This is a genomic window from Microbacterium sp. BR1, assembly GCF_002812725.1.
In the GTDB taxonomy this organism is placed as follows: Bacteria; Actinomycetota; Actinomycetes; order Actinomycetales; family Microbacteriaceae; genus Microbacterium.
Genome location: NZ_NMUN01000001.1, coordinates 57,113 through 113,352, shown reverse-complemented (window position 1 = coordinate 113,352; position 56,240 = coordinate 57,113). Strand labels below are relative to the sequence as shown.

The window sequence follows — 56,240 nt, the reverse complement described above, 5'->3', positions numbered from 1 at the left end:
CAGCAGGCGCGATTGGGCATCGAAGATGGGCGTCGAGATGTTGGCCAGCCGCTTCGATGCGTCAGGCTGCTCATCGACGAGGTACTCCTGCTGGGTCAGGTTGGCGAGGATGGTGGCCATGCTCACCTCCTCGATGTTCCCGGCTGCGCCAACCCGATCCGAGCTGTAGAGCTCGCCCATGTCCGAGATCGCGCTCACCATGTAGGTCACGATGTACCCGCGCGCCTGCGCCATCCGAAGCACCTTGCGGAACTTCGCCTTCCGGTTGTTCTCGTCATCGGGCAGCCGCGCCAGCCACTCCTCCATCTGCTCCTCACCCGCCCAGGCCATGAAGGCGCTCCCCATCGGCGGAATCATGGGGAGACGCTGACCGGCCTCGACCGCCAGGCCGAACGGCTGTGGCACACCGGCGTGGAACACGATGAGCGCCTGGTCGTCGGAGGCAACCGAAGCGATGCACTCGGCCCCCAGAGACGTCGCGAGGTTCTCGATCTCCTGCTGAAGGAGTTGTGCGGCGGGGAACTCGCGCTCGGCCGCCCTGCCCAGTGGGATGAAGGCGGGGCCGAGGGAGAACTTTCCGTCGGTGCTCGTGACGTAGCCGCCGTATTGCAGACGCTTCATGATGATGTGCCCGGTCGCCTTGTTCAGTCCCAGTTGCCTACTCAGTTCGGACAGGGTGTACGACTGCCCCACATGGGTCGCTAGGAAATTCAGAACCGTAAACACACGATCAATTGCAGACGCCATACCTCAACCTAATCATCAATTTTCTGACCGACTGACTACGAGTTTGACACGTCCCCGTGCACAATTGGCGCATCCGTGTAAAACCCCCACGGAACACCGATCGATTGCGCCGGATCGGAAACGATCGCCGTCTCTGATCGATGGAGCCACGGGATACCGCAGCGCTCGAGTGTTCGGGCGACGCGATCGAGGTCATCGACGAGGAATCCGATCGAGTAGTACGAGTCGAGCGGATCCCTTCGGGCGAGGTCTGCGGCGAGGTGCGACGTTTCGTCCAGTGGCACGGCCAACTCGTGAGTGTCATCACCGATCCGGACGAATGTGCTCTCCGAGCCCCAGACCGGATTGTGCCGCACGTCCACGATCTCACCACCAAGGATGCCGACGAGAAGACGGAGCGCGCGCACCGGATCCCTCGTGGCGACGGTGTGGTGCGAGGTCCTCACGATGGCCAGCGGGTCGTGCCGGCTCACCGGCGGCAAGGACCAACCCGGCGCGGACCGGTGGTCGTAGGGTCCGATACTCGATGCGGGGTAGAACTCGTACCGCAGTCCCGTGTCCTCCTGAAGCGTCCAGAACAGGGGCGCGGACTTGAAGGATGCGGAGGGGATCACCGGCGAATCGACGACCTGATTCCATTGGTCGGTCAACCGGATCCCACCGGCCCGGCACCTGTCCCAGATCTCCTGAATTCCCTCCCCGACCCCCCACCCATAGCCGTCGAGGTGCGGACTCTCGATCGACGGGTATCGCTGCACGCCGCCCCAGACGTAGCGCGCCGGGTCGAGCGAATCGAAGAACAGATCCGCGATCGGCGTGAAAGTACAGTAGTCCGCGGGGAATTCCGGGGGCTGCTGGACGAGTCCCGCCATGATCAGGCTGTGCCGGGGGAGGCTGTGGCGGCCGAAGACCGTACGGAAGAACCGCTCCACTTCTCCGAGGTCGGTAACCCGGTGGCTGGGGTGGTAGATGCGATCCAGGAGTATCGTCATGGCTTCCTGCCCCGGTTGCCGCGCACGGACGCAAAGCGATCGTAATCCTCCGGAAGCGCCTCGTGGCGGTGGCCAAGCGCCGCCGAGACGTCCCGCCGGCCGATGAGCCACTCCCCGTCGATCCGCTCCAAACGATCGAGGTAGGTGCCCGTCGTGCCGTACATCACCCCGTCGGTCGTCTGTGCCACGCTGTAGAGGTACGAGATGGCGGTCGCGCGGTCGTTCGTTTCGAAGGCGATCTGCGTGCTCAAGACCAGGTGCCGCCGCTCTCCGAGCGCTGCGACCAGCGATCCGATGGATGCCGCGATCGCGGCGCGTCCGTTCGACTCACCGAGGAGGTTGTTCAGCACGCCATTCGGCGCGAAGAGTCGTGCCACGGCGTCGATGTCTCCGGCGTCGTAGAAGTAGGCGTAAGAGTCGAGGACGAGCCGGATCGCTTCGCGGGACTCTATTCGCTCGACCCTCGCCGCGAGCGCCGTGGGGCGTCGGCGCGCCTGGGCGAGGACCTCTCCGGCCGCCGCGTAGAAAGTGCTCGCGTCCCTCATGCTCCCGAGGCCCCTCCGTCGACAGAGATCGTGCTGCCTGTGACGAATGACGCGAGGTCACTCGCGGCGAACAGGGCCGCTCGCGCGACCTCGTCCGGCGATCCGGCCCGGCCCATGGGAATACCGGCGATCGCGCGATCCATCATCTGGGTCCACAGCCCGCGGTCGGTCGAGGAGTCCTCGCCGCTCCCATCGGCCAGTGCGGTGGCGGTCACCGACGGGGCTATTCCCACCACGCGCACGCCCGCGCTGCCGAGTTCGGTGCTGAGCGCACGGACGAGGCCGTTCACCCCGTGCTTGGCTGCGACGTAGTGACTGCGCCCGACCCTGCCACGGAAGGCGCTGAGCGAGGTGATGAGGATGATGACCCCGCGAGACCGGTCGGACATGACGCGCGCGGCTTCGCGCGCGCAGTAGAAGCTGCCGTCGAGGTCGACCTTCATCACCGTGTCCCAATCGTCATCGCTCATCTCGAGCACACCGACGGTGCTGACCACTGCAGCGCAATTGACCCAGATCTCGAGCGGATCCCGAAACGATCCGGCGGCTCCGGCCAGTCGCCGCACCGACCCGGAGTCGGCCACGTCCACCTGCGCCGCAGCCGCCGTGTGTCCCCGACGGGTGATGGACTCCGCGACCCGCTCAGCACGGCTGAGATCGAGGTCAGCGACGACGACCGCGGCACCCGCCTCGGCGAGACGAGACGCCACTGCTTCACCGATACCTTGACCGGCCCCGGTGACGATCGCGGTGCGGCCATGCAGGCTCAGCAGATCGGCCAGGGCGGGCTGCCCGGTGCTCAAGAAGGTGCCGGTCACGTGGTCTCCTCTCCATGGTGGGTTCCCGAGCGAACGATGTCTCGTTCTGGGAGGGTGATGTCTCGCACGAAGCGGCCGATCGCGTCGAGAGCGCGCTCGGTCTGCGGATGTTCGCCGAACAGACTCACGAAGCCATGGATCATTCCCGGGCAGTCGACGATCTCGGAGCGCACACCCGATCGCGCGAGGCGCTCCGCGAATTCCACACCTTCGTCGTGCAGGGGGTCGAGCTCGGCCACGATCGTGAGAGTCGGTGGAAGGCCCGACAGCTCCTCGGCATCATTCGGGGAGAGTCCGGCGGGCGAGGGCGCATCTGCCGGCACGGCCCCGGCATACTGCTCCCAGAACCACTCCAACTGCGCGGCCGTCGTGAGAAAGCCCGTGCCATGGCGCCGGTAGGAGCGGGATCGGCGAGAACGATCGAGCACGGGGTAGATCAGGACCTGATACGCGGGTAGTGAACCGAGGCCGTCGCGGCCCAGAAGCGCCGCTGCTGCGGCGAGGTTGCCACCCGCGCTCACCCCGATGAGGCCGACATCTCCGGAGATGCCCAGACTCTCCCGGCTGCGCACCGCCCAATCGATCATGGCGGATGTCTCGCGAAGGGCCGCGGGATACGGCGACTCGGGGGCAAGGGCATAGTCCACGCTGAGGACGGCCGTGCCGGTGAGTTCTACCAGTCGGACGCAGAGTTCGTCATAGTGCTCCGGCCGGCCTGCCACCCAACCACCGCCGTGCAGGAACACCGAGATCCCGTTCTCCCCCGCGTATCGCGCCCGATACAACCGCGCCGGCCTCTCGGCAGGGCCGCCGGGGGGTGCGATGGACTCGATGGTCACGGTGTCAGCCGTGCCGAGGGAACGCACCGGGAATCCGTCCCGCAGCCGCATCAGGTACGCGGCGGGGCGATCCCGATCGTCGTCCGAGAATTCCCTCCCACGGTGGGCGAGGACATAGCGCGCGACGACTGGATCGAGGGACCCCTGATGCTCCCCGTCCGGGCTCATGACGCCACCGCGCGCTGGATGCTCGCAACGATCGCCTCCGAGGTCACGGTTCCCGTATGGGTGTGCATCTCTTCGGCGATCCGGCCGTCGTGGAAGACCAACACCCGGTCGCTGGCCTCGACGAGTTCCTCCAGCTCGCCCGAGGCGATGAGGACGGCGACCCCTTCTGCGGCGAGCCGCTTGAGGATCTGCATGATCTCGTCCTTCGCGCCGATGTCGATCCCCTTCGTCGGCTCGTTCGCGAGAAGCACACGGACCGGGTGGTGCATCCAGCGCGCGACGAGGAGCTTCTGCTGGGTACCCCCGGAGAGCTTGCCGGCCGCGACCCCCCAGCGGTGATCCGGGACGCGGAGACCCTGGGCCGCCTTCCTGCCGTATCGCTCCTCGCGTCCGCGGGGCAATAGGCCTGCCGTGGAACAGGCCCAGAGGTCGGTGAGCACCACGTTGGATGCGGAGGTGAGCTCGGGCACGACACCGGTACGGCGGCGATCATCCGAGATGTATCCGATTCCTCGGGTCTTCGCCCGCCGCGGCGTCCGCGGCAGCGGAATCGAGCGTCCGTCGATTGTCAGTCGTCCCGTGGCCCGTTTGACATCCCCGGCGAGCGCTCGCAGCACGTCATGATGTCCAGCGCCGACGATGCCCGTGATCCCGACGATCTCGCCGGGTTTCAGATCGAGGTCGATGCCGTCGACGAGGTGCGGAATGCGCAACTCGCGCAGGCGCAGAACTGCCTCGCGCCCTGGTTCGAGTACGGGACGTGCGACCGGAGTCGCCGATACCGACTCGGTGTGACTCGAGCCGCGGATTGCGGTCCCCAGCTCACGAGCGGTCCAGTCTGCCGTGCCGCGGTCGTCGACGAGTCGGCCGTCGCGGAACACGGTGATTCGATCGGCGATGGCCAGCACCTCGGGAAGGTCGTGGCTCACCAGAATCTGCGTGACGCCCTGTTCGCGCAGTCGAAACATGACGCCCGCGAGCGCCCGCCGCTCCCGGAAAGTGAGGGAGGCCGTGGGCTCGTCGTAGATCACGAGCCGGGGATCCCCCAGCTGCGCACGGAGGATCTCGAGGATCTGCTGATCGGCGATGGGGAGCGTGGACACGGCGACATCCGGTGTGATTCGCACCCCGAGTCGCTGGCCCAGCTCGCGAAGCGTCTGCCGCATCTCCTTCTCGGAGAGGAAGCCCGCCCTGTTCCGCCACTGACCGAGGAAGAGGTTGGCCTGTGTGCTCAGCGTCGGTACGAGAGTGAGCTCTTGATAGATCATCGCAACACCCTCGGACTTGAGCGCCTTCGGATTCCCGACGGGCGAGGGCTTGCCGAAGAGCGTCACCGATCCCGCCGTCGGCGTCACCTTCCCGGACAGAATGCCCGCCATCGTCGATGTGCCCGCCCCGTTCTCACCCACGAAGGCGTGAATGAGGCCTGCCGGAATTCCGAGATCGATATCGGTGAGCGCGTGCGTTCCGCCGTACACCTTGGAGACTCCCGCGAACCGCACGGCCTCCGTCACTTCTGTTTGCAGCATCCTCACCCTTTCCGACTAGGAGGTGCGCCGAGGGAGAACCTGTCTCCCTCGGCGCATCCGATCAGTACTCGGCTTTCCTGAAATCGGCGATGTTGTCCTTCGTCACCCACACCGGATCGGTGGTGTCGCCGACCGCGGGGCGGCCGTCGTTGAGGATGATGCGAGGAACGCTCTCCCCCTGCGAAGCGAGGATCAGCGAGGACATCGCGACGTACGCCGATGTGTAGGGGAAGTAGGGCTGAGTTGCCCGGACGGTGCCGGCGTCGACAGCGTCGAGAATCGCCTGGTTGGCACCGTAGTCATAGATCACGAGGTCGTCTCGACCCAGGCTCTTCGCGGCCTCGAGCGCACCCTCGGTGGTCTCGGAGAAGTCGGCGATCACGACGTTGACGTCGGGGTTTGCGGTGAGCAACGCCTCCGCCGCGGTGAGGCCGTACTGATAGGAGCCCTGCTCGTCTCGGGCAACCGCGACGATCTCCAGGTCGGACCCCGCGGATTGCTTCTGAAGCTCGCCCACCATCATGTCTGAGGCCGGCTGCCCGATGGGACCGGCGATGACGATCGCCTTCGACGGAGACTTCGTATCGGCGATCACGCGCTCCGCGAAGGTCCGGTATGCCGCAGCCGTTGCCGAGCCGAACACCCCGTTCATGTATCCGTCGGCCAGCATCTGGTCGTTCGGGAGGTTCGAGCCGTTGCAGTCGGAGACGTTGACGAGGGTCGTCACGATGCCGGCGGCGGCAGCCTCCTTGCCGAGGCACGAGCTGACGTTCATCATCTGCACCATCAGCAGCGGGTAATCCCCGCTGTTGATGATGGTCTCGATCTGATCGCGTTGCTTGCTGGCGTCGAAACCCGCGTCGAAGACGGTGAGGTCGTAGCCGTAGAAATCCGCTGCATCTTGCGCAGCCTTGACCGAAGTGGCGGTGAACGAGTTGCCCTGGCCCATGCTGGCAAAGGCCACCTTGGGTTTCGTTGCGGTGTCGATCTCGACGACCTGACCGCCGACGACCTCGATGGACACGGTGTCACCGTCTTTGGTGACCGGCACCATGCCGCCGACCGACGGCGCGGCGAATACGTCCCATGTGGGCTCACCGGCCGGGGAACCGGAGTTGCCGTCCCCCTGTTGTCCTCCCGAGGAGGGTGCGCACGCTGAGAACGCGAGCGCGGAAACCATGAGCATGGCGACCGCTGTGCCCTTCGCTACACGTCGTGTGCGGGGCGAGACCGATACGGAAAAAACCACGGTGACTCCAATCTTCGTTGATCTTCTTGTGGTGCAGGGTGTCGTGCGGGAGGAGGACGCTGGGAGGGGGTTCCGAGGTCAGGAGAATCGACGGGACCGCGCGTAGGAGTCGGCGGCAACGGCGAAGATCAGGACGAGCGCCTTGATGATGTCGGAGAAGGCCGAGGGCACCGCCAGCGAGTTGAAGATGTTGGAGAGTGTGGCGAAGACTGCCAGGCCGACGGCCGTGCGCCAGATCGCACCCTCACCCCCGAAGAGCGAGGTGCCGCCGATGACGACGATGGCGATCGCGTCGAGCGTCAGGCGCGCCTCGGTCTGGATCATCGTCGGGGTCACGGAGCCGACATTGGCGGCGAGGAAGACACCCGCCAGGCCGGCCAGACCGGCCGATACGAGGAAGGCAGTGATCCGCAGGCCGTTCACGCGGATCCCGGCGAGCCGAGAGGCCTCAAGATTTCCGCCGACGCTCAGGAGCGACCGACCGTACACCGTCGATCCGAGCACGATCTGCCCCAGAACGAATGCGAGGATCAGGACGAGCACCATGATCGAAGGTCCGAGAATGGAGGGCTCCGCCCAGAACCGTGCCTCGGAAACCACCCGCAGGTTCAGCGAGCCGAGAGCGAGCAGCACGATACCGCCGACCAATCCGGCTGTGGCGAGGGTCGCGATGAACGAACTCACCTTGACGTTCGCTACCAGAACCCCGTTGAGGAGTCCCACCGTGAGCGCCGCCAGGATCGCCGCAACGAGCGCGATCGGCCAGCCCATCGTGCTCGCCAGCGACGCGTAGATCGCAGCGCTCAGCACGTAGACGCTCACGACCGACAGGTCGAAGTTCCCGGTCACGATCACGAAGGTGGCCCCGATCGCGATCAACCCCAGGCCCGTGTTCTGACGGAGCATCAGCATCAGATTCTCGATGCTGAAGAAGTTCGGGTAGACGGCCACCGCGATGACCACGACGACCAACAGCACCAGCACCATCACGTACTTGAGCAGAAGTCCGAATCCATCGCGCCGCCTCGTGGAGTCGGCGAGCGATAGTTCGCCGCTCTCCGCCTGGACCTTGAGATCGGTCACGTCGTGCTCCTCGCCTCATGCGGTCACCTGAGGTGAGTAACCGCGCTGTTCGGCTAATCGAAGCGTACGTTCAGGATTTTGTCAATGTATGACCCATTATCGAAACGATTGGCGCCTTCTGTTCAGTAAACAAAGCAGGCTGGGCGTCGTCGCCCAGCCTGCATTCGCGAAGATTCATGCTCAGCGTCGAGTGACGCGGTAGCTCCTCACTCCCTTCGCCCGGAGGTTGGGCGAGTCCGCGATAGCAGCCTGACCCTCCGGCGAGGCCATGCCGCTGGTCGCACTTCCCTCGTCGTCGAAGGTCATGCGTACGACCATGAAGGTGTCGTCCTCATTCTCCGTCAGGCCCCAGACGAACTCCCGAAGTCCGGGAATCTTGCGACAGAGCACCGCGTGAACGCTTTCGTAGTGGTCTGTGAAGTGCTCGGGATCGTCCGGGCGATTGTAGAGAGCGTAGATGTCGAGCACAGCGGCCCCTCTCGGGAGGTGATTTGCGGTACGAAAACACGACAGGTCGATCCGTGAACAACACCCGGGTAGCGCCGCGCCTTCGCGTTCGATTACGCACTAATTTATAACAGTTGTATAGGTTTTTGACCAGTTTTGCGTTGACTCTGCTCCATCGCGTGGATACTCTCAACCCATGATCGCGAATGGACGACTCACTGATCGCGTTGCACTCGTGACGGGCGGCGGTGGCGGAATCGGTCGTGCCACGGCTCTCCGCCTGGCCGCGGAAGGCGCACACGTCGTCGTGGCCGATATCGATGCCGAGGGAGCGGCGGAGACGGCAAGCATGATCGGCACGCACGGCCACGCCGTGGGCGCCGATCTCGCCGACGTGGCGGAGGTGCAGCGTGTCATCCGATTCGTCGACGAGAATCTGGGACAGCTCAATGTTCTGTTCTGCAATGCCGGCGTGTCAGGCGCCGCGGGGCTCGATGTCGATCTCGCCGCCTTCGACGCCGTCGTCGATGTGAACCTCAAGGGCGCCTTCTTCCTCACCTCAGCCGCCATGCCCCTGCTCAAGCGCGCGGCACCCAAGGCTTCGATCATCTATACGAGTTCCGCCTCGGGCCTCATCGGCTCGCCGAGCGGTGTCCTGTACTCGATGAGCAAGGGCGGCGTGCAGCTGATGATGCGCAGCGTCGCCAAGATGTACGGACCCGACGGCGTCCGCGCAAACGCCGTGAACCCCGGCACGATCGTCACAAGAATGGCGCAGGTGACGGCCGACCCGAATCGGGTGGGTGTGAGCGACGAAGCGTTTCGTGCTCACGCGGAACGGACGGCGCAGAACACGCCGCTGCGGCGGGTGGGCACCCCTGAGGACGTCGCGGACGTGGTTCTCTTTCTGGCCTCGGACGAATCGAGCTTCGTGACCGGGGTCGGCATCCCGGTCGACGGGGGTGCGCTCGCGTAATGGGTCCTGACTCACGGGTAGGAGCGCCGGCGCGCTTCGGCCCCGAGAACGTCCTCCGGGGGCTCAAGGCCGCGCTCACCGGTGAAGTGATCTCTCTCGACCTGGAACTCGACGATCCACACCCTCCATTCGGCCGACCGAGATTCGAGCGATCCGTCCGGCTGCACAACGACATTCGCGACCTCGGAGACGGCCGGTACGCGGTCATCAACGACGACCAGGTCACGATCGCCCTGCAGGGCGGCTCGCAGTGGGATGCATTCGCGCATTTCGGGATGATCGATGACGGTCCCGCCTCGGTTTACCTCGACGGGCATGGTCTCGAGGAGACGTACCGGCGGCCGTCGCCCTCGCATCTGGGTATTCAGGCACTCGGACCCGCGATCATCACCCGCGGGGTGCTGCTCGATCTCGTCGCGGTCCTGGCGCCGGACGGAGTGTTCCTGCCGGGTGAGACCCGCGTCGACCGCCTTGCCGTCGAGGCGGCGATCGATGCCCAGAACGTCTCGATCCACCCGGGCGACGCAGTCCTGCTGTACACGGGCTACCAGAACCGACGCGACGCACTCGGCGGGAAGCATCCGTCCGATTCAGCGGGTGCCGATGCGAGCACAGTGGCTCTGTGGGAGTTGCTCGACCCGCTCGCGCTGATCGCCGACAACCCGGCCTTCGAGGCGGTCCCCATCGACTACGCCGTACACGACGCAGCCCTCCGACGTCTCGGGATCCCCCTCGGCGAGCTCTGGGCGTTGCGGGAACTGGCTCTCGCCTGCCGCGCCGACGGGCGATACGACTTCCTCCTCGCGAGCGTCCCGCTGCGAATCCACGGAGCATTCGGGTCCACTGCGAACGCGGTAGCTGTGCGTTGATGCGCGCGTCCATCAGGGAAGAGACCAACTCGGCCGACGTATCGCCGGCCCGATGACACGTCTGCCGGCCACGGCGGCCGGCATCACAGACAGGAGTAACTCATGAGCTCGTACACAGGTCCACGCCTCCGCTTCGGGACCTTCCTCTCCCCGTACCACCGCGTCGGCACGAACCCGACGCTCGCGTTCGAGCGCAACCTGCAGCTGATCACATACCTCGAGGAGTTCGGCTACGACGAAGCGTGGATCGGCGAACACCACTCCGGCGGACTGAGCTTGAACGCCTCACCGGAGGTCTTCATCGCGGCCGCGGCCGAACGCACGTCGCGCATCCGACTCGGCACGGGTGTCGCTTCGCTTCCTTATCACAACCCGTTCCACACGGCAGCGCGCATCCGCCAGCTCGATCACATGACCCGAGGCAGGACGATGCTCGGTGTCGGGCCCGGACAGTTGGTGAAGGATGCCGAGATGATCGGCATCGACTCATCCCTCCTGCGCGTACGCATGGAAGAGGCCCTGAACGTCATCCTGCCGCTCTTGCGCGGAGAGACCGTGACCGCGAAGACCGACTGGTTCGAGTTGCGAGACGCCGTACTGCAGCTTCCCGCATATTCCGATGTCGAGGTGGCCGTGACCGCGGTGGTATCCCCGGCGGGTCCGCGCCTGGCGGGCCGGAACGGCATCAGCCTCCTCTCCGTCGCCGCTACCAATCCGCAGGGCATCGAGAAGCTCGCCGAGCACTGGGAGATCGTTCAGGCCGAAGCGGCCACCTTCGGGCAGAACGTTTCGAAGGCGACCTGGCGACTGATGGGTCCTATGCACGTCGCCGACAGCGTGGAGCAGGCCGCGAAGGACATGGAATACGGCCTGCACGCCATCTTCAGCTACTTCAACAAGGTCACCCCTGGTCAGCCCGCGTTCGACACCACCCGCGAATTCGTCGATTTCATCAACGATTCGGGATACGGCGTCATCGGCACCCCCGAGATGGCCCGACAGCAGTTGCTGCGGCTGACCGAGAAGTCCGGCGGCTTCGGCACGTACCTCTTCATGGGCGCCGACTTCGCCGATCCGGTGGCGACGCGGCGGAGCTACCAGATCTTCGCCGAGGAGGTGATGCCCGAATTCCAGGGCCAGAGCCAAGCCTCCGAACGTTCGTGGGCAGAGCTGGTCGGCTCCGATTTTCGGACCGCCAAGGCCACGGGTGCGGCACAGGCGGCAGCCGCCGAGCGGTATCGGAATGAACGCGCGTCCCGGGAGGCCGCCGCGTCAGCGCCGGTCTGAGACGACAAGACGCCCGCGTCGCGGCCTGGAAGCCGGTTCGCGGGCGTCTCTTCCGTGTCTCGGAACTCAAATGCTCGAGTGGCTCACGGCCACCCGGCACCGGGAACATCCACCTCTGTGACCTCGATCAGGCCGCCGCTGGATTTTCCGGCAAGCATCTCTTCTTTCGTCGTGTCTGCGGTCGCCAGGTACAGCGTCGTGCCAGCGGCACCGCCGAGCATGGGCGCCATCGCGAACTTCCCGACCGGAAGCCGCTCGACGATCTCTCCGCCTTCTCGGACGCGCAAGAACTCGTTGGTGTAGACGGAACCGGTCCAGATCATCCCCTCAGCGTCGAGGCAGATTCCGTCGGGTGTGGTGCCGGGCAGACTTGCCCAGATACGCGCCCCGGAAAGCGTGCCGTCGGCCGCGAGGTCGTAGGCGGTGATCTTCTCGCCATCGAGCTCCGCGGCAATGAGGGTCGAGCGATCCGGGGTGATCACCATGCCGTTTACGTACGCCAGTCCGTCGGCCACGAGTTGCGCGTCCCCGCCTGGCTCAACCAGCACGATCCCCGTGCTGTCCTGGTTCGGGCCTACCCCGTAGACGCCGATGTAGGCGCGACCATCAGGATCCACGACCATGTCATTGAGCATGAAACCGCCGAAGTTCGCCGCACTCCCCGCGGCGAGCGCGCTGAGGTCAGCCACCGTCTCGGGGCCCTCGGTCGTGTTTCGAATGAGCACGCCGTCCCGCATCGACGCGATCAGCGCTCTGCCCTGTGGATCGAAACCGAGTCCGGAGGGCAATCCCTCGACGTGCAACACCTCGGTGAGGTGCCCGTCGTCGCGGCACGTGAACAGCGTCTTGCCGTAGATGTCCGAGAACCACAGCATGCCGTCGTGCCAGCGGGGGCTCTCCGGGAAGTTGAGACCGCGGACGATGGTCCTTATTGTTCGCATGACTATTCCTTCGTGATCGTATTCGACGGCTTCTGGGGGACGACGCGGTCGTGGTCGCGATGCCGCGGGAGGGCGACTCCGGTCAGAGCCTCATGGCCGCTGTCGACGAACACCGTCTGGCCTGTTAGCGAGCGGTTGTCCGGTCCGACCAGCCAGGCCAGGAGGCTGCCGACCGTGCCGGGCAGACCGAACCCGGCCGGGTGCGGGATCCGCGCCAGTGCGTTCGATCGCGACTCCTCGCTGGTCAGCGTGTGCGCGGCCCCGGGCGTCATGACGATCCCCGGCGCGACGGCGTTCAGCATGATGCCCGCGCCGGCCCATTCAGACGTCACCGCCGTCGCGCGCACCCAGCGACTGAGCGCCCGTTTGGTGCCCTCGTAGGCGTAGATCAGGGCCGACGAAGCCTCCGCGATCGCGACGGCACGATCGCGGTCGCCGGCCAGCAGGGCTTCCACGAGCGCATCGTCATCCGCGATACGAAGCATCGCGATCGAGGAGACCACCGCGACGCCTGGCGTCCGGCTGCTCTTCAGCAGCGGGTAGAGGAGGTCGACGACGTCCCGCGTGCCGAAGTAGTTGACACCGATGATGAGCGCATCCGGGTTCACATCTCCGGCCACGCCAGCCGAAGTCACGAGCCCGTCGATCCGGTCCGTCAGCTCCCGCACACGCTCTGCCATCTCTTGGCACCCCGCGCGCGTCGACAGATCCGCGACCACGTCGGCATCCGCTCGGTCCACCGTGATGACGCGGTCTCCACGCGCCGCCGCCGCCTCGGCAGCAGCACGCCCGATCCCGGACGCCCCGCCTGTCACGACCGTGACGCGGGCCTGCTCCAAGGAGTCGTTCTTCTCGGAACCCATCGTCGCTCCTCAGAAGTCGCGGATGGCGGGAAGGACTTCGCGCGCGAGCAGCTTCATGCTGTGGTCGACCAGGTCGTACGGGATACCACCCCAGGTCAGTGTGAACTGCATGTCGAACGTGTCCTTGCCGAGCACCTCGACCCGCTCCTTGATCTTCGCGATCACCTGTTCGGGCGTTCCCGTCGCCTGAATGGCGTTGTAGCCGCGAACGTAGTCTTCGAGGCTCGTCTCACGCACGTACTTCGCCGACTCGGCATAGCTCTCATACCCCTTCGTCTTGCCGAAGTGATCGCCGTCGTAGGAGTAGTGATTGCGGAAGGACGAATACTGCTTGGTCTGATGCCGTTCGAGCACCTCCGCGGCGAACTCCGCGTCTTCGTGGCAGAAGCTGATGTCGCTGAAGATCGCCGGCGGCGCCTTGCGACCGTGCTTGTCTTCGAAGCTCTCTCGGTACGCGGCGATCGTCTTCGCCTCCTCTTCGAGGGGTTTCGAGGGGAAAAGCAGGATCGGCAGGCCCACCTCGGCCGCGGCCCGCGCGGAGTCCGGCGACATGGCGACCATGAACATGCGGTCCGTGAACGAGCGGGACGGGCGGGGTCGCAGTTCGGTCGCCGGTTGTGGGTAGTACTTGCCGTCGCCCTCCATGATGCCGGTATCCAGTGCCCGCATGATCATCGCGAGGCTCTCGTCGAAGCGCTCGCGCGATTCGTCCATGTCGGTGCGGAAGCCGTCGTACTCCATCTTGGCCAGACCGCGGCCCACTCCGAACCGCAGCCGACCACCGCTCATCTCGTCGAGCAGGATGACCCGCTCGGCCACGCGGAGAGGATCGTGCCAGGGCAGGATGACCGCGCCGGTCTGCAGCCCGATACGGCTCGTCTTGCCCGCCAGGTAGGCCAGGATCTGCATGTTGTCGGGCGACATCGAGTACGAGTCGAAGTGATGCTCGACCACCGAGACCCAGTCGAACCCGAGTTCTTCGGCCAGCACGCCGTGGCGCAGGTCTCCCTCGATGACCGCTCGATCGGTCAAGTCCTCATGCAGATTCTGAAAGAAGATCGATACGCCGGCTCTCATTGAACTCTCCTCCATTGGATGTTTTTCGTTTCCAGCAGCGGGCGCGCCATTGTCGCACCGCCGTCTGGAACGTCTCTCGAGCACCACACACCCTAAACGCATTGCGCCACACCGTGTCGTGCACTTCCGATAGTAGCGGGTTTATCCGAACATGTAACCCATAAATATGAACGCTCGGGCTGTTTTTCGTCATATCTCCTGTGTTAGCCTCCAGCACGAAAGCTCGCGATCGTTCCGTCGCGGGTGACCCGAAGAGCTGTTCAAGGAGTGGCGATGACGACAACTTCCTCATCGGGCGACGACTGGCTCGCCGCCGACGACTTCAAGTCCGCCTTCCGTAATCACCCCGCCGGAGTCGCCGTGATCACCGCCGACGTCGGGGACGGTCCGGTTGCCCTCACCGCCACCAGCGTGTTCTCCGTGAGCGTCACACCACCACTGCTGGTCTTCTCGATCTCGGAGTTGTCCTCCTCTACGCCCACCCTGCGCAGGGCCGACACCGTCGTGGTCCACCTGTTGGCGGCAGACCAGCTCGCGATTGCCAAGCTGGGCGCGACGAGCGGAATCGACCGCTTCGCCGACACAACGCTCTGGGCGCGACTGCCCACCGGAGAGCCGTACTTCCCGGCAGCGCACGCATGGATCCGGGGACGTGTGGTGAACAAGATGGAGGCGGGCGGCTCAACCGTGGTGGCCGCGCTCGCGCTTGAGTCGGAAGCGGCCGACCCGGGCGACTCGGCGAGTCAGCCGCTGGTCTACCACAACCGCGAGTGGCACCGGCTGACGGATCAGTCGAAGATCGCCTGATCCTCGAGAGTTCGTCGTGGACCGCGGGCGAACGGCGCGGGACCTTCGGCCCTGGCATGCGCCGCCCTGACCTACGAGTCTCGAAAGATGACAACCATCACTGTCGTCGACCGTCCTGAACAACTCACTGCGGGCGTCCGAGAGCGGGTGCCGATGTCCGAACTGACGCAGTTCTTCTCCCGCGCGTTCGAGCACACCATGAAGGCGCTCGAAGCTCAGGGCATCCACCCCAGCGGAGCGCCGTTCGGCAAGTACTACGGCCAGCCGGGCGAGACCGTGGATGTCGAAGCCGGTTTCCCTGTCGCCTCGGTGATCGCGTCGGTCGGTGACGTGAAGCCGGGCATGCTGCCGGGCGGGAGGACCGTCGAGGCGGTGCACGTCGGCCCGTTCGACACCATGGAGCGCACGTACGCCGAGTTGCAGCGCTACTTCACCGACACGCACCTCGACGTCGGCGACGTGATGTGGGAGAGCTACCTCACGGATCCGGAAGTCGAGCCCGATGCGACGAAGTGGCGCACGCAGATCTGCTGGCCCGTCCGCTGAGAGGCGGGTATGCGGCCCCGCCCGCCACCCCCGACGCATCTGCTCACCCGACCGACGAGCCCGTCAGCCCGCGAAGACTCCCGGAACGGCCCCTCGGGACACCTGCGCCGCGACGACGGCGGCGGCCGCGGACCAGGCCTGCGGGCGACACGCCGCGGGATACGGGGTCGGTGTACGCGTCTCCGAACGGGGGTCGCCGCTGTGCAACTCCGGCATCCGGAACCGGAAGGCCTCGGCCGCCTCGAGCAATCCGTCGACGACCGTCGCAGCGGCCTCCCCCAGGCCCGCACGCGCCATGCCGTGCGCGACGATCGCGGAGTCGTGGGTCCACACGCTGCCGCCGTGATAGCTGAGGGGCCAATACCCCGCGGCATCCGTCGACATCGTCCGCACCCCGAATCCCGACAGCATGCTCGGCCCGAGCAGGAGTTCTGCCACCGCGCGCTCGTCGGCCGGATCAAGAATGCCGGTGCCGAGCAGGTGGCCGATGTTGCTCGTCAGGGTATCGACCGGACGTTTGTGCGCATCGAGCGCGACGGCGGGATACCGCCCCTCCGGGGTCTCCACCCAGAACGACTCGGCGAAGCGCTCCCTCAGCCCCGCGGCCCAGGACCGCAGCTCGTCATATCCGGACTCGCCGAGGCGCTCGAGGATGGATGCGCCGGCGAGCGCGGCCTCGTACGCGTACCCCTGCACCTCGCACAGGGCTATCGGCCCCTCCGCGAGCTCTCCCGTGCGCCACTGGATCGAATCCCCCGAGTCCTTCCACCCCTGGTTCGCGAGACCGTGGCCGGACTCGTCGACGTAGTCGATGAACCCGTCGCCGTCGCTGTCGCCGTGATCGACGAGCCAACCGAGCGCGGATCGCAGCGCGGGCACGAGGGCGCGCACCTCGCCGTCGGGCATGCCCCACGCCCAGGCATCCGAGAGGAGGCACACCCATAGCGCGGTCGCATCGACCGTGCCGAAATACACCGGGGGCAGAACGATGCCCTCTCCCGGCATCTCGAGGGGCGTCGCCCGCAGCTCGTGCAGGATCTTGCCCGGCTGCTCGGCCGTCGCAGCATGGGTGTCCTCGCCCTGCATCCGGGCGAGGACGCGAAGCGTGGATGCCGCGATCCGCGTGTCGACGGGCAGGGCGAGCCGCGCGGCCCACAGCGAATCACGCCCGAAGAGGGTGAAGAACCACGGGGCGCCGGCCGCGTAGAACTCGTCGTGCGGATGATCGGGGAGAGCGAGCCGCAGCGCATCGAGATCGCCCAGGGCCGCGTCGAGCCAGCGCTCGACACGGGGGTCCACCCCGCGGCCGTCGTGCGTGCCCGCGGGCGACACGGGGCGCCACTCGATGGCGCTCGCGGCACCCTGCACCACGAGCGTCGGGTCCTCGAGCGCGACGGACCACGCGACCTCCACCGTGCCGCGCGCGGGAATCCGCACGCTCCACACGAGCGTGATCGCATCGTCAGTGACCTCGACGGATGCCTCGGGCGCGGTCACCGCGAAGGACTGGTCCATCGACGACACGGTGACGACGGGGGCCGCGCCCCGGGCGGTCCCTTGCTCGGCGGACCATGCGCGCGGCCCGGCCATGCCGCCCTTGACATCGTGGAGAGAGGCGAACTCGGGCACGAGCCGCACGCGCAGCACGGTCTCGATCGGGTGCCCGACGTGAGAGCGCAGCGAGATCGTCTCGTGCACGCTTCCCGCCTCCACGATCCGGTCGCGGACCACCCTCACCTTCGGGTCGGGTGTGGGGTCGTCCAAGCGCCGCATGATCCCGCCGAACAAGGCGCGCGAGGCACTCTCCGGGGATGCGGAGATCCACTCCGGCCTCGCGCCGTCGTATGTCAGGGATGCCTCCCGCAAGTACCGCACGTCTCCGTGGAACACCCCGTCGATCGCACGATCGGGATCGTCTGCGCGAACATCCCCGTCGCGTCCCGACCACACCTGGGTCGGGGCGCGCAGGACGATCAGGGCGTCGCTGATGAGTGGCTGCACGGGGGGCGCGTCGATGGACATGCGGGCATCGGTCATCCCTTTACTGCTCCTTCTGTGGTGTTCATGATGCGTTTCTGGAAGACGAAGAACACGATCGCGACGGGAATCGTCATGATCGCCGCGGCGGCGAGCTTGACCGGGTACTGACTGCCCTGGCTCAGCTGCCCCGAGGCGAGGGACGCCACGCCCTTCGTGAGCGTCGTCAGGTCTGGAGACTGGGTCGCGACGATGAAGTGGCTGAGCTCGTTCCACGATCCCTGGAAGGACAGGATGACGATCGTGATCAGCGCGGGGCGCGCCATCGGCAGCACGATCGACCAGAACACGCGGAACGGGCCCGCGCCGTCGATGCGGGCCTGCTCCTCGACCGAGGACGGGATCGATTCGAAGAAGTTCTTCATGATGAAGACCCCGGCGGCATCCACCAGCAGTGGCAGGATCATGCCCGCGTAGGTGTCGTAGAGGCCGATCTGGTTGAGCACGAGGAACTTGGGGATCAGGAGCACGACCCCCGGCACGGCCATGACCGCCACCACGAGCGCGAAGATCACGGTGCGCCCCCGGAACTGCAGCCGCGCCAGCGCATACCCCGCGAGGGATACGAAGAACACGCGCCCGAGCGTGACGGTGACGGTGACGATCGCGCTGTTCATGAACCAGAGCGGAAAGTCGCTGCGGGTGAACAGCAGGTCGTACGCCGCCAGCGACCAGATGCTCGGGATCAGCGAGATCGGGTCCGAGGCCGCCTCGGCATCCGTCTTGAACGAGGTCGCGACCTGCACGAGGAACGGATAGACGTACACGAGCGCGAGGGCGGCCAGCAGGGCGTAGAGCGCGAGCTGGGCCGCGATCACGCGCCCGCCGTAGCGCCGCACGCGGCGACGGGCGGGCCGGTCCTGGATCAGGACCTCGGCTTCAGCGAGGGCGGTGTCGGTCATAGCTTCGTCCCTTTGGGCTGATACTGCGCGGCGCGACGCTTCGTCCCTTTGGGCTGATACTGCGCGGCGCGACGCTTCGATACCGGGCGCTCACGCAGGACCCAGCGCTGCAGGATCGTGAACGCGATGATGATGACGAAGAGGATGAACGCGATCGCCGCGCCCTCTCCCCAGTCCTGACCGATGAATGCCGAGTCGTACGAGAGGTACGCCGGGGTCAGCGTCGTCTTCGCCGGTCCGCCCTGGGTTCCGGTGTAGATCTGGTCGAAGACCTGCCAGCAGCCGATCAATCCCAGCGTCAGCACGGTGAACAGCGTCGGACGCAACTGCGGCAGCGTGATGAGACGGAACCGCTGCCACCCGCTCGCGCCGTCCATCATGCCTGCCTCGCCGAGTTCCGTCCCGATGTTCTGCAACGCCGCGACGAAGAGAAGCATGAACGTGCCGCTCGTGGTGAAGACGGCCATCAGGATGAAGGCGCTCATCGCCACCGATGGACCGGAGAGCCATTCCCAGGCGCTGATGCCGAGGAACGAGCCCGAGGCGAGGAAATCGGGTCCCTCCTGCACGCCGACGGCTCCCAGCGCCACGTGGACGATCCCCCGCGGGTCGCTGAACCAGTTCGGACCCGAGATGCCGACCCACGAGAGCACCTGGTTGACGACCCCGGTCGTGGAGAACAGGAAGAGCCACAGGACCGTTATCGCGACGGAGCTCGTCATGGAGGGGAAGTAGAAGGCCGTGCGGAAGAAGCCGCGGCCGCGGAGGATCGCGCGGCTGACGAGCACCGCGAGGAACAACGACAGGATCGTCTGGAGCGGCACCACCAGCAGCACGTACCAGGCGTTGTTGCGCATCGCGATGCCGAAGTCCCGCTCGGCGAGACCGCCGCCGCTCGTGACGGCCGCGTAGTTGTCCAAGCCCACGAAGCCGACATCGCCGGAGAGGGGACTCCCCCTTCCCGTCCAGTCGGAGAAGCTCACCCAGAGCGCCATCAGCACCGGGACGAGCAGGAAGACGCCCAGGATGACGATCACGGGGGCCGTGAAGATCCATCCGGCGGCGGCCTCGCCGCGCCGGATCCCCGACCTGCGGGATCCGGCGCGGGAGGCGGTGACCCGAGTGGTCATGGTCAGCCGACCACGGCCTCGAGGTTCCCCTGCACGGAGTCGAGAATCGACGCGGGGTCACCCGTCTTCAGCGACTCCAGCTGGGCGTTGAAGTCCGCGATCACGTCGCTCGCGCCGTCGCTGTTCGGCGGGAACTGGGCATACTCCGCGCCGTTCAAGAACGCTGCCAGGTCGGGATTGGCTTCCGTCCAGGCATCCGCTGCCGACATGACGGATGGCATCGGACCGAACGCGTCGGAGAAGGCCAGTTGCTGATCCGCGGTCGTCAGGTGCTCGACGAGGTCGAGCGCCGCTTCCTGGTTGGGGCTGTCCGCCGACATTCCCCAGCAGTTCGTGAACTGCAGAGTTCCCTTGCCCGACGGGCCCGCCGGCAGCTCCGCAACGACGTACTCGACGTCGGGGAAGTCGTTGCTCATCGCCCCGCCGATCCAGTTGCCCTCGATGACCATGGCCGCCAGTCCCTTGCCAAAGGCCTCGCCGCCCCAGCCCGCGCCGAGATCCGACGCGTAGGCGAAGGTGCCCGCCTCGAGGCCCGCCTTGACGTACTCGAGCGCCTCGACGTTCTGGGAGCTGTTCGCCACGGCTTCCCCGTCGACCACGAGGCCGCCGCCGGCCTGAGCCATGAATGTGCCGATGCGCTGGTACTCCGTACCGAAGGCGAGGCCGGCCGTGCCACCCGAGCTCAGGGTCGCCGCCACCGCGTCGAGCTCTTCCCACGTCGTGGGGATGTCGGCATCCGTCAGTCCCGCCGCGGCCCACAGCTCGGTGTTGATGACGAGCGCGAGGGTGGAGAAGTCCTTGGGCGCACAGTAGAACTCGCCGTCCACCGTGAAGTTCTCGACGAGCGAGGGGTAGAAGTCGTCTTTGTTCGAGAGCAGATCGCCGTAGGGCATGAGCGAGCCGTTTCCCGCGTAGCCCGCGATCTGATCCGTCGACAGGTAGAACAGGTCGGGCGGGGACCCGGCAGCGAATCCCTGCGAGAGCTGCTGCGCGAGGTCGTTCGCGACCTGCACCGTCGCATCCACGCCGGATTCGGCGGACCAGGCCGCGACGGCCTCTTCGACGGCGACGGTCTCGGCCTCGCCGCTGGAGCCGATGAGGATCGTGAGGGCGTCGTCCGAGGACGTGAGTTCACCGTCGACGCCGGATGGAAGGTCGAAGCTCGAGCCGCCGCATCCCGTGAGCGCGAGCGCGCCGACGAGGACGAACGCTCCCGCCCCGATGACGTTCCGGATGGTGTGCCGTGTCATGTCTCTCTCCTTTGATGAGGTCACGAGGGCCTCCCGCAGTGAGGCCGGAGGGACAAGTTTGAACGATCAAATTTGCCCGCTAAGAGCACGCTATGAGGGCATGACGATGCATGTCAAGTCACTCGGGGTAGCCTGGACGTAACGATTTGAACGTTCATGTGCGGGGGCGGCGCTGCCGCACTCTCCCCGCGCAGCCGAGGCCCGGGAGGCGCGGAGATGGCGAAGGCGCCCACCGTCGAGGACGTCGCCCGCGTCGCCGGGGTCTCGCGCCAGACCGTCTCCAATGTGCTCAACTCCCCCGAGATCGTCCGCGAGTCCACTCGGGAGCGCGTCGCCCATGTCATCGCGGAGCTGGGCTACCGCCCCCACGCGGCCGCGCGGCGCCTGCGCACGCGCCGCAGCTCGACCATCGGCATCCATCTCGATCCCTACACCGGCGGCATCTCGGGCGTGCTCCTCGACCGCTTCGTGCACGCCCTCACCGAGCGTGCGAGCGAACGAGGCATGCGCGTGCTGCTCTACAGCGCCCGGACGGCGGAGGAGGAGATGGAGCGTCTCGGCGACCTCATCGACGGCGGCGAGATCGACGCCGTCGTCGTGACGGGGACGTTCTTCGGCGACCCGCGCACCGGGTGGCTGGCAGAGCGGGACATGCCCTTCGTCTCCTTCGGGCGACCATGGGGAGGCGGCGACGTGTATCGCTCGACCCACACGTGGGTCGACGTCGACGGGGCCGCCGGTACCCGTGCCGCGACGCGTCACGCGCTGGCGACGGCGGGACCCCGCGTCGGGTTTCTCGGCTGGCCGAGCGACGGCGGCACGGGCGACGACCGCGAGCGGGGCTGGCGGGAGGCGATGGCGGAGGCCTCGGCCACCGGTCCGCGCTTCGAGACCGTCGACGGCCTCGCCGACGCCCGCGCCGTCATGACCGCGGCCTTCGCCGACGGCCGGACCATCGACGAGCTCGACGCCCTCGTGTGCGTCAGCGACGCCCTCGCGGTCGGCGCGCATCTCGCCGCCGCCGACGCCGGCCGCCGAGCGCTTCCGATCATCGGATTCGACAACACCCCCGTGGCCGAGGCCCTGGGCATCTCGAGCGTCGAGCAGTCGCCCGAGCTCGTCGCGGCGGGCGCGCTCGACCTGTTGATGGGGCCGACGGGGAACGTGATCGCGCTGCGCGACAGCGAGGCAGCGCCCGAGCACGTGCTCGTGGAGCCGCGGCTCATCGTCCGGCCGTAGCGGCGCGGCGCGTCAGAGCCCTTCGTGCATGTCCTTCGCGATGGCGTGCGCCGTCACCCGCAGCATCGAGGCGTACCGCCGCTCATCCCAGTGCTCCGAGGATGCAGCGATCGTGACGACGGCGGTCGGCGTGTCGAGACCGGACGGGATCGGCGCCGAGATGCCCGCGGCGCCGGCGTCCACCTCGCCCAGCTGCGTCGCATATCCGCGGCTCCGGGCCGCGGCGATCGTCGCGCGTAGACGCGCCTGCCCCACCGTGGAACGTTTCGTCTCACCGTCGAAGATCCGGGCGAGATAGCGTTCGATCCAGTCCGGCGACTGCGCCGAGACCAGCGCGCGCCCGCTGGCCGTCGTATGGAGAGGAAACCGCCCGCCTTCGTGGGCGAGCACCGGCACGGACCGCGGACCGCGGACGTGCCCGACGAACATCACCTGCGCCGTCTCGGGGATCGTCGTCGTCATGACCGCGATGAACACGTTCTCACCGCACGCCTCGTACAGCCGTGTCAGATGATCCTGCGCGGCCAGGCGTAGGCGCACACTGATGTGCGAGAACTGCCCGAGTTCCCAGACGAGGGTCCCCATCGCGTAACGCCCGCTCGCGGTCCGGGTGAGCAGGCCGAGGTGGACGAGGTCGCCCGTGATGCGATGCACGGTCGACCGGGGCAACCCGGAACGCTGAACCAGCTCACGCACCGACAGCGTGTCGTCCGCGTACGTGAAGCAGCGCAGCAGGTGCACGGTCCGAGCCAGCACCCTCGGCACGCCCTCGAATTCCGGGGTGTGCTCGTCCGGAATCGAGGACATGGGTTGAGCGTAGCCACTCGAGGGACCGTATCGCGCGCGCTCCCAGCCGTTTGCGGACACGACAGCCGGGCCCCCACGGCCTCGGGGGCCCGGTGCGTGCGTCAGGGAAACGTCACCACCGTTCGTCCGACATGCTCGTGGATGTGCGCGTAGGCATCGTTGACCTGCTCGAGTGAGATCGTGCGGGAGACGAGTTCGTCGAGGTGGAGCACGCCGCTGTTGTACAGCGAGACGTAACGCGGGATGTCCGTCTTGAAGTTGCCTGATCCGTTGAAGATCGGCCGGATGCGGACCTGGTTCCAGATGAACTCGGGTCCGATGCTGATCTCCAGCGTCGCCCCCGGCATGTTGATTCCGACGACGCCCAGCTCTCCCGCTCGACCGACCGAGTCGTATGCCTGCCGGGTCACCTCGGGGCGGCCCACGAAGTCGAAGACGAAGTCGGCCCCGCCCCCCGTCGCCTCGCGTACCGCGGCAACCGGTTCCGTCGTCGATGAGTTCACGCGGGCGGTCGCGCCCATGCGCACGGCGAGTTCGAGCTTGCTGTCAGAGATGTCCACGGCGACGATCGTCGAGGCTCCGGCGATACGTGCCGCCTGGATCGCTGCGAGGCCGAGGCCGCCGCAACCGTAGATGGCGACGGACGCACCGGCCGGCACTTTGGAGGCGTTGAGAACGGCGCCCGCGGCCGTCAGCACGCCGCAACCCAGGATGCATGCGACCTCGTGCGGAATGTCCTCGTCGATGCGTACGAGGTTGTTCTCGTGGACGAGGATCTGCTCGGAGAAGCCGCCGAGCTCGACGACGGGCGTGACGGCGGCGCCGTCCAGCGTGACGCGGGCCTCCTCGCCCGGTGCCCGTGTCACGAACGCCGGTTGGCTGCACATGTTGATGTCGCCACGCAGACAGGCGGCGCAACTGCCGCAGTGCGACTGCAGGGAGGCCACGACATGGTCACCCGGGACCAGGTCGACGACATCCGGACCTACCTGCTTCACGACGCCCGAGACCTCGTGTCCGAGAATTGCGGGTAGCGCGAAACCGCCGAGCGAACTCGCCGTCAGATCGCTGTGACACAGCCCGCTCGCCTTGACGTCTACGAGCACCTCACGACCGATCGGCGACGCGAGTCGCACATCCGCGGTGCGGAACGTGCCGCCCACCTCATCGAGTACGAGCGCCTGCACCATCGCGTCCTCCTTCGGCCGTACGAGCTTTGTCTCCACGCTAAACGCGATGCGCACGACCCCGTTTGACCGCGCTCGCACGACTGTTGACGGTGCGCGCACCAACCCGGGCGCTAAGCGGCCTGCTGTCCGGCGGCGCGGATGTCACGCGCGCTTCGACCGAAGTGGTCCTTGAAGACGCGGCTGAAGTGGGTCGGCTCGAGGAAGCCCCATCGGGCGGCGATACCCGCGATGGGCCACTGCGCCATGACAGGGTCCGTGAGATCGCGGCGGCAGCGTTCGAGCCGGCGCTGTCGAATCCAGGCGGATGTCGTCGTCCCCTCACGCTGGAACAACACCTGAAGATAGCGGACCGAGATGAAATGTGCCGCGGCGATCTTCCCCGGCCCCAGGGCGGGATCGCCGAGGTTGTCGTCAATGTATGCGCACACTCGCCGCAGGAGTGCCCGGCGCGATGTCTCCTCGTCGTCGATGTCCAGTTCACTCACAAGCATCGTCGTCACGAGATCGACGAGGTTGCGCGCGAGCCGGGCCCCGGCCGACGACTCGAATTGATGCAGGTCCGCGGCAAGCGACGCGATGAAGGGCGAGATGATCGAGGTCATGCCGTGATCGCTCGAGAGGCGGACGGCGGTGAGCTGGCGCACGATTCCCGGGGGCAGCTCGACCTGCTGCCTCGGCAGCATCACGACAGCGGTGCGGGCCCCCTCGGACGAGATCAGCGTGTACGGGCGAGTCGTGTCGTAAAGGGCGACATCGCCGACACCGAGCACGGCCTCGCGGTCGTCCTGGAGCACGATGGAGGTGCCGGAGAGCATCGTACTGAGCTTGTAGAACTCTCCCGTCGTGGTGGTCTCGATCATCCTCGGGGTGCGCTGCACGATGTGCTCGTTGGCGGCGATCTCGTAGCAGTAGACGTCGTCCCGCCGTGCGGCCCGGATGCGCCCCGTGAAATCGGGGCGCGAGGTCGTGACCTCCAACGGCATGAACGACGCCTGCACGAGGGCGTTGAACGCATCCATGCTGTGGGCGACGGATGTCATCACGCCCCGGGACTCCGAAGGCTCGACTGGATGCTGCATGGATGGCCTCGCTCCCGCTGTGCGTCGTTGCAATCAACTAGGTGGTGCAACGCTAGGGCGGCCCCTCGCCCGGCCGCCGAGATTGTCCCACAGCATGGGACGGTTCCATGCTGTGGGACAGCCGTGCGGCGGGCGTCGACCCTCAGAACGCGGTGACCACCGACCGCGCGACCTCCCCGCTCATGAGCCGGTCGTAACCCGCGTTCAGGTCCTCCAGGGCGATGCGCTGCGAGACGAGCGCGTCGAGCTGGAGTCGGCCCTGCAGATACAGCTCGGCGAACATCGGGATATCGACATGCGGGTTCGTCGACCCCATCGAGACGCCGATGATGCGTCGCTGCGGCAGGATGATGTCCGAGAACAGATCGACGTCGAGTACCGTTCCCGGCTTCTGCACACCGATGAGAAATGCGCCTCCACCGACGGCGAGCATCCGTACCGCCTGCTCCGCGGTCGTCTTGAGACCGATGACCTCGAACGCGTGGGTCACCCCTCCGCCGGTAAGCTCGCGCACCGCCTCGACCGCATTCGTACCGGATGCATCGACCACATCGGTCGCGCCGAACGACCGGGCAAGCGCGAGCTTGGCGGGATGCAGGTCGACCCCGATGATGCGAGACGCCCCGGCCAGGGCCGCACCCTGAATGGTGTTCAGCCCCACGCCGCCGCAGCCGATGACCGCGACGGTGTCTCCGGGGCGAACGCAGGCCGTGTTGATCGCCGCGCCCGCACCCGTGACGACACCGCAACCGAGCAGGCATGCCACCTCGAACGGCACGTCGGCATGCAGCCGTATCGCGAGGTTCTCGTGAACGAGCACACGCTCGGCGAACCCGCCCACCCCCATGAACTGCGTCACGCGCTCGCCGTCGACACCGAGCCGCGACGGATCGTCGGGTGAGCGCTCGAGGCGCGCCACCTGCGTGCAGCGGTACGGGCGCGCGCTACGGCACTCCGCGCAAAGGCCGCATCCGGCGACCATGCACACCACCACGCGGTCACCCACCGACACGGCGCTCGCATCCGGTCCGACCTCGACGACGACTCCCGCCACTTCGTGTCCGAGGAGGGCCGGCATGGGAAACCCCATGCCGTGCTGCGCAATCGAGAGGTCACTGTGGCAGAGTCCGCTGGCGCGTACCTCGATCACCACCTCGCGTCCGATCGGATCTGCAAGGTCGACGTCGGCGAGGCGGAAGCCGTCGCCGGGCGCGGCGACCAGTGCGGCCCTCATCGGTCCGCGGCAGCGAGCAGTTCACTGCCCGGGTCGTCGGGTCCCTCGTGTTTCACCGGGGGACCGGCGAGGAAGAAGAACCCGACCTCCCCGCGGCCCTCCTCGGGCGTCCCCGTGCACAGGAAGAGCCTGTCGTTCACCTTGCGCACCTCGTCCAGGAAGCCGATCGAACCGGCCGGGTTGTCGAAGTCGCTGTACTTGAGCAGGAGCGTGGGCTTGCCGTCGATCGGCGAGATGCCCCGGTGGATTCCGAACCGGTCCTTCCGGGACACCGAACCGTCCGCGTTGCGGATGCGGTTGTACCCGGATGCCCCGCCGTCCTCCTCCCCCGGGAAGCCCTTGCCCAGCCAGAATGTGCCCCCGCCGGCCTGGATGCGCCCGAGCGCCGCCGCGAAGGTGTCTTCGCTCTGTCCGAGGTAGTCGAAGCCGGCATACTCCCCCTTCATCTCTCCGACCGCGGGGGGCGACAACTCGGCGAACAGCTCGATCAGCGACGGCTTGTCGAGCGCGGACAGATGGGGCACCTGCCAGTCTTCTCTCGTGCCTGCATGGGTCATCATCGGTCTCCTCTATCTGGTGGGGTGGTCGGTGTGGCGAACAGATTGGATCGGAGCCGGGGTCATACGCGGTCCGCGAGTCTGCGTCCGCGTCCGTAGATGACCATCGCGAGAAGGATCACCAGCCCGTAGAGGATCTGCTGGTCACTCGTGGCGAGGCCATGCCCGATCAGGACGGTCGTGATGATGGTGAGCATCACCGCGCCGACGACGGTACGGGTGTAGTCGCCCGGGCCGCCGAACGCGGTTCCGCCGATGATGACCGCGGCCAGACTCTGGAACAGGTACGGGCCACCGATAGCGGTGTTGACCGTTCCCGAGAACGACGCGAGCGCGATTCCGGCGAGCGAAGCCATCAAGGCGCTGGTCGCGAAAACGAGGATCCAGACGCGCCTCACGCGGATGAGCGCGTACGACGCGGCCCGAGCATTCGCCCCGGTCGCCTGGAGCCGCCGGCCCGCCACCGTCCGGTGGATGAACACACCCATCGCGATGGTCAGCAGCAGCCAGATCGCGAGGATCGGAGGGAAAGGAAGCCCGAAGGTGGTCGAACGAAGAGAGGTGAGCGCGAGCAGCCACTCGGGCGCTCCGCCGGCGATCATGCCCTCGGTCGGCACCTGCACGAGCCCCAGCGCGAAGGTCCCCATCGCGAGCGTCACGATCAGAGGCTCGATCTTGAAGCGATGGCAGACCCACCCGACGAAGGCGCCGAGCACGAGCGTGAAAGGGATCAGGAGGAGAACGGAGACTCCGACCGGTATGCCGAAGGTCGCGGGCAGCTGGGTGACGGCGACAGCTCCGACGACGAGGAAGCTGGCTACCGACATGTCGAAGCCGCCGATCAGCACGACGAGCGTCTGTCCCATGCCCGCCAGCGCGACGAGCGATGCAAGCACGAGCACGGACACGATACTCGTGGGGCGGGCGAACCCGTCGAGCGTCGTCGCCCCCACGATGAATGCCGCGACCGCTATCGCCAGCTGGAGCACGGGAAACCGCTCCTGAAGACGCAGTGCGGCTGCCAGCATCCGTGGCCGCCTCTTCGCGATCTCGGTAGCGACGGCTTCGGTGGTCAGGGCGGTCATCGACGGTCCTCCTTCGGGGATGCTGCCAGCACGGCGCCCATGATGACCGCGAACAGCAGCAGGGCACCGAACACGAGGTTGAGCCACACCTGGGAGACGTTGAAGAGGGTGAGCATGTTCTGCACGAGGAAGATCACGGCAGCACCGACCAGAGCCCCGAGCATGCCGCCGCGGCCCCCGAGCAGGCTGATGCCGCCGAGGGCAACGGCCGCGATCGCCCCGATGGTGTAGGCGCCGCTGGCGGTTGCGTCCACGGAACTGACCAGCGCTGTCAGTGCGATACCACCGATCGAGGCGAGAATCCCTCCGATGGAATAGGCGATGAGGCGCACCACTGCCACGTTGATGCCTGCCGAGTACGCCGTGGCGTCATTGCCTCCAGCGGCGTAGAGGTTGCGCCCGTAGGCGGTCCGCATGAGGAGGTACCACAGCGCCAACGGGATCCCGACGAGGAACAGCGCTCCCGGAACGAACCACACCGTGCGCGCAAGATCGAGCACCCACCCTTCGAACAGGATGAACGGGGTAGGTGCGAGCCGCAGATTCACGCCCATGAGCACGAACATCGACGCGAGCGTCGCCACGATCGGCGGCAGCCGCAACCCGATGACGATGAGTCCGTTCACGGTACCGATGAGGGCGCCGACGGCGACGAGAATCGGAATCGCGACGTACCCGCCGAGCCCCGCCGGCGTGAGGTAGCCGACGAGGAGTATCGAGGAGAGCGTCATCTGCGGGCTGATCGAGAGGTCCACGCCGCCCCCGACGATCGTCGCACCCATCGCCATCGCGGCCAGCGCGAGCGGCGCGAAAGCGGCGAGCTGCTGAACCGGCCCGAAGTCGGGCTGGAGGACGAGATTCACGACGAGCATCAGAAGCGCGAGGATCGCGGCGAAGGCAGCCGGGTGTCGGCGAAAGAAGGCCCTCAGTGTTGTGGGGATCTGTCGTGATGGCGTGCCGCGCGGTGGCGCCAGGATGGTCATAGTGCGTTCTCCCTGCCGAAGAAGCTGGATACGAGGGCCTCGCGGGTGAGTTCCGCGTGGTCGAGGACGGCGCTGCACTCGTGACCGTTGAAGACGAGGACCCGGTCCATCAGTTCGATGTGCTCATCGACCTCCGTCGAGAGCATGACGACCGCCAGCCCCTCGGCGGTGAGATCGGCGAGCAGCCGGTACAGGTCGCGCTTCGCATTGATGTCGATGCCACGGGTCGGGTCATTGAGCAGCAGGATCCGAGGTCGTGTCGCCAGCCATCTGGCGATGACGACCTTCTGCTGGTTTCCTCCGCTCAGGGTCGTGATGGCGTCGGTCGCGCGCCCGTACTTGATGCGCAGCGGCTCGACGTACTCTTCGAAGCGACGTGTCGTCCGGCTCGCCCGCACGAATCCACCCCGTGCGTCGTCGGCGATCGTCGAGATCGCGAAGTTATCGAGGATCGACATCCACTCGAACAGCGACTCCGCCCGACGCTCACGTGGCACGTAGGCGATGCCTTCGCGGTGCGCCGAGGCGTGGCTCGTGATGACCCGCTCGTCGGAACCGTCGACCCTCACGACCTCGCCGGTCTCCTGGCCGAACCCGGCGAGGGCGCGAAGGAACACGTCCTGACCCTGGCCTTCCAGCCCGGCCAGGCCGAGCATCTCGCCCGCGCGCACGTCGAGCGTCACGGGCGCGCTCCCGGGGGCGAGGGCGACATCGCGGGCGCGCAGCACCACCTCGCCCGCGGGACGCCGCTCGCGAACCTCGGCCCGAACGTCGGCAGGAGCGAGATGGTCTCCTCCCGTCATCATCTCGACGAGGCCGGGAACGGTCCATTCCCCCTGATCGAGGGTTCCGACCGTGACGCCCGAACGGAGGACGGTGATGCGGTCGCCGATCTCCTCGACCTCATCCATGCGGTGGGTGATGAGCACCAACCCCTTGCCTTCGTCCCGAAGCCGACGCGCCGTGGCGAACAAGCGCGTGCGACTGTCGTAGTCCAGAGCGGACGTCGCCTCGTCGAGGATCAGCACCTGCGGGTCGCGGAGCAGCGCCCGCGCGATGGAGCACACCTGGCGCTCGCTCAAGGTGAGGTCCTCGACGAGAGCACTCAACGACGGCGGCGATTCGAGGAGTTCCGCGAGCACGTCCTCGGCACGACCCATCCGCTCTTCGCGGCTGAGTCGTGAAGCGAAGAGACCGTCGGAGCCGAGCCAGAGGTTCTCGAGCACGCTCCGGCTCTCGATCGAAAGCACTTCCTGGAAGACGGTGAAGATACCGGCTGCTTGAGCCTCGGCAGGCGAGCGGAACCGCCGCTCCGAGCGGCCTGTGACCGCGATTGTTCCGCTGGTCGGTGCGTGGACCCCGCTGAGGATCTTCACGAGAGTCGACTTTCCGGATCCGTTCTCTCCGACCAGAGCATGGATCTCGCCAGCGCGCACATCGAGGGATGCGTCACGAAGAGCGATGGTGGGGCCGAAACGCTTGCTCACCGATTCGACGCGCAGGATAGCGCGATCGGGATCGGCGGAAGCACGTGAGCCTTGTTCTGTTGGGGTGATCGTCACTGCCCTGCCTCCTTGTTGACGTCGCGGGCGGGGCGGCGCCGCGTCACCGCGGGCGCCGCCCCGATATCGATCAGGATGCGGGGTGCGTGAAGTAACCGTCGAGGTAGTCGGCCGGCAGGAGCGATCCGACCGTCTTGGTCTCTTCCGTGGATGTCGTGGTCGCACCGGGTACGAGGTATTCGTCGACGTTGTCGGCCGTGATGAACTGCGTCTGGAGGGCGATCTGATTGATCTTCGGTCCCTCGCCTCGCATCGTGCGCAGTGCGACATCCCACAACGCCTCACCGAACTGCGTGCCCGTGCCCGGCATCGCCAGTCCCTTGTACCCGTCGGGGCTCAGTTGCTCCCACCAGGCGAGTGATGCCGCGGTCGGGAGATTGTCCACGACGAGCGGCTGATCGTCACGACCCGTGTCGGCGAACGCAGCAAAGACTCCGGCGCCCATCGAGGCGACCTGGTACACCATGTCGACATCCTCCGGGTTCGAGGCGAGGAAGCTCACCATCGCGGACTTCGCACCCGGGTCGTTGAAGCTGCCGGCCGGCTTCCCCACGATCTCGATCCCCTCGCAGAGCGCGAGGGTCTGCTCGGCAGCGGACACGGAAGACGTGTTCACGGTCATGCCTTCGATGCCCTGCATGATCACGACGTTGCCCTCGCCGCCGATCATGTCGGCGCCGCGCGAGATGGCCTGCGCGACGCCGTCGAACGCGTTCGGGGTGATGTTGAGCGCATAAGGCGATGCGACATAGCCCGTGAAGGTCACGGTGGGTACGCCCTGCTCGCCCGCGCTGTTCACCGCCGCGACGAGCGCCTCGCCCGAGAGCGGCTGGGCGATGATGATGTCGGCACCCTTGCGCACGAGCTGCTCGAACGCCCGTACCTGATCAGCGGCGGTCACCGCGCCCCCCGTTCCACCGGGAGTCTCCACGATGAGGTCCGCGACGTCACCAGCCGACTTGGACTTCGCGAACAGTCGGTCGATCTCGGCGGCGAGCGAGGCCGCGACGGGGCTGCCGGAGTCCTGCTGCAGGTAGCCGACAGTGATCGGCCCATCGGCGATCTTCGACTCGAGGTCCGACCAGGCGCTCGCCTCGACCGTGTCGGGCCATCCGTTGAAGGCGGTCTGGATCTCCTCCGGCATCTTCGCGATGAGTCCATCCGGGTCCTTCGGAGCGACCACCGGCACGCTGCCGCATTCGGCGTCGATGGGTGCAGCGCTACCCGTCCCGCCACCCGCATTGGAGGATCCGCCGCCCCCGCACGAGGCGAGAACGAGCACGACCGGCAGCGCAAGGAGCGGTGCCAGTCGGCGATATCCGCCGCGAGGGGTGCGAGTTGCCGTGAGTTCTTCTCTGGTCATGTGATGCCGTCCTTCAAGAGTGTCGATGCGTGACGCCCATGTCATTCGCTTCGCGCGCCGTCGCGGCAGCGGTGCCGTCTCGGAGCGACCGGGCCCGGGTCGTAGGTGCCTGGATTCGCCACGCTATGGTTCATCGACCCCGGGGAGAAGACGTCGTCCGGCAACCGTGCGGCTCGGGTCAAGTCACGTGCGTACTCGGCTAATCGGCATGGCCCGTGAACGTCTGCGCCCTCGGCGATGCCTCTTTGACCACGCGCGCAGCCCGCTTTCCCTGCCGCGCACACGTGCTCGGGAGGGATGGCGGCCGCCGCCCTATTACGGGAGAGTCAGCGCCAGCCGACTACCGCTGGTCGGTAACTCGGAAGGAATACACCCCATGCCCGCAACCGAAATGACCCAACCCGCACTCATCGACGAGTCGGTCTTCTCCGGCCGGATCCACATCGATGGGGAATGGATCGTCGGGGAGGGCGGTGAAGCGGACTCCATCGAACCAGCTACCGGAAGAACTCTCGCCAAGGTCGGCTTGGCCTCACCCGGCGATGTCGCTCGCGCCGCCGAAGGCGCCGCCCGCGCGCAGGCGGAGTGGGCCGCGACGCCGCACCCGGTGCGCGCGGCCGTGATGCGCAGAGCCGCACAGCTGTGGGAACAGCACGCCGAGGAGATCATGGGATGGAACGTCCGGGAGGTGGGAGCCGTCCCGGCACTCGCCGGTTTCGCGCTGCACGTCACTGCTGCCGAGTGCTACGAGGCCTCAGCCCTCCCCTCTGCCCCGCTCGGCTCGATACTTTCCAGTGAAGAGCCGCGGCTGTCACTGGCCCAGCAGGTGCCCGTCGGCGTCGTCGGTGTCATCTCTCCGTTCAATGTCCCCCTGATCCTGGGCATTCGGGCGGTCGCCCCCGCGCTCGCACTCGGCAACGCCGTGCTCCTCAAGCCCGACCCCCGCACGGTGATCACGGGCGGTGTCTCGATGGTGCGGATCTTCGAAGAGGCGGGGCTTCCCGCAGGCCTGCTCCAGCTCGTTCCCGGCGGCGCCGATGTGAGCGAGGCGATGGTCGCCGACCCGCGCGTGCGCGTCATCGCGTTCACCGGCTCCACCCGGGCGGGCAGGATCGTGGGGGAACTCGCGGGCCGCCATCTGACGCGCGCCCACCTGGAACTCGGCGGGAACTCCGCCTTCATCGTTCGGGCGGATGCGGACGTCGACGAGGCGGTGAACTTGGCAGCCTGGGGCGCGTTCCTGCACCAGGGCCAGATCTGCATGACCGTCGGCAGGCACATCGTGCACGAATCGTTGTTCGATGAATACGTCGCGAAGCTCGCGGCCAAAGCGGAGTCGATGGCCGTTGGAGATCCTGCCACCGAGCACGTGCACCTGGGCCCGCTCATCGATGCATCCCAGCGAGACCGCGTGCACGCGCTCGTGCAGGAGTCGGTGGCACTGGGAGCGACTCTCGCGGCGGGCGGCACCTACGAGGGACTGTTCTATCGACCCACCGTGCTCGCCCACCCGTCGCGCGACGCGGCCGCCTACTGCGAAGAGGTATTCGGCCCGGTTGCCTCCGTGGTCGCCTATGCGACCGACGAGGAGGCCGTGCGCATCGCCGCCGACACCGACTACGGGCTGTCGCTCGGGATCGTCAGCCGTGATGCGCTCGGCGCGTACGAACTGGCGAAGCAGATTCCCACCGGCATCGTGCACATCAACGACCAGACCGTGAACGACGAGGCGAACGCGCCCTTCGGCGGCGTCGGCGCCTCCGGCACAGGCTCGCGTCACGGCGGAGAACGCGCGAACGTCGAGGCCTTCACGGAGACGCGCTGGATCACGATGCGCCGCGAGCCGGGGCAGTATCCGTTCTGACCCCCGTATCCCCGAGGCGGGGAGACCAGACCGCGAACCCCTGGCATGGCCCGAGTCATGCCAGGGGCCCGTCCCCGGCTCCAGAGGACGGGCGCGAACGCAACAACGACGTCAGTTCTAGGAGGAACCATGACCGAGCCAACGACGACACTTCTCGACGCCATCACCGTAGGCGAGCGCGAGGGCAGAGCGATCCCGGATGCCGCAACCGGTGAGACCATCGGATGGGCACGCGTGCACACCATCGAGGATCTCGACAGCGCGGTGGTGCGCGCGCATGCCGCGCAGCAGTCATGGGCGGGGCTCTCGTCGGGCGAGCGCGCCGACTACCTGCGCCGTGCGGCCGACGAGATCGACGCACACGCGGAGGAGCTCGCGCAGATCATCGCTCGAGAGCAGGGCAAACCGCTGAACGGCGCGGGAGCGCGCTTCGAGGCGGCCGGCTGCGCCGTCTGGCTGCGCAGCGCGGCAGACCTCGAACTCGAGCCCGAGGTGCTCTTCGAAGCAGGGGGAAACCGCTCGGAATTGCACTACGTGCCCTTGGGTGTCGTCGCGGCGATCAGCCCGTGGAACTGGCCCGCGCTCATCGCGATGTGGCAGATCGCTCCTGCCCTGCGCGTCGGCAACACGGTTGTGGCCAAGCCGAGCGAATACACCCCTCTCAGCGTGCTGGCGTTGATCGAGCTGATGAACCGTCACCTGCCGGAGGGAGTACTGATCGGAGTGTCGGGCGACCGCGAGGTGGGTGCGGGTTTGGCCGGTCACCGTGGTATCTCCAAGGTGATGTTCACGGGGTCGACGAAGACCGGCCGGGAGATCGTGAAGAGCTCGGCCGGCAATCTCGCGCGCCTCACGCTCGAACTCGGCGGAAACGATCCCGGGATCGTCCTGGCGAGCGCGGATCCCGCGGCGATCGCGCAGGGGCTGTTCTGGGGGATCTTCATCAACACCGGTCAGACGTGCGCGGCGCTCAAGAGGCTCTACGTACACGATGCGATCTACGACGACGTCGTGCGGGAGCTGGCGATGCTGGCCGAGGGCGCGGCGCTCGGACCCGGTCTGGATGAGACGAGCCAGCTCGGCCCGTTGTCCACCGACCAGCAGTTCGACATCGTCTCGCACCTGGTCGATGATGCACGCGCCCGGGGCGCACGTGTCGTGACGGGCGGCGAGGCCGCCCCCGAGCTCGGACCGCGCTTCTACCGCCCCACGATCGTCGCGGACATCGAGGACGGAGCCCCGCTGGTGGACGAGGAGCAGTTCGGTCCGGTGATACCGGTGATCCGCTACACCGATCTCGACGACGCCGTACGGCGGGCCAACGCATCCGAACAGGCACTCGGCGCTTCCGTGTGGGGCGACCCGGTCGAAGCGGAGCGAGTCGCCCACCGCCTCGAGAGCGGCACGGTGTGGATCAACCAGCACGGGACGCTCAATCCGGCCGTGCCCTTCGGGGGAACGAAGGCATCGGGATACGGTCTCGAGTTCGGCATGCACGGGATGAAGGGCCTCGTCGCACCGAAGGTGATCACGATCTGATCGGGTGGACGAGTCAGCCCTATCAAAGGGTGGCGACCGCCTCGGTCAGAGACTCGCTGTCATCAGGTCCGGGGTCGTCATCAGGGCATCGGACAGTCGCGCCTCGGCGGCTTCGAGCTCCTTCACCCATACGGGCAGGAGCCAGTCCATTCGCCCACTAGGAACCTCGTCAGCGAAGACGGTCTCAGCCAGGGGGGCGCCGATTCGAGATCGGTGCGATGCTGCACCGAGTCGAGGAATCGCTGCGCCCTCTGTCCCACTCACGGAAGGTGAGCCTCAGGATCGGCGGTGACGTCGCGACGATCGTCGAGGGCGACGAGGACCAGCTCGAACAGACCTTCACGCACGTGATCGAGAATGCGGTGAAATTCACGCCGGTTGCGGGATGCGTGGATGTCGAAGTGATGGCGGCCAGAAGGCTGAATGGGAGCCCGAGCGTCACGATCGACATCACCGACACGGGAATGGGCATCCCGGCCGATGACATCCCTCATGTTTTCGAGCGCTTCTTCCGAGCCACCAACGCCCAAGTTCAGGCGGTGCGGGAACAGGTCTGGGGCTCGCCATCGTCCGCGAAATCGTTCGCGCGCATCGAGGAGACGTCTCCGTATCGTCCGTTCTCGGCGAGGGAACGGCTCTGCGCATCGAACTCCCCGCGCGGCAAAGCGCGCCCGTGCAGGACCGGAGCAAAGTCCCCTCGATGCCGTCTCGTGAAAATTACCCTGATCAGTTGTATTCTCGCGGAGACGGAGGGATCTGAATCCGGTCCAGACGAGGCTGCTCGGTCCGGCAGGAGGGTTCAACTCGATGTAGCGCGGTTTCTCGATGATTCTCGTGGAGGTTCGTCTACGCCTGCGGGGATTCAGTTGTTCGCAGATCTTCGCACGTCTCATTGCCCGGAGGGCGAATGAGGGCATGTCGGCCACGGCATAGTCCGCTCACCCAGCGTCGCATCACGACCGCCGGGCTGGACAACGAGCCCGTCTGGTCAAGCGTGCAACGCGAGCAGCTTGACCGCACTGCCTGGAGCGATCCCCGACCTCACCGGAAAATTGATCCGCGCCGCAGGTCCGTGGCAGTCGGCGACGCTCGCCGGCTGGGGCGGCCCGCCGGCGCCCACAGCCGGTGCTGCCGAGTAAGCACGGACCCTATCGCTCGAGAAGCGACCACAGCGCGCGGTAGAGCGCCGTTGCCTCCGCGGGGTCCATGTGCTGGGTCAGCTCGCGCTGCACCTCAAGAACGAGCGGTGCGAGGCGACGACGCTCGCTCTCGCCCCGCTCGGTGAGGGTGACGACGTTACGTCGCGCGTCGCCGTCCGCGCGCTGCCTGCTGATGAGCCCGGCACGCTCCATCCGGCGAACGAGGTCAGTGATGGTGGAGCGGTCGAGGTCGACTTCATCGCACAACTCGCGCTGGCTCGCTCCGCCGAGGCGGTTCAACACAGCGAGGATGCTGTACTGCGCGCTGGTGATCTCCGCAGACACCGTGCGCGCCCACGTAGCCAAGTGCAACTGCTGGGCACGGCGGATCAGATTGCCGACGTGCCGCTGCGGCTCGGCAATCGATTCGGGGAGGTCGTGGGCGGTCACGGCATCAATCGTGTCAGCCAATCACACCGGGCGCAGGACACCGCCGAAGAACGCGCACAGCTGGTCGCGTGCAGTCAGCGGCAGCACGTGTGCGATGTATTGATCTGGACGCACGACGATCATCGCCCCGTCCGCGGCGATGCCGCGCCGCGCGAAGATGTCGTCGGCGGGGTCGGCCGCCCACGCCTTCTCCCAATCCTGCAAACCGAGAGGTCCCGAGATCGGCAGCAGAATCTCGGGCAGCGAGGTCATGTCGATGTCGTGATGCGAGCCCCGGAATACCGCGTGCACGTCGATAACGGCGTCGATGTCGGCATGCGGTGAGCGGAACGTGTTAACGGGAGAGCCCACGTCGCTGCCGAGCCAAGCGAGCAGGTCTTGTAGTTCGGCTCCGGATTCGTCACCGAACGCGTAGAGACGCCAGCGACCGTCGGCGCGGTGCGCGTGTCCGAGCTGCATCAGCCGGGCGTCAGCCACACGCCGCACCGGGGCAGAATGGAACCGCGCTCCGACCTCGAACCCCGTTGCGAGGGTTTGGTGATCGAGCGTTCCGGTGAGGATCGAGGTCGCATAGGTGGTGGCGAGGCCGGCGGTGTACCGGCCCTGCCGAGCGAACTCGGCTTGCATCTCCTCGGGCGAGACCCCGCCGCGCTCGGGATGCTCGGGATCGCGCGAAGGCTGGGCTATGAATGCAGACCAGTGTTTGTCGAACTCGATCAGATCGGTCGCGATCGCCTGGCGTTCCTCCGAGTATGTACGGAGGAGCGACGCATCCGAGCGTCCCTGCAGCACGGCGGCGAGCTTCCATCCGAGATTGAATGCATCCTGCATCGACACGTTCATGCCCTGCCCCGCCTTTGCACTGTGCGTGTGGCATGCGTCGCCCGCGAGGAACAGGTGGGGCACGGCGTTCGCCGGCGGCTCGGGACCGAGATCATCGAAGCCTCTGGCAACCCGCTGGCCGACCTCGTACACGCTCGACCAAGCGACTTCCTTCACATCGATCGAATAGGGATCCAGGATCGCGTTCGCAATCGCACGGAGCTGCTCTGCCGATGTGCCGCGGATGGCCCGGTCTCCCGCGGCTACCTCCCCCAGATCGACGTAGATGCGCACCATGTTCCCGCCCTCGCGCGGGATCATGAGAAGACTTCCCTTGCCTGCCGACTGCACAACGTTCTTCGTGCGCCAGTCGGGGAAGTCTGTCGTGGCGAGCACGTCCATCACGCCCCAGGCGTGGTTCGCCGCGTCGCCCTCGAGCCGTATACCGAGCGACCGGCGTACGTTGCTCCGGGCGCCGTCGCATCCGACGACGTAGCGGGCGTGGACGACGAATTCCTCACCCTCGTTCATCCCCGCGGTGCGCCGGAGGGTGACCGCCACGGGTCGATCGCCCTCGACCATCTCGAACCCAACGAACTCGAGGCCATAGTCGGCCTCAAGCCGGCTCGCCGAGCGCGCGGCATACTCCAGCAGGTACTGCTGCATACGCGCCTGGTTCACGATCACGTGAGGGAACTCACTGAGCCCCGCGGGGGTGTCCTCAACCCACCCAGTGCGCACGATCTTCGAACGATCGGTCTCCGACGGCCCCCAGAACCGCACCTCGTTCACCCAGTACGCCTCGCGCAGCAGCGCGTCGGCAAGACCGAACGCCTGGAACATTTCGACGGTGCGGCAAGCCACCCCATCCGCGTGGCCAGCCGCGAGAGGCTCGGCCCGACGTTCGATGATGCGGGTCGAGATGCCGGGGAACTCCGCCATCTGCGCGGCCAGCACCGTACCTGCGGGTCCGGTGCCGACGATCAGCACGTCGAGTTCCGCGGGGAACTCGTCCGATCGCGCGAGCGCTTCGGTCGCGGCAGGCTGGATATCGGGATCGCCGGGGCGGTATCCGTCTCGGTAAAACTGCACACGTTCTCCCTTGATCGTGGACGCGTATTTCGTTGGGGTACAAACTATAAGGAATCGGCGCTTCGCGCGATGTCGACCCTCGAAATCGCTGCAGCCACCGTCGGACCGAGCGGCCAGTCCTCGCAGCCCCGACGTCGGCACCACTGGTCGGGCTCACTGGCCTGCAGGCGCCTCAGGGCGCGGGGGTTGTCCCACCAGTGGACATTCCCCGTCAACACCACAGCCGCGGCACGGTTCGAGAAGAAGGATGCGCCGACGGCGATACTCGCTACGGACAGCCTTGTGGCGCTCTCCGCTCTGGCAGCCGCACGGAAAGCTGGACTACACATATCCGACGACCTATCGGTCAGCACCTTCGACAACAGCCCATGGAGTGGGGGATTCGAACGAGCTCTGTCCGTCGTATCTCAGCCTGTTCGGGAGCTGGGAGCACTTGCCGCTCGGATGGTCATGCAGCGGGTGAATGGCCTCGACGATCCCGCACGCGAAGTTCAGCTCCCGAGCGTCCTGATTGCCAGACAATCGTCGCGGCAAGCGCCGCATCTTCGAGTCACCTCGTAGTTCCCATCAATCGACCACGAAACACCTTGTCGCACTGCGGACCTATCTTCTCCCGGAGGCGGTGGACCCCAGGCTGACCAGCCGATCCACGACGGCCGGGAGCAGGCGCAAGTCGCTTATCGAGGGAACGCCATCTCCGGCTCGTGTCGCCGCGCCAGGGCCGTACGCCAGCACATACATACCGGCCCGTCGGGCCGCCTCGACCCCGAAAGCGCTGTCATCGATGGCTATGCAGCGCTCGGGCGCGACCCCCAGGATCTCCGCCGCTCGCAGATACACATCCGGTTCGGGTTTCCCTGCGACGACGTCTTCAGCGCTCGCGATCTTTCCGGCGAACCGCGGGAGCAGGCCGACGAGGTCGAGACTGCTCCGAATGCGCTCGCGTCCACTGTTGGATGCGACGGCGACAGGGAGCGCGATCTGCTCGAGCGCACTCTCGATCCCGGGCACCGCGGTGAGCTCGCACCGGAACGCTTCCATGAGCCAGCCCGCATACGGATCATCCCATCCGGGTTCCAATCGCCGCCCGATCCGTCGCTCGATCTCAGCGACGAAGAACTCCTGCGAGCAGCCGGTGAACAGCTCCATCAGTTCTTCGAGCGCGGCGTTCCAGCCGAGATCGCTCAGTATTCGCTGCGACACCCTCGCGGACAGCACCTCACTGTCGACGAGGACTCCGTCGCAGTCGAACACCACCGCATCGAAGTGGGTCATCACCGATGAGGCCGTCCCGGGACGCGAACCGTCCGATTCGTCATCCCCCGCACCAACCCAGTGCGGTGCGAACGATCATGCTCGCTGCCGCGGGGATCAGATTTACGTCGACGAACTCGTCTGCGGAGTGCGCGACCAGGAGATTTCCCGGTCCGCAGACGAGGGCCGGAATGCCTCGCGCCTCGTAGAAGGAAGCGTCGGACTGCGCACCATTGGTTTGCGGTGCCTCCAGCGACGGCGCTCCCAGGGCGGTCGCGACGGTGTTGCGTGCGTCGAGTGCGATCCTGGCGAAATCCGACGAAGGATCCGTGTAGGCAGGCGGCCACGTATCGATCCACTCGAACTCCACGGGGTGAGCGGCGAGCCACGGATCCAGCGCAGCCGCGGCGTTGATGTGCGCCTCGATCTCCTCTCGGATCTGCTCCGACGTCTCCCCCGGCGGGAACGAGAGGAGATAGTCGAACCGGGCACGGTCGGGAAAGTACGGAGCCGCTGCAAACCCGATGTCGGCATGCAGCACACCTGGATGGATGATGAACGCGCCGGCGGGGAACTGCGGATGCTTCTTGGTGAAGGCCCACTGCTCTTCGAGCTGACGCATGGCGCTGTAGATGTAGAAGCCCTTGTCGATGGCGTTGACCCCGACGGCGTCCCCGCCTCCGCCTGCCCGGATGGCGAGATTTCGCGAAGCCCAGTGGGTGGACTTCCCTCGCACCGTGAGCGAGAAGAGGTAGTTGCCCGCTGCCGTGTTCGCGAGACGGAACAGATCGGCGCCGCTGGAGGTGGGTTCCGGGATGAGGACGGCGTCGACATCGAACCCGGCGTCGAGAACCGCGGTCGTGCCGAGACCGTGGCTCATCGTCTCTTCACCGACGACGGAGTGGATATGCAGATCCCCATCCAGGACGACTCCCACATCGTTCAGAGCCTTCACGGCGAGCCATGCAGCCGCATGCGCGGCCTTCATGTCCGTCGCACCCAGCCCGTAGAGCAGGTTGCCGATGCGTTCCGCCTTCCACGGGTTCTCGAACCGCCCGCTCTGGGGGGCGACCGTGTCGATGTGAGCGTTGATCCCGAGCGATCGTCCGGCACCGCTTCCCCGACGGATGCCCACGAGGTTCGCCCTGCCGGTCTCGGCTTCTACGGTCTGCGTCTCCATACCGGCGCCTCGAAGCCATTCGCCGAAGAGCTCGTTGGCACGGGATTCGCCGCCCGCGTAGGTCTCGGCGTCAACGCCCGGTTGCAGCGGGTTCACGCTGGGGACGGCGACGAGGTCGATCAGGAGGCGCTCGGCCTCTTGTGCGTGCTCCAGGATCGCCGCATCGAGCGCCTCGAGTCTGGCGGTGGCGTTCTCGTTGGTCGAGCCCATCACGCGGCCCCGCTCAGCCCGGTGATCGCCTTGACGAGGCTGTCAGGCGTGAAGGTGCTCGTCGGCGCGTCGACCAGGACACGTCCGAGTCGCAAGACCACGATGCGATCCGTCACCTCGAGGACGTGCGGGAGCGTGTGCGAGATGAAGACGACCGCGAGCCCCTTCATCTTCGCCTGTTTGATGACTTCCAGGACCTCGGCGGACTGTCGCGCACCGAGGTGGTTGGTCGGTTCGTCCAGGATGATGACCTTGCTCGCCCATGCGGCGGCACGACCGATGGCAACGGCCTGGCGTTGCCCGCCAGAGAGGCGCGAGACCGTTCGGGTCGAGGACGGAACCGCGATCCCGACCTTCTCCAGTTCTTGTCGCGCCACCTCGTCCATTCGCCGGTTGGCGAGAAACCCCAGCCGACCCCAGAAGCCCGGCACCACTTCCTCCCGCCCCAGAAAGACATTGGCGCTCACCGTCAGGTCCGGGGCGAGAGACGAGTCCTGATAGAGGGTCTCGATTCCGCTCTCCAACGCCTGCTGCGGCGAGTGCCACTGCACGGGAGCGCCGTCGAGACGTATTTCGCCCCGATCGGGACGGTGTGCCCCGGACAAGACCTTGACGAGGGTCGACTTGCCCGCGCCGTTGTCGCCGACGAGACCGACGACTTCGCCTGCCGCGACGGAGAAGTCGACGTCCTCGAGTGCGAGGACGTTCCCGTACTTCTTGGTGACACCCGTCACCTGGTACACGGGCTCTGCGTTCATGTCGTGCTCCTTAGCTTCGGGAATTGGCGCGGCCGATGCCCTGAACGGCGACAGCCACGGCAATGAGCGCACCGACGACGATCTGCTGGGCGTTGGGCTCGATGCCGATGAGGATCAGTCCGCTCAGCACACTGGCGGTGATGAGCGCGCCCAGCGCGGTTCCGGTCACGCGTCCGACCCCGCCCATGAGACTCACGCCGCCGATGACCGCTGCGGCGATCGCCTGCAATTCGCCCCCGCGTCCCGAAGACGGTGAGCCCGAGCCGAGACGGAAGTAGACGAAGAGCCCGGCGACCGCAGCGAGAATGCCTCCGATGACGTAGACCTTCATGAGGTGTCGGTCCACGTTGATGCCAGCGACTCGCGCGGCGAACTGGTTGGACCCGATGGCGTAGGTGTGCCGCCCGAACCGCGTCCGCGACAGCGTCAGCCACGCGATCACGAGAATGCCGAAGACCACTATGAGGGGCACGGTGAGAATCTCGAGGAACCGCGTATTACCCAGAAGCACGACCTGCTTCGGAGCGCCAGCGATCTGCACTCCGCCGGTAATCACGAGTGTCGTGCCCAGGCAAACACCCATCGTCGCTAGCGTCGCGATGAATGGCGCAAGCCGGACCCGAGTGATCAAGAGACCATTGACGACTCCCACCGTCGCACCCACGGCGAGCGCGGCGATGATTCCCACCGTGATGCTCAGCGCCGGATCCATCCCGCTCTCCGTCGTGCTCCGGATGGCGAGCGCTGCGGAGACTCCGGAGAGCCCGAGCACGGCGCCGACCGACAGGTCGATCCCGCCCGTGATGATGACGAACGTCTGCCCGATCGCCATGAGCAGGACGGGCGCGAAGTCCTGGAGGATGTTCCCGAAGGACGCCGTGGAGAAATAGCGCGGATTCAGCAACGAGAAAACCAACACCATCACGATGTAAACGCCGATCAGAAGCGTCTCTTGCCGCGTCGCGAGCTCCTTCCATCGTTCGCCCCTCCCCGAGACGATCGGGCTCGTCTCGACGCTCGGACTATTCGATTTCGTGTCGTTGGTCATCGCGTTCACTCGGCGTACTGGTACTTGCGGGTCTCGTCGAGGTTGTCGAGGTTCATGACGACGTTGGGGATCACGACTTCTTCCTTGATCTCGTCCTCGCCGACGCCGGTCGCCCTGGCGTATGCGAACTGGAGAGCGAGCCGGGCCTCCTGGGCCGGGTCCTGCGCGATGAGCGCGGAGATCGCGCCGGCCTCCAGCTCTTCGACCTGCGCGGCGTAGGCGTCGTAGCAGATCAACTTGACCTTGCCGACCATGTTGGAGTTGTTCAGCGCGGCGACGGCTCCGGTGCAGGACGTGCCATCAACGGCGAAGACGCCCGCGAGATCGGGGTTTTCCAACAGTGTGGTGTTGAGGATGGTCGTCGCCTCGGAGGGCTGGCTGTATGCGAACTGCACGGGAAGCATTTCCAGGCCCTCGTAGTCGTCGGAGAGGGCCTGCTCGAATCCCTCCACGCGCTGTGTTCCTGTGGTGTTGGTCGGCGATGCAGAAATCACCAGAACCTTCCCGCTGCCGCCTGTCTGAGCAGCCATCTCCTCGGCAGCGCGCTCGCCACCGTCGCGGTTGTCGCCGGTGATGTGGGACACGAGGTCGGAGCGGTCAGACACGGTCGTGTCTACGGTGATCACGGGCACGCCCTGAGCCGTCGCCTTGGTCACGCTGGGCTGAAGTGCGTCAGCGTCGGTGGGAACGAGCACGAGCGCGTCGAGGTCCTCCGTCAGAGCCGCGTCGACGAAAGGCAGCTGCGACTGAGGCGAGTACTGATCGGCAGCGCCCTGCCAGATGAGACGAATCCCCAGCTCCTCGGCCTCCTCCTTGGCGGCGATCTCCATGGCCCGGAAGAACGGATCGGAGGCGATGCCCGGGATGAACGCGACCGTGATCTGCTCTGATCCACCGCTGCTCGACGCATCGCCGCTGCCGGCGCATCCCGCCAGGGCGAGAGCGGACGTCAGGATCCCGACGCCGATGCCGAAAGATGCGTGCTTGCTGTTTCTGTTCATGATTGGTCCTCGTTCTCTGTTCGCCGTTGATGTGGATGAGGCTGCTGCGGAGGCCGGTGTCCACTGACGAATGAGGACGGCCACGTCCGACAACAGCAAGGCTGGTGCGGGTACAACCTCGCAAGGAGGTTGACTAGCAACTTAGAGCGATGTCTGACAACAAGTCAAGACATCAGACCATGCGTAATTGGACTGAAACATAGTTGGGCTGTTCGTGCCGCGGAACCACAGCGTCGTGCCCCGTCCCGATCCCAGCGCAATGTGCACCACGCCGCGCTCCAGCGAAGGGTGGACACACGGGTCCGACCCAGGGGCGCGCGAGCGCTATCGCTGCCGGAGCACGCTGAAAGACATCTCGCTGCCGCGGTGGTAGTCGGCCGCGTAGAGGACACGCTCGCCCTGACGGCTCATCCCGACCTCCTTCACCAGCAGCCACGGGCCCAGCCCAGCGAGCTTGTAACGCTCCTGCCACTCCTGCGGAAGGTCGACGGCCGAGATCGTCGCGATAGACGCGTTGACGTGGTGCCCATGAGTGGCGAGCGCCGCAGTGAGTGAGCCGCCCCAGTCTCGGTGCTCGATCGGGCCGGGCAGGGTGGACCGCGGGAGGGTGTTGGCGCTCACGACGAGTGGCTCATCGTCTCCATAGCGAATCCTCAGCAACCGAATCACCTCGGCACCGGGCTGGATTCGCAGGGCCTCGGCTTCTTCATCGTCAGCGGCGCCGATCGACACGTCGAGGACCGCGCTGCTCACGCGATACCCGCGGGCGGTGAGTACCTCTGTGATGCTCTCGTACTTGGTCATCGGCCGTTCCACCCGCAGAGAAACGGACGCCGAGATGAAGCGCCCCTGCCCCTGGATCGCATGGACGACATCCTCCTGCTCGAGCAGGCGCAGGGCCTCGCGCACCGTCGAACGCGAGACTCCGAACAACTCGGAGAGCTCCGACTCGGTGTTCAGTCGGTCGCCCGGCTTGAGCCCCAGCTCCGAGATCAGTTCCTGCACCTGGTCGTAGACCCGCTCGACCATGCTCGCTTTTCCTGCGGGGTTCATTCGGCTCACCTTCTCGGACAGGACGCGCACATCTCGTTCCTGACATTGTCAGACAGTGGCGTCGCGCAATGCCTCGACCATAACAACCGATAGCCGGAGAGCGAAGCATCCTCCAGCGCATTCGGGTCGATCTTCTCGACATGACCGACCTCATGTATGGTTGTCCGACATCTAGTCTTTTGATCAGACAACATCCACGAAAGGTATGAGGTGCATGCTGAACTTCGATGAAGCCCGCTACGTAGACATTCAGAGCGGCGCCGTAGGGCTTGCAGCAGAGATTCGAGAGGCGCTCAAGAAGGAGCTCGACAACGGTGCGAAGAACATCTTCTTCGCGGGCGCCGGCGGAGTGAACTTCTTGACGCAGCCGGCTGCGCGCATCCTGCAGACCAAGTCCACGTTCCCGACATTCATCGACATGGCAGCCGAGTTGGTGAACTCCGGCAACGCCAACCTGGGTCCCGCCTCGATCGTCGTCTTCCCCTCGGTCTCCGGCACGACCAAGGAAGCCGTCGCCGCGTTGGAGTTCGTGCGCAGCAAGGGGGCCCGCGTGCTCACGCTCACAGCGAAGGCCGACTCCCCGCTCGCAGTAATGGCGGACATCAACTTCAGCAACTTCTGCGCCGACGACACGTCCAGCGAGAACTTCTACCTGCAGACGCTCTTCATCGCGCTCGCGATCATGGACCTCCGCGGTGAGTACGACGGCTACGACGATGTCGTCGCTGAACTGCAGACGCTGCCCGAGCTCCTGGTCGAGGTCAAGCGGGCGTTCGAGCCGAGGGCCGAGGCCTTCGCTCTGGAGATCAAGGACGAGCAGAATCACATCCTCACCGGCGCCGGCGGTGCTTGGTACGAGGCCTGGTATTACGGCATGTGCATCCTTGAAGAGATGCAGTGGATCTGGACGCGGCCGGTCCACGCTTCGGACTTCTTCCACGGCACGCTGGAACTGCTCGAGGAGGACACGAGCGTCATTCTCGTCAAGGGCGAGGATGAGCAGCGCGCACTAGCCGAGCGAGTGGAGCGCTTCGCCCCGACGGTGACGAGAAAGTTGCGCGTCTTCGACACGAAGGACTTCGCTCTGCCGGGCATCTCAGAGCGCGTCCGAGCACTCATCTCCCCCATCGTGCTCGCCGCGATCTTCGAGCGCCTGAGCGCTCACCTCGAGATCGTTCGAGACCACCCGCTGACGACTCGTCGCTACTACAAAAAGGGCGACTTCTAAGAGGGCGTACGTTGAGGGGGCCCGCTGCGTTTGTCCGCGCTGGGCCCCCTCAACAATCCGACCGGAACCGCAACTGAGGAGCTCCATGCCACCCGAGAGACTCGACGTCGCCGTCGTCGGTGACAACACCATCGATCGATTCCTCGACGAACCAGAACTGGGCGATCTGGTCGGAGGGAACGCCCTCAATGTCGCTGTCCAACTCGCCATGCTCGGCTTCCGAGTGGGCTACTTCGGTGCCGTCGGCACCGATGCGAACGCGGACATCGTACGCACGGCCGCACGTGCCCGTGGCGTGGATCTCTTCGACATGGTCACCGCCGACGGCGCTACCGCGCTGACGACGATTCGAAGAGACGCCAACGGAGACCGACGCTTCGAGTCCGAAGACTTCGGTGTCACCGCCGACTACTATCCGGACGAAACGGCGATGGACCGAATCTCCACCGCCCGCTGGGTGCATGTTGGGATGCTGAGCCGGTCACGATCGTTCGGTGAATACCTAGCTCGGCCGTCCGGCCCGCCCATGAGCCAGGACTGCAGCGTATCGCCCGAGTGGCACAGCCTCGCCGTCCACTTCGCCTCCGCGAGCGAGGACGAATCCGCGGCCGAGCGGAGCCTCACTCAGGCGCTCGCGACTTCCGCCCACATCGCTGTGGCCACGCTGGGCGCGCAGGGCGCTCGAGCCGGGCAGGCGTCCATGCGATGGCGTGTGCCGGCGCATCCTGTGGACGTTGTCGATACGACAGGTGCTGGCGACTCCTTCATGGCGGGGTTCATCGCGGCCCGACTGCGCGGCGAGGACGTCGAGCAATCGTTGCGGAGTGGAACCGAACGTGGATCGTTCACATGCCAGTACATGGGTGGGTGGCCACAGCTTCCCGACGACGTGGATCGATTCGGATAATGGGGGCGCACATGCATCGTCTGCAGCCGACTCTGAAGGAATACTCCTGGGGCTCGCGCTCTGCGATACAAAGCCTCACCGGGCTCGGCCGTGCCGGGGAACCACTCGCCGAGATCTGGTACGGCGCCCATCCCTCCGGGCCCTCACACCTGGACGACGGAGGAACACTCGAGGAACTGATCCGCGCAGACAACGTGAGCGTACTGGGCGAAGAGGTATCCGAGCGTTTCGATGGCGCGCTGCCATTCCTCGTGAAGTTCATCGCGCCGGGGCAGGCCGTCTCGCTGCAGGTTCATCCGAACCAGGCGCGGGCCCGTGCGGGCTATTCAGCAGAACTGCACGATCCGGCCGGAGAGCGGATGTTCGTGGACCCACGTCACAAGCCGGAGCAGATCTTCGCTCTGACCGCATTCGAGGGGCTGGTCGGGCTCCTCCCTCTGGATGAAGCGCTGCAGGCACTGGACATGTTCGACCATCCGGTTGCGCGTGCGGCACGTGCGGAGCTCTCCACCCACGGCACCTCGGGTATCGCGTCGGCGCTCGCAACGCTGGCACGAGCCTCCACGACGGACGTCCACGAGGTCGTGGCACAAGCACGTACCCTCGCTGACCATGGCTCCGTACCCGCGCAGACTCTCCTCGCCCTCGCGGAGCAGTACCCGGGCGACCCCGGCGTCGCGGTCAGCCTGATGCTTCGGAAAGTGCACCTCGATCCCGGTGATTCCGTGATGGTTGCCTCGGGCGTTCCCCACGCGTACATGTCCGGACTCGCCCTCGAGGTGATGGCCAACTCCGACAACGTCTTCCGGCTGGGCCTCACCTCCAAGCGCGTCGACATCGAGGAATCGATCGCGAACGTCCTCACCGACCCCGCCAACGTGAGCCGCCCCCACGATCCCGACGGACCCGGTGCCCGAGTATCGGAAGAGTTCCACCTGCGCGTCCACGATCTGCGCTCCGGCGAGGTCGCGATCGCCGGGGGCGGTCCCCGAATCGTTGTCGGCTTGCGGGGGGAAAGCACGATCAGTGATGGGGTCCGCAGCGTCCCGCTGTTTCCCGGCGCGGCGGCCTTCCTTCCCCATCGCACCGAGGCGAATGCGGACGGTTCGGGAAGCCTGGCCGTGATCTCTGTGCCGAACGTTGTCGGACCACGCTGATATGAGGATCGGCATCGTTACCGGCGGCGGGGACTGCCCTGGTCTCAATGCGGTCATCCGTGGAGCGGTTCTTCACGGCACGAAGGCACATGGATTTTCTTTCGCAGGCTTCCGTGGCGGATGGCGGGGCACCGCGACCGGCGATGTGATGAACCTCGAACGCAGCGACGTCCGAGGCATCGCTCGGCTCGGAGGTACCATCCTCGGCACGAGTCGGACCAACCCCTGGGAGTTCGGTGGCGAACAAGCGGTGAAACACGTCATGCGCGAACAGGGGATCGACGCCATCCTCGCCATCGGAGGCGATGGAACTCTTGCCGTCGCACACCGACTTCACACCGCAGGATTCCCCGTTCTGGGCGTACCGAAAACGGTGGACAACGACCTGAACGCAACCGATATGACGTTCGGATTCGACACAGCCGTGTCGATCGCGACCGATGCGATGGACCGGTTGCGCACGAGCGGCGACTCCCACGGCCGCTGCATGGTCGCCGAGGTCATGGGCCGTCACGCTGGTTGGATCGCGTTGCACTCCGGTATGGCGGCCGGAGCGCACGCGATCCTCATCCCCGAGCACGCTACGACCACCGCGGAACTCCTGGGTTGGGTCAACTCTGCGCGCACCCGCGGGCGCGCACCGCTCGTGGTCATCGCCGAGGGCTTCGTCCCGGAGGGTGCCGAGACTGCTCATTCGACCAGAGGCAACGACGCATTCGGGAGGCCCCGCCTCGGTGGGATCGGCGACCGTATGGCCTCGCTGATCGAGGAACACACCGGGATCGAAACACGCGCCTCCCTGCTCGGACACATCCAGCGCGGAGGCGTGCCGACCGCATTCGATCGGGTACTCGCAACGCGTTTTGGAATGGCAGCCGTCGAGCTGGCGGCAAACCGATCATGGGGACGCATGGTTGCCCTCCACGGGACCGAGGTGGATGACGTCCCACTCGAAAGCGCTCTGGGCGCATCGAAACGGGTGTCTGCGGAGCGCTACCTCGAGGCGAGTCGACTTTTCGGCTGAGCGAGGCGCGAGCCAGAGGTATCGGCCCTCGGTCTCAGGTGGGCAAAGCGTGGGCAGCTTGACTGAACTAACAAATCGAACCGGTCAAGTCCCGTGTTGTGGTGTCAATCCGGCTGCTTCCTTGATGGGTGAGGGTCAGGCGGTGAGGAACAGGTCGGGGCGCTCAGGCTCGGCGTGGTCTTGGAGTGTGTGGACGAGTTTGCGCATGGAGATGTCGGAGAGGTAGCGGCGTTCACCGTATTGCCATTCCTCGTGCTGCTCCTGCAGGACGGCGCCGATGAGGCGGGTGACGGAGTCGCGGTCGGGGAAGATCTGCACGACGTCGGCGCGGCGTTTGATCTCACGGTTGAGGCGCTCGATCGGGTTGTTGGACCAGACCTTCTGCCAATGCTCACGCGGGAGCGGCGCGAATCCGGTGAGGTCTGCTTCGGCAGCATTGAGCATGTCTGCGATCTCCGGGAACGACCCGCGGAGGGACGTGGAGACCTGGTGATACTGGGCGATCACGGCCTCGGGGGTGGTCTGCGCGAAGATCGTCGAGATCAGCGCGTTGACGGGCTTGGAGCGTGCCGATCCGAGCTTCTGGGTGACGTTACGAGCGAAGTGGACGCGGCATCTCTGCCAGCCCGATCCGGGGAGGATCGCTTTGACGGCGGCTTTGATGCCGGCGTGAGCGTCGGACGTGACGAGGGTCACGCCGAGCGGGTCTGTGTCGGTGGAGACTTTCAGACCGCGGTCGCGGAGGGAGCGGAGGAACTCGGTCCAGAAGTCCGTCGTCTCCGCGTCGCCGAGAGCCATCCCGAGGATCTCCCGACGGCCGTCGCCGCTGACCCCGGTCGCGACGATGAGGGCTTGGGAGAGAACCCGGCCACGGTGGCGCACGTCGAGGTAGGTGGCGTCCAGGAACAGGTACGGGAACCAGGTGTGATCGAGCCGGCGGTGCAGAAACTCGTGCACCACCTCATCGATCTCGGAGCAGATGCGGGAGACGGTGGACCGGCTGATGCCGGTGTCGTTGCCCAGCGCGCGGACGAGCTGGTCGACCTTGCGGGTGGAGACTCCGTCGATCCAGGCCTGGCAGATCACCGCGTAGAGCGCCTTGTCGACACGGCGGCGTGGGCTGAGCAGGCTCGGGAAGAACGACCCCTCCCGCAGCTTCGGAATCTGAATGTCGACCTCCCCCGCGGGCGTGGCGAGCGTCTTCGCGCGAGCACCGTTGCGACGCGTGGTGCGCTCCGCCGTGCGTTCGTAACGGGCCGCGCCGATCTTCGCGGTCGCTTCCGCGTCAACAAGGTCCTGCAGCCCCGCCTGCAGCATCCGACGGAACACGTCGGAATGGGCGAGGTCAGGATCGGCGAGGACTTCTGCGATCAGGGTCGTCAAGGCAGACTGATTCTGGGTCATCGTGGGATCTCTTCTTTGCTTCTTGGCGGAAACAACTGGTCATCCCACGATGGCCCTCCTACGTCAACGACGACGAGAACCCCGCAGGAATTGACACCAAGCTACGAGACGCACCCATCGAACCCGCCAGAGCACGCGTCTCGACACACGAGGCAGATACGTGCCACGCAGACTGCATAACGCTGAGCGCCGAGTGGAATAGGCACGCTGGCCAGGCGGTCTCTTTGCCCACGAACGAGTCGGGACCAGAAGCATCCAAGCCCAACGAAGCCGCGTGAAACAGGCTCAAAACGGGCGAAAGTGGCGGAGACGGAGGGATTTGAACTCCTTGCGCAGCGGCCCTACTCGATCAGATGAGCGGGTTCGGACCCAACTGACGCGGCACAGGTCGACTGGACGCCCTCTTCGCTTGTACTCGTTTCCGCTCAATGTTTCTCAAGTTGTTCTCAGTTCGACGGTCAGCTCGAGGACGACAGGTACGTCCCGTCCCCTAGAAATCTCAATCGTGGACCGCACCTGCTGATAGACCGGCGTCCACAAATCAACCTCGACTTCGGGTGACTCGATGCTGACGATCAGGTTGCGCCGACCGTCGATCAGCGACCCGAAAGCACCTCGACTAGCGCCCGAGCAGTCGCGATGCTGGACTGCGGATTCTGACCGCTTACGAGTGATCCGTCGGTGACGACGGTTACCGACCAGGGCTTGCCAGACTCGACAAGAACACCGAGTGCCCTCAGCCGGGACTCCACCAGATATGGCGACGCGTCGCCGAGTCCCCCCTGGCGCTCTTCGTCATCGGTGAACACGGCCAATCGGCGACCTGCGAACGCGAGCGACCCGTCTTGGCGCACCGCGCTGAGCAGCCCAGCCGGTCCATGACACAGCACCCCCACGACCGCATCGCGGTCAATCGCGTCTATGAGGAGGCGCCCGAGGTATGCATCGAACGCAAGGTCGACCATTGGCCCGTGGCCGCCCGGCAGAATGATCGCGTCGTACTGCCCTGAGCGAATGTCCGCGAGAGCACGCGGGCGCGCGAGGAATCCGTCGATCGAGGCGAGGTACGCCTTTAAGTCCTCGGCGTGTTCCCCGACGAGGCTGCCAGGGTCGACCACCGGATGCACACCGCCTGGCGTTGCAAGGTCCACGTCGTGACCGGCACTAACGAGGCCCCGATGCAGTTCGACAAGTTCCTCTGCCCAGAATCCGGTCGGGTGCGCCGTGGAGTCTGCGAGCGCGATGGAGTTCGCGCCGGTAACCACCAAAAGTGTGTGTGCCATGTCTTCTCCTTTTCGACGGCATGCTTGGGCCGTTGAGGTTGGAAACGAGGTATACATCACGTAAATTTCTTATGATCCTCGGTGAAGATCACTTTTCTGATGGGAGCAATCGATGCCCGACCTCGATCTGCTGCATACGTTCGTCGTCGTGCACCGCGCAGGTTCATTCACCGCTGCAGCGACCCGCCTTGGCCTTAGCCAGCCTGCGGTCAGCGACCGGATCGCCCGTCTGGAAGCGGACCTCGGCACGTCGCTCTTCATCCGCTCGGTCAGTGGATCGGTGGCGACCTCCGCGGGGGAAGCATTAGTGCTGAAGGTGGCGGCGGCCGTCGACCGACTGCAAGATGCCTGGACTGCGCCGCCGTCAGGTCTCGACTCAACGGTGCGTGTTGGCGGGGCGAGCGACGTCGTGGCTGCTCGGGTGATACCGACGCTCGCGCCCCTCACCGCCGATGGCATACGGCTCGAGTTCACCCTGGGCCTGGCAGAGGACCTGCTGAACCAGCTCGCTCAGGGCGCTCTCGATATCGTCGTGTCGTCAGTGCGGAAACCGATGAAGGGCATCCGATATCGCGGGCTCGTGGACGAGGAATTCGTTCTGGTCGGTGCTCCGTCACTTGCTCGCAGCATCGATCGAGACCACCTCGCGACCGATCCGGCGACAGCGTTACAGCATCTCCCCTTGGTAGCGTACGACGCCGACTTGTCAATCGTGCGGCGGTACTGGCGTAGCCAGTTCGGTCACAGACCAACTAACAGTCTTGCATTGATCGTTCCCGATCTGCGCGGCGTTCTCACCGCCGTTGTGGCGGGCGCGGGAATCTCTGCGCTGCCGCGATACCTCGCCGACGCGGCGATTGGCGCCGGGAGCGTGGAGGTGCTTCACCGCCCGGGAGAGAGACCGATAAACACCCTCCACCTCGCGATCGCGGCTGCCACGCCGTTGACGGCCCCCACGACGAGGGTGATTGACGGCCTTGTTGAACGTGCGCGCGACTGGGACGTTTTCTGACTTGGCTTATGACGAGAGGTGGAAGCGCGCGTCGATAGTGAAGGAGCCCCTGTCATTGAGGTCTGCCCGAGAGCAGTCTCGTGTCCGAGCGCTCGGTCCTGTTGGGACAAGGTGCGGTGACCGTGGGTCAAGGATTTGAGCAACTGATCCGGCCGCCCAGTCGCGCCTCTCTGCCGCGCGTGAGACTGATGCGAGCCCGCGGAGCGCAATACATAGATTCGAGCATCCGTCAGCCGTGCCAACCACGCGCGCAGATCGGCTGGTGCCGACCTGACTGAAGACCGCGTCCTGGCGCAACGTCGACGTGCCACTAAGCACTTCCACCAGGATCGAATGGGCCGGTTAGCCTTATCTACGCGACGGGGCTCGAGAAGCTCCGTCGCGTGCTCGAGGTAGTTCGAGCTCAGACGGAGTTAGGGCTGGCGCCCCACGCGAACGTTCCGATTGGCGGTTTTCGCCTGAAGGGAACGTGACGGTGGCGACAAGCCCTCCTTCTCGTCCTGGCTCGAGCCCCAAGTGGGCGTCGTGACGGTCGGCAATAGCCTCGATTATCGAGAGCCCGAGCCCACGTCCTTTCGACGTGGATGCCGTCGAGCGACCCTGCAGTCGAAAGAAAGGTGACGTCAGCGAATCGATTGCGGACTCGGGAACGTGGGCCCCGCTGTTCTTCACCTGGAGAACCGGGCAGCCCCTGCGTTCGAGGGAAGTAGTGACCACTATCCACCCGCCCTCCGAGTTGTGCCGGATTGCGTTTTGAATCAGGTTCAGCACCAGCTGACGGAGGAGGGTCGGGTCAGCGTTGACCGTCGCCGCCGAGAGCCGGTAATCAATCCGGATGCAGGCTTCGTCCGCCTCCTGTGCGACATCGGCGAGGACGAAGGATACGATCTGCTCCAGCTCGACAGGCTGTTGCACTGGGCGGGCAGCCTCGACCTCACTGAGGTCAAGGAGCGATTCAACCGTTTGAATGCTCCGCTCGTTAGTTTCTCGCAGGCGCTGAAGAAGGGGACGTTCGGCGTCCTCCGCGCCCGCGAGCGCGACGTCGAGCATCGCGCGAGTCGTCGCGAGGGGCGTCCTCAGTTCATGAGATGCGTTTGCCGCGAATCGACGATAAGTTGCGAACGAGCGCTCGAGTCCCTCCAGCATCTCGTCAAAGGTGTCTGCAAGATCAGAGATCTCGTCTCGTGGACCTCGTAGCGAGATGCGATGGTCAAGGTGCCCTCGGGCTGCCCGATGAGCCGCTGCATTCACCTCTTGCAACGGTCGCAGCATGCGTCCGGAAACAACCCACCCTACCCAACCGCCTCCTACCGCGAGGAGCACGAGGAGGATGCATGCGATGACGAGGATGAGTCGTAGCACATCGTCGCGAGATGACACGACGTAGCCCGGAGTCAGAGCCGTGCTCGCGATCCCCGGGTCGACCTCACCGACGGCGGGCGGGCCAGTCGTCCTGACTGAGGGCACTGCGAACGTGTATGTGGGCAAGAAGCCAACCACCAAATACACCACGAGCATCATGAGCGCGCCCGCCAGGGTGAGCAGCCCCGCGTAGGTGTAGGCCAGGCGAGCACGAAGCGTCAGCCGGAAGCGCTCCATGCGCATCCGGGGCCTCACGCGCATGAGGCATCTTCGTGACTCGGCGCGTTTCGTCGCTTGACCGTCTCTTGTTCAGTCCTCATTTAGCCCGACCTCCGATCACGTTTAGCCCGACCTTCCGATCACGTAGCCGCCCTGAACCGTATCGATTAGTCGCGGCTCCCCGAGCTTGCGACGTAGAGTGCTGATCGTGACCTTGACGGAGTTGGTGAACGGGTTTGCATTCTCGTCCCATGCCCGCTCGAGAAGTTGCTCGGCGCTGACGACGGCCCCGGGGTCACGCATCAGCACTTCGAGGACGGCGAATTCCTTGCGAGTGAGCTGGACGAACCTTCCCGACCGTGTCACCTCCCGACGCACCGAGTTGAGGCGGAGGTCGTTTAATTCCAGGGTTGGCGGCAGCGCCGTAAACCGGCGTCGGGCGAGCGCGCGGATGCGGGCAATCAGCTCAGCAAATTCGAACGGCTTCGACAGATAGTCGTCCGCACCCAGCGCCAGTCCCTCGACCTTGTCGTCGAGGCGGCGAGCTGCTGTGAGCATCAGGATCGCGGGTCGATCTGGGTTCACCGCGAGCCGATGGCATACCTCGTCGCCATCCACCACGGGGATATCCCTGTCAAGCAGGACAACCTCATAGTTGGTATCCGACACTGCCTGAAGCGCGGCCTCGCCGTCGTAGGTGACGTCCGCTGAAATCGCGTCGAGCGCCAGCCGCGCGCGAATAGCTTCGGCGAGGTACACCTCATCCTCAACAACCAAAACCCTCACGGTGATACTCCTCAACTCGTATTCCTATGCAACCACTGCACGGGTTCGCTGATCGTAAAGAGATCCCTTTACTCCCCTGCGACCGGGCTCACCGCCTACTTGGCTGTGCCCACAAACGGGCCCACTCGAAAGGACATCTTCATGCGAAACATACGTAACCGTGGCTTGCACGCCCTTGCGGGCGTCGTGTTGCTGACCGGACTCGTCGCCTGCGCGCCCTCGCCCGCCACCGAGAAACCCGGCGAAC

Annotated in this window: 54 protein-coding genes (2 of these 54 running past the window's edge); 17 read left to right on the top strand and 37 right to left on the bottom strand. The window is 66.0% G+C overall.

The genetic code is table 11. The features are described 5' to 3' along the window. From CGU35_RS00535 to CGU35_RS00495, 9 genes are all read right to left on the bottom strand, one after another. Positions 1 to 747 carry the 5' portion of an IclR family transcriptional regulator gene (locus tag CGU35_RS00535; protein ID WP_100809719.1) on the bottom strand. Its footprint begins 150 nt before the window's first position, so the window shows 747 of its 897 coding nt (coding positions 1-747); the start codon lies at positions 745 to 747; its stop codon lies beyond the left edge, outside the window. A gap of 35 nt (positions 748 to 782) precedes the next feature. Beyond that, positions 783 to 1,739 carry a VOC family protein gene (locus CGU35_RS00530; RefSeq protein ID WP_100809718.1) on the bottom strand — a complete coding sequence of 319 codons (957 nt, stop codon included), beginning with the start codon at positions 1,737 to 1,739 and terminating at the stop codon, positions 783 to 785. Then, positions 1,736 to 2,284 (bottom strand): nuclear transport factor 2 family protein, encoded by a 549-nt coding sequence (locus tag CGU35_RS00525; RefSeq protein WP_100809717.1) that lies wholly within the window; start codon positions 2,282 to 2,284, stop codon positions 1,736 to 1,738. Before CGU35_RS00525 ends, CGU35_RS00530 begins: the two co-directional genes overlap by 4 nt. Continuing rightward, positions 2,281 to 3,102 carry an SDR family NAD(P)-dependent oxidoreductase gene (locus CGU35_RS00520; RefSeq protein WP_157813856.1) on the bottom strand — a complete coding sequence of 274 codons (822 nt, stop codon included), beginning with the start codon at positions 3,100 to 3,102 and terminating at the stop codon, positions 2,281 to 2,283. The genes CGU35_RS00525 and CGU35_RS00520 overlap by 4 nt, the downstream gene beginning before the upstream one ends. Continuing rightward, the gene (locus CGU35_RS00515; RefSeq protein ID WP_100809715.1) at positions 3,099 to 4,109 is read right to left on the bottom strand and encodes an alpha/beta hydrolase; all 1,011 of its coding nucleotides are present in this window, start codon (positions 4,107 to 4,109) and stop codon (positions 3,099 to 3,101) included. Before CGU35_RS00515 ends, CGU35_RS00520 begins: the two co-directional genes overlap by 4 nt. Further along, a complete protein-coding gene (locus CGU35_RS00510) occupies positions 4,106 to 5,638 on the bottom strand; it encodes a sugar ABC transporter ATP-binding protein (RefSeq protein WP_100809714.1) in 1,533 nt (510 codons plus the stop codon). The genes CGU35_RS00515 and CGU35_RS00510 overlap by 4 nt, the downstream gene beginning before the upstream one ends. 61 nt (positions 5,639 to 5,699) lie before the next feature. After that, the gene (locus CGU35_RS00505; RefSeq protein WP_157813855.1) at positions 5,700 to 6,887 is read right to left on the bottom strand and encodes a sugar ABC transporter substrate-binding protein; all 1,188 of its coding nucleotides are present in this window, start codon (positions 6,885 to 6,887) and stop codon (positions 5,700 to 5,702) included. 78 nt (positions 6,888 to 6,965) lie between these two features. Continuing rightward, positions 6,966 to 7,970 (bottom strand): ABC transporter permease, encoded by a 1,005-nt coding sequence (locus CGU35_RS00500; RefSeq protein ID WP_100809712.1) that lies wholly within the window; start codon positions 7,968 to 7,970, stop codon positions 6,966 to 6,968. Between the two features lie 180 nt (positions 7,971 to 8,150). Next, positions 8,151 to 8,438 carry an EthD family reductase gene (locus tag CGU35_RS00495; protein ID WP_157813854.1) on the bottom strand — a complete coding sequence of 96 codons (288 nt, stop codon included), beginning with the start codon at positions 8,436 to 8,438 and terminating at the stop codon, positions 8,151 to 8,153. A gap of 175 nt (positions 8,439 to 8,613) precedes the next feature. Between CGU35_RS00495 and CGU35_RS00490 the strand changes: the two genes are divergently transcribed. The 3 genes from CGU35_RS00490 to CGU35_RS00480 all read left to right on the top strand — a co-directional run bounded on the left by CGU35_RS00490 (position 8,614) and on the right by CGU35_RS00480 (position 11,549). Further along, positions 8,614 to 9,393, top strand: coding sequence for an SDR family NAD(P)-dependent oxidoreductase (locus tag CGU35_RS00490; protein ID WP_100809710.1), 780 nt, complete (start codon positions 8,614 to 8,616; stop codon positions 9,391 to 9,393). Continuing rightward, positions 9,393 to 10,262, top strand: coding sequence for a cyclase family protein (locus tag CGU35_RS00485; RefSeq protein WP_100809709.1), 870 nt, complete (start codon positions 9,393 to 9,395; stop codon positions 10,260 to 10,262). The genes CGU35_RS00490 and CGU35_RS00485 overlap by 1 nt, the downstream gene beginning before the upstream one ends. Positions 10,263 to 10,364: 102 nt before the next feature. Next, positions 10,365 to 11,549, top strand: a complete 1,185-nt coding sequence (locus tag CGU35_RS00480; RefSeq protein WP_100809708.1) for an LLM class flavin-dependent oxidoreductase — start codon at positions 10,365 to 10,367, stop codon at positions 11,547 to 11,549. 83 nt (positions 11,550 to 11,632) lie between these two features. Here the strand turns inward: CGU35_RS00480 and CGU35_RS00475 are convergent, their stop codons facing one another. The 3 genes from CGU35_RS00475 to CGU35_RS00465 are packed head-to-tail and all read right to left on the bottom strand — an operon-like array spanning position 11,633 to position 14,430. Beyond that, positions 11,633 to 12,490, bottom strand: a complete 858-nt coding sequence (locus tag CGU35_RS00475; protein ID WP_100809707.1) for an SMP-30/gluconolactonase/LRE family protein — start codon at positions 12,488 to 12,490, stop codon at positions 11,633 to 11,635. Positions 12,491 to 12,492: 2 nt separating this feature from the next. Next, positions 12,493 to 13,353, bottom strand: coding sequence for an SDR family oxidoreductase (locus tag CGU35_RS00470; protein ID WP_100809706.1), 861 nt, complete (start codon positions 13,351 to 13,353; stop codon positions 12,493 to 12,495). Positions 13,354 to 13,362: 9 nt separating this feature from the next. Further along, positions 13,363 to 14,430, bottom strand: a complete 1,068-nt coding sequence (locus tag CGU35_RS00465) for an LLM class flavin-dependent oxidoreductase (RefSeq protein ID WP_157813853.1) — start codon at positions 14,428 to 14,430, stop codon at positions 13,363 to 13,365. Between the two features lie 273 nt (positions 14,431 to 14,703). Between CGU35_RS00465 and CGU35_RS00460 the strand changes: the two genes are divergently transcribed. After that, positions 14,704 to 15,237, top strand: a complete 534-nt coding sequence (locus CGU35_RS00460) for a flavin reductase family protein (protein WP_100809704.1) — start codon at positions 14,704 to 14,706, stop codon at positions 15,235 to 15,237. A gap of 87 nt (positions 15,238 to 15,324) precedes the next feature. Next, on the top strand, positions 15,325 to 15,783 hold the full coding sequence (locus CGU35_RS00455; protein WP_100809703.1) for a GyrI-like domain-containing protein: 459 nt from the start codon (positions 15,325 to 15,327) through the stop codon (positions 15,781 to 15,783). A gap of 63 nt (positions 15,784 to 15,846) precedes the next feature. Here CGU35_RS00455 and CGU35_RS00450 read toward each other — a convergent pair whose 3' ends face one another. From CGU35_RS00450 to CGU35_RS00435, 4 genes are read right to left on the bottom strand one after another with little or no spacing between them, the layout of a single operon-like run. Continuing rightward, the gene (locus CGU35_RS00450) at positions 15,847 to 17,820 is read right to left on the bottom strand and encodes a glycogen debranching N-terminal domain-containing protein (protein ID WP_232711084.1); all 1,974 of its coding nucleotides are present in this window, start codon (positions 17,818 to 17,820) and stop codon (positions 15,847 to 15,849) included. Beyond that, a complete protein-coding gene (locus CGU35_RS00445) occupies positions 17,817 to 18,722 on the bottom strand; it encodes a carbohydrate ABC transporter permease (RefSeq protein WP_100809702.1) in 906 nt (301 codons plus the stop codon). The genes CGU35_RS00450 and CGU35_RS00445 overlap by 4 nt, the downstream gene beginning before the upstream one ends. Beyond that, entirely contained in the window at positions 18,719 to 19,852 is a 1,134-nt protein-coding gene (locus CGU35_RS00440; protein ID WP_100809701.1) for a carbohydrate ABC transporter permease, read from the bottom strand. Before CGU35_RS00440 ends, CGU35_RS00445 begins: the two co-directional genes overlap by 4 nt. 2 nt (positions 19,853 to 19,854) lie before the next feature. Next, positions 19,855 to 21,102: a sugar ABC transporter substrate-binding protein gene (locus CGU35_RS00435; RefSeq protein WP_100809700.1), complete on the bottom strand. Its 1,248-nt coding sequence runs from the start codon at positions 21,100 to 21,102 to the stop codon at positions 19,855 to 19,857. A 216-nt stretch (positions 21,103 to 21,318) separates the two neighbouring features. On the opposite strand from CGU35_RS00435, the gene CGU35_RS00430 reads away from it, so the two are divergent. After that, on the top strand, positions 21,319 to 22,341 hold the full coding sequence (locus CGU35_RS00430; protein ID WP_100809699.1) for a LacI family DNA-binding transcriptional regulator: 1,023 nt from the start codon (positions 21,319 to 21,321) through the stop codon (positions 22,339 to 22,341). Between the two features lie 12 nt (positions 22,342 to 22,353). Here the strand turns inward: CGU35_RS00430 and CGU35_RS00425 are convergent, their stop codons facing one another. The 9 genes from CGU35_RS00425 to CGU35_RS00385 form a co-directional block, all read right to left on the bottom strand. Then, positions 22,354 to 23,148 (bottom strand): IclR family transcriptional regulator, encoded by a 795-nt coding sequence (locus CGU35_RS00425; protein WP_100809698.1) that lies wholly within the window; start codon positions 23,146 to 23,148, stop codon positions 22,354 to 22,356. A 101-nt stretch (positions 23,149 to 23,249) separates the two neighbouring features. Next, positions 23,250 to 24,338 (bottom strand): zinc-binding dehydrogenase, encoded by a 1,089-nt coding sequence (locus CGU35_RS00420; protein WP_100809697.1) that lies wholly within the window; start codon positions 24,336 to 24,338, stop codon positions 23,250 to 23,252. Between the two features lie 110 nt (positions 24,339 to 24,448). Beyond that, entirely contained in the window at positions 24,449 to 25,417 is a 969-nt protein-coding gene (locus tag CGU35_RS00415) for a helix-turn-helix domain-containing protein (protein WP_100809696.1), read from the bottom strand. Between the two features lie 142 nt (positions 25,418 to 25,559). Continuing rightward, positions 25,560 to 26,651 (bottom strand): zinc-binding dehydrogenase, encoded by a 1,092-nt coding sequence (locus tag CGU35_RS00410; protein WP_100809695.1) that lies wholly within the window; start codon positions 26,649 to 26,651, stop codon positions 25,560 to 25,562. Next, entirely contained in the window at positions 26,648 to 27,211 is a 564-nt protein-coding gene (locus tag CGU35_RS00405) for a hypothetical protein (protein WP_100809694.1), read from the bottom strand. The genes CGU35_RS00410 and CGU35_RS00405 overlap by 4 nt, the downstream gene beginning before the upstream one ends. A 59-nt stretch (positions 27,212 to 27,270) precedes the next feature. Further along, positions 27,271 to 28,293, bottom strand: a complete 1,023-nt coding sequence (locus tag CGU35_RS00400) for an ABC transporter permease (protein WP_100809693.1) — start codon at positions 28,291 to 28,293, stop codon at positions 27,271 to 27,273. Further along, positions 28,290 to 29,276, bottom strand: coding sequence for an ABC transporter permease (locus tag CGU35_RS00395; RefSeq protein WP_100809692.1), 987 nt, complete (start codon positions 29,274 to 29,276; stop codon positions 28,290 to 28,292). Before CGU35_RS00395 ends, CGU35_RS00400 begins: the two co-directional genes overlap by 4 nt. Then, positions 29,273 to 30,838 (bottom strand): sugar ABC transporter ATP-binding protein, encoded by a 1,566-nt coding sequence (locus CGU35_RS00390; protein WP_181003481.1) that lies wholly within the window; start codon positions 30,836 to 30,838, stop codon positions 29,273 to 29,275. Before CGU35_RS00390 ends, CGU35_RS00395 begins: the two co-directional genes overlap by 4 nt. 70 nt (positions 30,839 to 30,908) lie before the next feature. Beyond that, a complete protein-coding gene (locus tag CGU35_RS00385; protein WP_157813852.1) occupies positions 30,909 to 32,201 on the bottom strand; it encodes a substrate-binding domain-containing protein in 1,293 nt (430 codons plus the stop codon). 376 nt (positions 32,202 to 32,577) lie between these two features. On the opposite strand from CGU35_RS00385, the gene CGU35_RS00380 reads away from it, so the two are divergent. The 4 genes from CGU35_RS00380 (at position 32,578) to CGU35_RS18690 (ending at position 36,743) form a co-directional block, all read left to right on the top strand. After that, positions 32,578 to 34,065: an aldehyde dehydrogenase family protein gene (locus CGU35_RS00380; protein ID WP_219811484.1), complete on the top strand. Its 1,488-nt coding sequence runs from the start codon at positions 32,578 to 32,580 to the stop codon at positions 34,063 to 34,065. Positions 34,066 to 34,194: 129 nt separating this feature from the next. Beyond that, complete coding sequence (locus tag CGU35_RS00375; RefSeq protein ID WP_100809688.1) at positions 34,195 to 35,604, top strand: aldehyde dehydrogenase family protein; 1,410 nt, start codon at positions 34,195 to 34,197, stop codon at positions 35,602 to 35,604. 269 nt (positions 35,605 to 35,873) lie between these two features. Next, the gene (locus CGU35_RS00370) at positions 35,874 to 36,515 is read left to right on the top strand and encodes an ATP-binding protein (protein ID WP_181003480.1); all 642 of its coding nucleotides are present in this window, start codon (positions 35,874 to 35,876) and stop codon (positions 36,513 to 36,515) included. Between the two features lie 99 nt (positions 36,516 to 36,614). Further along, the gene (locus tag CGU35_RS18690; protein ID WP_269800315.1) at positions 36,615 to 36,743 is read left to right on the top strand and encodes a hypothetical protein; all 129 of its coding nucleotides are present in this window, start codon (positions 36,615 to 36,617) and stop codon (positions 36,741 to 36,743) included. 9 nt (positions 36,744 to 36,752) lie between these two features. On the opposite strand, the gene CGU35_RS00365 is transcribed toward CGU35_RS18690, so the two are convergent. Together CGU35_RS00365 and CGU35_RS00360 are read right to left on the bottom strand one after the other, a co-directional pair. Further along, positions 36,753 to 37,193, bottom strand: coding sequence for a MarR family winged helix-turn-helix transcriptional regulator (locus CGU35_RS00365; RefSeq protein WP_100809686.1), 441 nt, complete (start codon positions 37,191 to 37,193; stop codon positions 36,753 to 36,755). Between the two features lie 21 nt (positions 37,194 to 37,214). Beyond that, positions 37,215 to 39,107, bottom strand: coding sequence for an FAD-dependent monooxygenase (locus CGU35_RS00360; protein WP_100809685.1), 1,893 nt, complete (start codon positions 39,105 to 39,107; stop codon positions 37,215 to 37,217). Positions 39,108 to 39,176: 69 nt separating this feature from the next. Between CGU35_RS00360 and CGU35_RS18805 the strand changes: the two genes are divergently transcribed. Further along, positions 39,177 to 39,668: a substrate-binding domain-containing protein gene (locus CGU35_RS18805; protein ID WP_100809684.1), complete on the top strand. Its 492-nt coding sequence runs from the start codon at positions 39,177 to 39,179 to the stop codon at positions 39,666 to 39,668. A 42-nt stretch (positions 39,669 to 39,710) separates the two neighbouring features. Here CGU35_RS18805 and CGU35_RS00350 read toward each other — a convergent pair whose 3' ends face one another. The 6 genes from CGU35_RS00350 to CGU35_RS00325 form a co-directional block, all read right to left on the bottom strand. After that, a complete protein-coding gene (locus CGU35_RS00350) occupies positions 39,711 to 40,382 on the bottom strand; it encodes an HAD family hydrolase (protein ID WP_100809683.1) in 672 nt (223 codons plus the stop codon). Between the two features lie 40 nt (positions 40,383 to 40,422). Then, positions 40,423 to 41,751 (bottom strand): M20 family metallopeptidase, encoded by a 1,329-nt coding sequence (locus CGU35_RS00345; protein ID WP_100809682.1) that lies wholly within the window; start codon positions 41,749 to 41,751, stop codon positions 40,423 to 40,425. Beyond that, positions 41,751 to 42,509: an ATP-binding cassette domain-containing protein gene (locus CGU35_RS00340; protein ID WP_100809681.1), complete on the bottom strand. Its 759-nt coding sequence runs from the start codon at positions 42,507 to 42,509 to the stop codon at positions 41,751 to 41,753. Before CGU35_RS00340 ends, CGU35_RS00345 begins: the two co-directional genes overlap by 1 nt. A gap of 10 nt (positions 42,510 to 42,519) precedes the next feature. After that, positions 42,520 to 43,557 (bottom strand): ABC transporter permease, encoded by a 1,038-nt coding sequence (locus tag CGU35_RS00335; protein ID WP_146048086.1) that lies wholly within the window; start codon positions 43,555 to 43,557, stop codon positions 42,520 to 42,522. A 5-nt stretch (positions 43,558 to 43,562) separates the two neighbouring features. Further along, the gene (locus tag CGU35_RS00330) at positions 43,563 to 44,558 is read right to left on the bottom strand and encodes an ABC transporter substrate-binding protein (protein WP_100809679.1); all 996 of its coding nucleotides are present in this window, start codon (positions 44,556 to 44,558) and stop codon (positions 43,563 to 43,565) included. Positions 44,559 to 44,882: 324 nt separating this feature from the next. After that, a complete protein-coding gene (locus tag CGU35_RS00325; RefSeq protein ID WP_100809749.1) occupies positions 44,883 to 45,611 on the bottom strand; it encodes a GntR family transcriptional regulator in 729 nt (242 codons plus the stop codon). Positions 45,612 to 45,825: 214 nt separating this feature from the next. Between CGU35_RS00325 and CGU35_RS00320 the strand changes: the two genes are divergently transcribed. The 4 genes from CGU35_RS00320 to CGU35_RS00305 all read left to right on the top strand — a co-directional run bounded on the left by CGU35_RS00320 (position 45,826) and on the right by CGU35_RS00305 (position 49,927). After that, the gene (locus CGU35_RS00320) at positions 45,826 to 46,839 is read left to right on the top strand and encodes an SIS domain-containing protein (RefSeq protein WP_100809678.1); all 1,014 of its coding nucleotides are present in this window, start codon (positions 45,826 to 45,828) and stop codon (positions 46,837 to 46,839) included. Between the two features lie 85 nt (positions 46,840 to 46,924). After that, complete coding sequence (locus CGU35_RS00315) at positions 46,925 to 47,746, top strand: PfkB family carbohydrate kinase (RefSeq protein ID WP_100809677.1); 822 nt, start codon at positions 46,925 to 46,927, stop codon at positions 47,744 to 47,746. A gap of 11 nt (positions 47,747 to 47,757) precedes the next feature. After that, positions 47,758 to 48,903, top strand: a complete 1,146-nt coding sequence (manA, locus tag CGU35_RS00310) for a mannose-6-phosphate isomerase, class I (RefSeq protein ID WP_157813851.1) — start codon at positions 47,758 to 47,760, stop codon at positions 48,901 to 48,903. 1 nt (position 48,904) lies between these two features. Then, on the top strand, positions 48,905 to 49,927 hold the full coding sequence (locus CGU35_RS00305; RefSeq protein ID WP_100809675.1) for an ATP-dependent 6-phosphofructokinase: 1,023 nt from the start codon (positions 48,905 to 48,907) through the stop codon (positions 49,925 to 49,927). A gap of 135 nt (positions 49,928 to 50,062) precedes the next feature. Here the strand turns inward: CGU35_RS00305 and CGU35_RS00300 are convergent, their stop codons facing one another. Both CGU35_RS00300 and CGU35_RS00295 read right to left on the bottom strand, forming a co-directional pair. After that, positions 50,063 to 51,331, bottom strand: coding sequence for an IS256 family transposase (locus CGU35_RS00300; RefSeq protein WP_100809674.1), 1,269 nt, complete (start codon positions 51,329 to 51,331; stop codon positions 50,063 to 50,065). A 596-nt stretch (positions 51,332 to 51,927) separates the two neighbouring features. Then, positions 51,928 to 52,614: a type 1 glutamine amidotransferase domain-containing protein gene (locus tag CGU35_RS00295; protein WP_100809673.1), complete on the bottom strand. Its 687-nt coding sequence runs from the start codon at positions 52,612 to 52,614 to the stop codon at positions 51,928 to 51,930. A gap of 112 nt (positions 52,615 to 52,726) precedes the next feature. On the opposite strand from CGU35_RS00295, the gene CGU35_RS00290 reads away from it, so the two are divergent. Continuing rightward, positions 52,727 to 53,626 (top strand): LysR family transcriptional regulator, encoded by a 900-nt coding sequence (locus CGU35_RS00290; RefSeq protein WP_100809672.1) that lies wholly within the window; start codon positions 52,727 to 52,729, stop codon positions 53,624 to 53,626. 348 nt (positions 53,627 to 53,974) lie between these two features. Here the strand turns inward: CGU35_RS00290 and CGU35_RS00285 are convergent, their stop codons facing one another. Next, positions 53,975 to 55,249 carry a sensor histidine kinase gene (locus tag CGU35_RS00285; protein WP_100809671.1) on the bottom strand — a complete coding sequence of 425 codons (1,275 nt, stop codon included), beginning with the start codon at positions 55,247 to 55,249 and terminating at the stop codon, positions 53,975 to 53,977. Positions 55,250 to 55,330: 81 nt separating this feature from the next. Then, positions 55,331 to 55,993, bottom strand: coding sequence for a response regulator transcription factor (locus CGU35_RS00280; protein ID WP_100809748.1), 663 nt, complete (start codon positions 55,991 to 55,993; stop codon positions 55,331 to 55,333). Between the two features lie 141 nt (positions 55,994 to 56,134). On the opposite strand from CGU35_RS00280, the gene CGU35_RS00275 reads away from it, so the two are divergent. Next, on the top strand, positions 56,135 to 56,240 hold the 5' end (the start) of the coding sequence (locus tag CGU35_RS00275; protein ID WP_157813850.1) for a hypothetical protein. It continues 377 nt past the right edge of the window; 106 of the gene's 483 nt are visible here — the first part of the coding sequence; it begins with the start codon at positions 56,135 to 56,137; the stop codon falls past the right edge of the window.

What these genes read in the sequence shown, in the direction of transcription:
- CGU35_RS00530 (WP_100809718.1), bottom strand. Translation starts at nt 1,739, where the DNA reads ATGACGATACTCCTGGATCGCATCTACCACCCCAGCCACCGGGTTACC.
- CGU35_RS00525 (WP_100809717.1), bottom strand. Translation starts at nt 2,284, where the DNA reads ATGAGGGACGCGAGCACTTTCTACGCGGCGGCCGGAGAGGTCCTCGCC.
- CGU35_RS00515 (WP_100809715.1), bottom strand. Translation starts at nt 4,109, where the DNA reads ATGAGCCCGGACGGGGAGCATCAGGGGTCCCTCGATCCAGTCGTCGCG.
- CGU35_RS00510 (WP_100809714.1), bottom strand. Translation starts at nt 5,638, where the DNA reads ATGCTGCAAACAGAAGTGACGGAGGCCGTGCGGTTCGCGGGAGTCTCC.
- CGU35_RS00490 (WP_100809710.1), top strand. Translation starts at nt 8,614, where the DNA reads ATGATCGCGAATGGACGACTCACTGATCGCGTTGCACTCGTGACGGGC.
- CGU35_RS00485 (WP_100809709.1), top strand. Translation starts at nt 9,393, where the DNA reads ATGGGTCCTGACTCACGGGTAGGAGCGCCGGCGCGCTTCGGCCCCGAG.
- CGU35_RS00480 (WP_100809708.1), top strand. Translation starts at nt 10,365, where the DNA reads ATGAGCTCGTACACAGGTCCACGCCTCCGCTTCGGGACCTTCCTCTCC.
- CGU35_RS00475 (WP_100809707.1), bottom strand. Translation starts at nt 12,490, where the DNA reads ATGCGAACAATAAGGACCATCGTCCGCGGTCTCAACTTCCCGGAGAGC.
- CGU35_RS00470 (WP_100809706.1), bottom strand. Translation starts at nt 13,353, where the DNA reads ATGGGTTCCGAGAAGAACGACTCCTTGGAGCAGGCCCGCGTCACGGTC.
- CGU35_RS00465 (WP_157813853.1), bottom strand. Translation starts at nt 14,430, where the DNA reads ATGAGAGCCGGCGTATCGATCTTCTTTCAGAATCTGCATGAGGACTTG.
- CGU35_RS00460 (WP_100809704.1), top strand. Translation starts at nt 14,704, where the DNA reads ATGACGACAACTTCCTCATCGGGCGACGACTGGCTCGCCGCCGACGAC.
- CGU35_RS00455 (WP_100809703.1), top strand. Translation starts at nt 15,325, where the DNA reads ATGACAACCATCACTGTCGTCGACCGTCCTGAACAACTCACTGCGGGC.
- CGU35_RS00450 (WP_232711084.1), bottom strand. Translation starts at nt 17,820, where the DNA reads ATGACCGATGCCCGCATGTCCATCGACGCGCCCCCCGTGCAGCCACTC.
- CGU35_RS00445 (WP_100809702.1), bottom strand. Translation starts at nt 18,722, where the DNA reads ATGACCGACACCGCCCTCGCTGAAGCCGAGGTCCTGATCCAGGACCGG.
- CGU35_RS00440 (WP_100809701.1), bottom strand. Translation starts at nt 19,852, where the DNA reads ATGACCACTCGGGTCACCGCCTCCCGCGCCGGATCCCGCAGGTCGGGG.
- CGU35_RS00435 (WP_100809700.1), bottom strand. Translation starts at nt 21,102, where the DNA reads ATGACACGGCACACCATCCGGAACGTCATCGGGGCGGGAGCGTTCGTC.
- CGU35_RS00430 (WP_100809699.1), top strand. Translation starts at nt 21,319, where the DNA reads ATGGCGAAGGCGCCCACCGTCGAGGACGTCGCCCGCGTCGCCGGGGTC.
- CGU35_RS00425 (WP_100809698.1), bottom strand. Translation starts at nt 23,148, where the DNA reads ATGTCCTCGATTCCGGACGAGCACACCCCGGAATTCGAGGGCGTGCCG.
- CGU35_RS00420 (WP_100809697.1), bottom strand. Translation starts at nt 24,338, where the DNA reads ATGGTGCAGGCGCTCGTACTCGATGAGGTGGGCGGCACGTTCCGCACC.
- CGU35_RS00415 (WP_100809696.1), bottom strand. Translation starts at nt 25,417, where the DNA reads ATGCAGCATCCAGTCGAGCCTTCGGAGTCCCGGGGCGTGATGACATCC.
- CGU35_RS00410 (WP_100809695.1), bottom strand. Translation starts at nt 26,651, where the DNA reads ATGAGGGCCGCACTGGTCGCCGCGCCCGGCGACGGCTTCCGCCTCGCC.
- CGU35_RS00405 (WP_100809694.1), bottom strand. Translation starts at nt 27,211, where the DNA reads ATGATGACCCATGCAGGCACGAGAGAAGACTGGCAGGTGCCCCATCTG.
- CGU35_RS00400 (WP_100809693.1), bottom strand. Translation starts at nt 28,293, where the DNA reads ATGACCGCCCTGACCACCGAAGCCGTCGCTACCGAGATCGCGAAGAGG.
- CGU35_RS00395 (WP_100809692.1), bottom strand. Translation starts at nt 29,276, where the DNA reads ATGACCATCCTGGCGCCACCGCGCGGCACGCCATCACGACAGATCCCC.
- CGU35_RS00385 (WP_157813852.1), bottom strand. Translation starts at nt 32,201, where the DNA reads ATGACCAGAGAAGAACTCACGGCAACTCGCACCCCTCGCGGCGGATAT.
- CGU35_RS00380 (WP_219811484.1), top strand. Translation starts at nt 32,578, where the DNA reads ATGCCCGCAACCGAAATGACCCAACCCGCACTCATCGACGAGTCGGTC.
- CGU35_RS00375 (WP_100809688.1), top strand. Translation starts at nt 34,195, where the DNA reads ATGACCGAGCCAACGACGACACTTCTCGACGCCATCACCGTAGGCGAG.
- CGU35_RS18805 (WP_100809684.1), top strand. Translation starts at nt 39,177, where the DNA reads ATGTCGACCCTCGAAATCGCTGCAGCCACCGTCGGACCGAGCGGCCAG.
- CGU35_RS00350 (WP_100809683.1), bottom strand. Translation starts at nt 40,382, where the DNA reads ATGACCCACTTCGATGCGGTGGTGTTCGACTGCGACGGAGTCCTCGTC.
- CGU35_RS00345 (WP_100809682.1), bottom strand. Translation starts at nt 41,751, where the DNA reads ATGGGCTCGACCAACGAGAACGCCACCGCCAGACTCGAGGCGCTCGAT.
- CGU35_RS00340 (WP_100809681.1), bottom strand. Translation starts at nt 42,509, where the DNA reads ATGAACGCAGAGCCCGTGTACCAGGTGACGGGTGTCACCAAGAAGTAC.
- CGU35_RS00335 (WP_146048086.1), bottom strand. Translation starts at nt 43,557, where the DNA reads ATGACCAACGACACGAAATCGAATAGTCCGAGCGTCGAGACGAGCCCG.
- CGU35_RS00330 (WP_100809679.1), bottom strand. Translation starts at nt 44,558, where the DNA reads ATGAACAGAAACAGCAAGCACGCATCTTTCGGCATCGGCGTCGGGATC.
- CGU35_RS00325 (WP_100809749.1), bottom strand. Translation starts at nt 45,611, where the DNA reads ATGAACCCCGCAGGAAAAGCGAGCATGGTCGAGCGGGTCTACGACCAG.
- CGU35_RS00320 (WP_100809678.1), top strand. Translation starts at nt 45,826, where the DNA reads ATGCTGAACTTCGATGAAGCCCGCTACGTAGACATTCAGAGCGGCGCC.
- CGU35_RS00315 (WP_100809677.1), top strand. Translation starts at nt 46,925, where the DNA reads ATGCCACCCGAGAGACTCGACGTCGCCGTCGTCGGTGACAACACCATC.
- manA (WP_157813851.1), top strand. Translation starts at nt 47,758, where the DNA reads ATGCATCGTCTGCAGCCGACTCTGAAGGAATACTCCTGGGGCTCGCGC.
- CGU35_RS00305 (WP_100809675.1), top strand. Translation starts at nt 48,905, where the DNA reads ATGAGGATCGGCATCGTTACCGGCGGCGGGGACTGCCCTGGTCTCAAT.
- CGU35_RS00300 (WP_100809674.1), bottom strand. Translation starts at nt 51,331, where the DNA reads ATGACCCAGAATCAGTCTGCCTTGACGACCCTGATCGCAGAAGTCCTC.
- CGU35_RS00295 (WP_100809673.1), bottom strand. Translation starts at nt 52,614, where the DNA reads ATGGCACACACACTTTTGGTGGTTACCGGCGCGAACTCCATCGCGCTC.
- CGU35_RS00290 (WP_100809672.1), top strand. Translation starts at nt 52,727, where the DNA reads ATGCCCGACCTCGATCTGCTGCATACGTTCGTCGTCGTGCACCGCGCA.
- CGU35_RS00285 (WP_100809671.1), bottom strand. Translation starts at nt 55,249, where the DNA reads ATGCGCGTGAGGCCCCGGATGCGCATGGAGCGCTTCCGGCTGACGCTT.